Here is a 57,671-nt window from a genome sequence, read left to right as displayed (position 1 = left end):
CTCCAATTACGGGCGTTCATTCCGTTTCTGATCGCGTCACTGGTGATCGCCGCTTCGTACGGGACGAGTTTTCTCCTGCCCGAGTACCTGCAATCCCTGGGCATGAAGAGCGATGTCGCCGGCGCCGTGATTTCGAGCGGCATGGTCTCGACCATGATCTGCTGCTGCGTGGCTGGGCGCATAGCCCAGCGTATCGGTGTCATGCCGACCATTGCGCTGGCCTCGCTCGTCATGGCAGGCAGCATGCTCTGCTTCGCCGCTGCGCCAATGGACATTCGTGCCGTCTATGCAGGCGGTTTGCTGTTGGGCGCTGGGTGGTCCGTGTTCTTCATACTCGCGCCGCTGCAAATCATCCATCATCTGTGCCCCAACGCGCGTATCCAGTACCTGACCTTCGTTTCCGGCACGCAAATGGCCGGCCTAGGCATGGCGGCGCCTTTGAGCCGCCTGATCGCCCAATATACCGGCTCGATCGCGCTGGCCTACCTTCTGTCCGCTGCGGCATGCGCGGTGGCGGCAGTCTGCGTCAAGATCGCCAGTGAGGCGATGAGGGATAGGTCCTGTTTGCCGATGACGCGCGTGGCCATTACCGCGACCGACACGTTGGCCCTGCTCAGGGCACGAACAGCAGTGCCGATCGCAATGATCGCACTGGCAGCCTGTGTCTTCGCCGGGCTGGCGACTTACCAGACACCCTATGCCGTCTCGCGTAACCTCAGGCCAGACCTGTTCTTCCTGACGTTCACGATAACCAGCGTGGCACTGCGCTTGTCGCTCGCGAGAACCATGGGACGCATCAAGCCCGAGCGACTGGCGCTCGCATTGTTTTTGCTGACCGGCGCCTCGCTCGTACTGTTCCTGTTGAACCACGGCAGCACGACGCTTTATATCGTCGCTACCGCGCTGTTCGCCACGGGCTACGGACTGAGCTACTCGACCCTGAACGGCATGGCCGTGAACCTCGCCGGAGACCACAGCGTTTCGGTGCCGATGACTTCGCAAATCTTTACGCTTGCCTATTTCATCGGTCTGTTCGGATGCCCTTTCCTATGTGGCGCCCTGATTCACGTTTTCGGCGCCGATGCAATGCTCGTCGTCCTGCTAGGCGCCGTACTCGCCAATGTGGTGCTACTCGGCGTCATGCGCATGAAGGCGCATTTCACCGCCTGACTTCTCCTTGAAAACTCTTTTCTTTAACGAGGTGGTTCGCATGCTGAATGAAACGCAAAAATCCAAGTGGCACGAAGATGGATATCTAAAAGTAGAGGGCTTTTTCGATCCGGTCACCCGCGAAAAGATTTCTGCTCTGGTCAACGATGTCTCGCGCTGGGAAATCAGCGACAACAAATGGATGATGTGGTTCGAGAAGACCGAGGACGACCGCAGGATCGTTTCAAAGGTAGAGAACTTTTTGGACTTCAACAACGAGCTGCGCGACCTGTTGCTGGCCGACAAGCGTATCCAGACGGCTGTCGAATCGCTTCTCGATGAAGATACCCGCATGCTCAAAGAACTGCTCATCTTCAAGTACCCGGACAGCGGCGGCTATCGTCCGCATCAGGACATCTATCACATCCCGCACAACATTCCTGAACGCATGGTGCATGCCGTGGTCGCCATCGCCATCGACGATTCCGGTCCGGACAACGGCGGCCTGTTCTTCAGTCCGGGCAACCATCAGAAAGGTGTGTTTCCGATGGATGCCGGCGGCGTGATTCATCCGGAGGTGGCCGAGACGTTCAAGTGGGAACCCATGCCCTGGAAGGCCGGCGACATCTTCGTCTTCGACGACTACGCGCCGCACTATTCGCAGCCCAACAAAAGTAAACGTTCGCGCCGCGTGCTCTATCTGGTGTTCCAGCGCGCCTCAACTGGCGGCCCCACGCGTACGGAATACAACAAACTGAAGCGTGCCTACAACCCACCCGAAGGAAAGGAATCGGATATCCACGATCTGAAGCCGCCAAATGGCATTTTCTATCGCACCTAATGTAATTCACCGGAGGATGTGCGTGTACACAAAGCAGATTGACCCATCCATGATGCGGCCGGAATACGGCGTTCTTGTTTGCCGGCTGCTCGAACATCTGCCCGCTGGCCTGACAAAAGCGTTCGGCACGTCGATTGTTGAGGTCGTGCCGGCGGGCGCTGTCAATCTGCACTCCCATTCCGAGCATGAACTGTGGGTACTGATTTCAGGCAACGGAGTATTCGAGGTGAATGGTCAGGCGCAGCCAGTCGCAGATTCAACGCTGCTCTATATCGAGCCGAACCAGGAGCACGCGATTCGCAATGCCGATCCGGCAGCGAGCCTGAAATTTCTATCGATATGGTGGGACTAACGTGACCACACGCACTTTTTTCGTTTGCCCCGCACCGCCCTGCCCGAACGGCAAGCTGCATCTCGGCCATATTGGCGGGGTCTATCTGCTCACCGATCTTTTCGTTCGCTTTCAACGCATGAGAGGTCACCGCGCCTACCACGTCACAGGTGCGGACGAGCATGGCACCTATACGGTAGTGAAGGCGCGCAAGCTCGGTCGTCCGATTGACGAAGTCGCGCAGTTGCATATTGACGAGATAATGGATTGCTTGCGGGCAATGCACATCGAGCCCGATGTCTTCGTCAGAACAACGGACGCTACGCACAAGCAGAACAGTCTGAAGATCTTTCGCGAGCTGGAAGCTGCAGGCTACATTGATGTGCGTGATGGCCATCAACTCTACTGCGAAAACTGTGACCAGTTCGTGGCCGATTCGCTTGCCGTCGGCCGCTGCCCCGCGTGCGATGCGTCCACCGACAGCAACTTGTGCGAAAACTGCGGTTTGGCGCAACAGCACTCGAAGTTGCGAGCGCCAGTCCACACGTCGTGCGGCAAACCGCTATCGCTTCGCCCCATCGAACAGGCGGTTTTCGACATCCCTCGCATGGCAGCCATGCTTGACGATGCGATCAAGGGGAGTGAATGGGATCGAACGATCCAGCGTAAAGCGCGTGCATGGTTGCGTAACGAATTGCGGCCGCTGCCTATGTCGCGCATTTTCGACCGGGGTGTGACACTTGAAGCACCCGCGAAGATTGCGGGACAAACGTTGATGACGTGGTTCGAAGGGCTTTGGTGTTTCGAGACGGGGATCCGCCTGCAGTGCGCGCGCGACGGGGTCAACTACGACACCGTGATGCGCGACCCCGATACACGCCTCCTGTTTTTCATGGGCCAAGATAACCGCTTCTACTACACCATCGGCGTGACTGGCAGTCTGCTTGCGCGCGGCTATCCGCTTCCGGCAAATCATTCGATCCAGGACTTTTACAAATTGGAGGGCGAGAAATTCTCGACCAGCCGCGACCATGCACTCTGGGCAGACGAAGTATCCCGGCAGGTCGACCCGAGTGTATTGCGCTATGCGCTCGCTCGGATTGCCAAGCCGTTCGGCACCAACAATAACGATTTCCAGATCGGCGAACTGATCCGGTCAGCTTCGCACATCCTTGCGTGGGAAAGCGCCCTCCGCCGCGATTCACTGCACTCGGCGCATGTCGATGGAAGCGGTCTTACGCCGGCGCACGACGACATAGTCCAACGTTATATCACCGCGATGGACCAGGTACGCTTCTGGAACGCCCTCGATCTGATTGACGAATACTTCGTCGCGACGGGCTTCGGCACGAGCCCGGAAACGTGGCGGCCGGTGCACGTATCCGTCTTTCTGAGCATGCTCCATCCCGTGATGCCAGTGCTGGCCGAACGCTATGGAAACGTGTTCTTTGGCGAGAATTGGACACCGGCACTCGGCGCAAACGCCACGCTGTTGGCTACGCCTCCCAGAGCAACGGCCGAATTTCCGCCGTTCGGAATGCCGATTGCCGACTCGTTCATCCGCCAATATCAATCGCGCTTCCAGCGCGCCGTCGATGCCGCGTAACCAACGATGGAGCCAGTCATGTCGATGCGCAGTCGCACTTCGCTCAGTTATGGGGTATTCGACTACACCTCAGGCAAGGACACAGTCAACTTCGCCTATGGGCTTCCCGACCCTTTGACGTTCGCCCGCCTGCAATGGCCGGACCCGCTTACCGTCGAGACGGGCGTCAGCATCTCCGACCTACCACAGTACACCGACGCCTATGGCCTTCCCGAACTGCGCGGACAGCTTGGCCAAAGGTACCGGATGGCGCGTGGCAATGTGATTCTGACGAACGGCGCTTCACAAGCCCTGCAACTGCTCGCCGATGCTTTTATCGACCCAGGAGACGTCGTGCTGACCGAAGACCCGTCCTATCTCGGCGCGTTGCGCATTTTCTCTATAGCGGGCGCGACGGTGGTTCAAGTAGGTGCGGATTCCTCGGGTGTCGACCTCGATCTGCTCGAACAAGCATTGCTGCACGCAAAGGGGCGAGCCAAGTTGTACTACACCACTCCGGCGTTCCACAATCCGACTGGACGATACTTTGCACACCGGCATATGGTCGAGGTGGAGGCTCTGCTGTCCCGCAACGGCGTGCGGCTGGTGCAGGACCTGGTTTATAGCGAGTTGCCCTATGATGGCGCGTCACCCGAGGTTCTGCAGGCGGGTGGCAACATCATCAATGTGCATAGCTTCTCCAAAATCTCAGGCCCCGGGCTTCGCGTAGGCTGGGTGCTGGCCGAGCCGGAAATTGTCGACCGCCTGGCCCACCTGAAATGCGATGGAGGTGTGAGTCCCATTGTCAGCAATATGGCGCTCGCCTTATTGCAGTCGTCGTCTTTGGACGCTCACGTCGAACACCTAAGGACGCACTACCGGAGCAAGCGTGACGCAATGCATAGGCTGTTACAGGCCTGCCGATTCTGCAAACCGGATTACGAGATTCCGAGTGGTGGATTTTCGTTCTGGGTCTCGCTTGCCGAAGGCATCGATTCCGCCGAATTGGTCGGCGAGGTGCGCCGGAAGCACAATGTGAAACTCGTCGAAGGAAAGCACCATGGACCGTGCGGTGCAGCCCGTGTACGCTTAAGCTTCAGTTATCTCCAGCCGCGTTTGATCGAGCGCGGCTTGGCTCAGATAGACGATGCGCATGCGAGCCTTCTGACATCGACACGCTTTAAGCTGCGTGGCTAGAGAATGCCAAGTACTACGGATAGTCGGTGCGAGATGCACAAGCGTAGGCCGAGCGAAGACATCCACTGCGCCGCCCCTACCGCAAACAACTCGACGAACGCCTTTCGGCATGGCACTACGTCACTGATTTCGCCCAGGATCCGTCCGTTATATAGACAGACACCCCCTTCGCGCGTGTCTCGGAACCCTCAACGTGAGAACCTCAGTACATTCTGCGTTCGGTTCGACAATTGCTTTACCGCAATAGTCGATTGCTGTGCGTTCTGTACGATCAACGCGTCATCGCTCTGAAGCCGATATCAACATCAAGACCTACCTGATGTAAACGGTATGGAATTCCGACCAAAATCGAAGCAGGAGAGCAAGTGAAGAAACTTCTGATCGTATCGATCGCCGTCGTGCTGATAGGCTATCTATGCATCAGCGGTATCGCGTACATCCACGACAAGGACTATGCGGAAAGAGCGGCCGTGAGACTGGCCGCGTCCCCACAAGCGTACGGCATCCGTGAAGTGTTAGATCGAAACGCGTGCTATTACTGCCACTCGACGAAAACCGTCCTGCCCAACTATGCCGCGCTACCAGGCATTCGTCAGCTAGCCGAGCACGACATACAGACGGGCCTCGCCTACTTCCGCATCGACAGCCTGTACGCGGCGCTCGAGAGTGGCGTACCGGCCCCCGAAGCCGATCTTGCAAAGCTGGAAACCGCTGTGAACGAACGCACAATGCCACCAAATCTGTTTCGCTTCGTACACTGGACCACCGGCTTGAGCGCCTACGATCAACGTGCGCTTCTCGACTGGATCGCGTCCCAGCGACGCAGCGCATATGCGACGCCCGGCGTTGCACCAGAGTTCGCTAACGAGCCGGTACAACCTTTGCCTCATTCCTTGCCGACTGACGCGGGCAAGGTCGCGCTCGGGAAGCAGCTTTTCAACGATGTCAGACTATCGGCGGACAACACGATATCGTGTGCGAGCTGCCACACGCTAGCGATCGGTGGCGTAGATGGAAATAAGGTTTCGTCCGGCGTGGGCGGCCAGTTGGGTGCAATCAACGCACCGACAGTGTTCAACTCGGCACTCAACCGCAAGCAGTTCTGGGACGGTCGCGCCGCCACGCTGCAGGAGCAGGCCGGCAGCCCACCGCTGAATCCGGTCGAAATGGCGTCCACGTCATGGAGTGAGATCATCGATAAGCTGAAACAGGACTCATCGCTGACGCAACAGTTCTTGCGGGTGTACCCGGACGGTTGGTCAGGCGAGAACATCACAGACGCGATCGCCGAATATGAGACGACACTGCTAACGCCGAGTCGCTTCGATGCTTACCTGCGCGGCGACAGGGATGTGCTGAATAGCGAGGAACAGCGCGGCTACCAGTTATTCAAGGCAAACCATTGCGCGACCTGCCACGTTGGCAAAAATCTGGGCGGGCAGTCGTTCGAACGGATGGGCCTCGCGGCCGACTACTTCGCCGCGCGGGGCCACGCGCGCACCGACGCGGACAACGGCCGCGCCAACTTTACGAAAGATCCGCTCGATCGCCATGCGTTCAAGACGCCGACGCTGCGCAACGTTGAGCTGACCGCGCCCTATTTCCACGACGGCAGCCGCATCGATCTGCGCGAAGCTGTACGTGACATGGCGACATATCAGGTCGGCAAACAATTGGCGGAATCGGACATTGACGCAATCGTCGCGTTCTTGAGGACGCTAACGGGTACGCACCAACCCGCCGCGACCCATTGATCCGACCACCGCGGCTGACATCAGGGCCCCGACAAAGGCACCTTGCAACGGCCGCGCGCAACTTAGGTCGAATGCCAAGGGCTTCATGCGATGAGGGGTTCTGATGTCCTGACACTTGGCGTTGACAATTCCATTGGATCGCACTATGAAAAAAAACCGTGCGCCACCGAGGGCTTTGGCAAGGCGGATTCAACCGGTCAATGCAACACCCAACGTTTCTGCCAGTTTCTCAGCAGGGTTCATGAATTGCAGGGTCTGTCGAGGCCGACCATTCAGGCGCGCGGCAACCTTGTTCAACTCAGCCTGCGAATAGCCGTCCACTGGCACCCCTTTGGGGAAGTACTGACGTAGAAGGCCATTCGTGTTCTCGTTACTGCCTCTCTGCCATGGGCTTTGCGGATCGCAGAAATACACCTGCACGTCCGTGGCAACCGTAAATTTCCTGTGACTCGCCATCTCAGTGCCGCGGTCCCATGTAAGTGGAAAGCGTCAAGCAGGAAGTCCGGTTTACCGACAACCATCTTGGCCGGTCCGTGTTGCCTCACGAAGGAATGTTACCCGAGGGATTGTTGTCGTTTCGCTTTTCTCTTCTCTTCTTTCGTGGTTTGCCGGGCGCGGAGCGCCCGGTCCCCGGCGAGTTTCAACTTTTCCGCAACTCACAATTCGGCTGGCGCATCAGCGGACTTTCGTAGGCCGCCCAGAATCAGTTCTTTTACGCGCTCTGCTCGCCATGCCTTGACCCGGCGCTGCAGCGTTCGTAGTTGTGCCTGACTTGCGTACGCCTCTGGAAACATCTCGGCCAACCGATCCATCAAGACGTCGGCCGGCACAGAGGGCTCTGCAATCAGCCACCCTTCGATTACCGGCCACGCGTCGGCGAACGGATCCACCCGACTTCTCCACCAGTGCTTCGCCTTGGGTTGCTTTCGGTGCGTTGGACGTGCCTCACCTTCTTAAAATTCATTCGGCGCGGACCCCGCCGTGCGCCAGCCATCAGCATAGGCGCTACCACAACACGTCAAATACACGCACATTCTCGGCTTGATCGAGATCAACGACACGGTCAGTGGCGGGCCGTAAACTGACTCGTACCCTAGCGTAGGAGCGCGTACCATCAATGCCTGCCCCGCAGCTCGCATATACCGCGTTATTCGTATGTGCCGCCGCTGCGGCGCATGCCGCTCCCTAACCAGCCGCCTTAGTGACGAGCGTCACTGCACATTTTGTCGTACACGCGACGCGCAGTGCGCGCACACGCTGATCCTCCTCGCAAGATGCATTGGGGAGAGATGGCGATACCCCTACGGGCCGGTCGGGTGGCCCGACATAGACGTACGACTCGCATGCGCTGATGCAATGAGCACTCGGTCAGTGATTTCGCGGCAAGCGCCGCGATTTTCTCGGTATGTCTCAGCTTGGCGGAATATATGTTCGGAGAATCTTCATGCGTCTTACTGTCCAACTCGAAATGTTCAATCGGGCCCATCCGATGGCATTTGCAATCCTCTGGATCGACAAGGAAAAGCGGCAATGGTCGCGCGAAGGTCATTTTCGACTTGAACTGCCTAAATGGGGCTCGCTGCACGTGGATCGCGGCAATACGCTAGTGTGCAAGCCCAACGACAGGGCACCTGTATATGTTCTAGAAGGACTGAATCTAGACCGTTGCTACGGACTCTTCCAAGGTGAAGCTGGACGCGTGCAGTGGTACACGGAAGGCGACCTCGCTCTGATGTCCGGCCATTGGCGTGTGCAGTGTATCGACAACGAACGGGCGCAACCGGAACACGGACTGTTCGCTACCGCTGGCGACTCCTAACGCAATCTGGGTTACTGGTCGTGTCGCAGTAGGAGACGGCCGGTAGAATCCGGCTGATACAAAGTCGCTGATGGGTGAATCGATGAAGATGCCAAGCCCGGGGTTGGCCAAGGTACTGAAGCGCCTGCATTATCCGCTGGAGATGATTCTGGCGGGCTTTGTTCGGAAGGGTCCGACTTTCGATGCGACGGACGCAACTATAAATTTATGCAAGAAATGGGTCTGCCAAACGAATTCCAGAGATTAAGGGCTCTGACGTGATGGACGACTCCCGCCCTTCGGGGTTCGGCCTGTGCCAAAGTGGAGAAGTCGTGACTTCCACGGCAAAGGAGTGTTCATCATGAAGATTGCCACTGTCGGACTGGATCTTGCAGAGACTCTATTCCAGGTTCATGGAGTGGATTCTCAGGGGCATGTTGTCGTACGCAAGCAACTGCGCCGCGCTGATGTACTGGCGTTTTTCGCAAAGCTTGAACCGTGCGTGGTCGGCATGGAGGCATGTGGGTCGTCGCATTATTGGGGCTGGGAACTCACGAAGCTTGGACACACGGCGTGCCTCATTGCCCCGCAGTTCGTTCGACCTTACGTAAAGAGCAACAAGACCGATGCAGCCGATGCTGAGGCAATCTGCGAGGCGGTAGATCGACCGCACATTCGCTTTGTGCCGATCAAGACGCAGGCGCAACAGACGATGCTTTCACTGCATGGGGCACGCGCCGGGCTCGTTACAGTAAGTCCCGTACGGCATTGGCCAATCAGATTCGCGGTTTGCTGAGCGAGTTCGCTATTGTCCTGCCGCAAGGCATCCGGCTGCTCGGACAAAGGGTCATCGAAGCTCTTTCCAATCGCGAGCATGAGCTTTGTGAACAGTTCCGGACCCTGATCCAGTTTCTTGTGGAGCACTTACGCGAACTGGGCAACAAGGCAACTGAACTGGAGGGGCGCATCCGCGCGATGCATCGTACGGATGCGGCTGGGCAACTTCTTGAAACGATTCCCGGAGTCGGGCCGCTCACCGCTTCCGCGCTGGCAGCATCAATCGGTAACCCCCGAGCCTTTCGAGACGGCCGTAAACTCGCCGCGTGGCCGGGTCCGGTCCCGCGTCAGCACTCCTCGTGTGGCAAACCACGTTTGCTGGGCATCAGCAAGCGTGGCGATACAGCACTACGAACGCTTCTGATTCACGGCGCTCGTGCTGTTATTCGTATGGCAGCCAATTAGCCTGAAATGACTGATTCGTGGGTCATGAAACTATGTCGGCGCCGGCACAAAAACAACGTCGCTCACTGTTGTTCGTACCGTCTTGCCCCGCACCACGCCACGCCACGCAGGCCCATTCAACTTCATCAGCCGTTCGATCATGCCGCGCGCCACGATGATGCCTTCCCGCCTCAATTGCTTCCAGACCTTGTCTGCGCCGTAGACGTGGAAGTTTTCCTTCCATACGCACCGGATCTCATCCTTGAGCATCCTGTCGCGCCGGGCCCGCGGCGGCACCAAGCCAGGATCGGCGCGGCGGGCCACGTGCTTGTAGTACGTCGACGGCGTGATCGGTAGCACCCTACAGATCAGCTCGACCCCGTAGACGCGCCGGTGATCATCGATGAACGTGATCATCACTTCGGTCGGCGGTCGAGCTCCGCCTGTGCGAAATACGCAACAGACGCCTTGCGCAGGATTTCATTGGCCTGCCGAAGCTCACGCACCCCCGCTCCAGTTCCTTGATCCGATCCTGCTCTGCGTGCTCGTGCCCGGACGCAACCCCCGATCCCGCTCTTCCTTGTGCACCCAGCTGCGCAGCGTCTCGCCTGAGCAGCCAAACTTTGCTGCGATCGAGGCGATCACTTTCCATTGCGATTCACTGTCGCCTTGATGTTCCAGCACCATTCGCACAGCCCGCTCATGAACTTCCGGCGAGTACCTTGGGGACTTCTTTTTGGTGTTTTCCATAGCTCCGTTTTCTCAAGAATTGGAGTCTCCGGAAAACCCGGCGCGCTTCACTCTCCACTCTGGCATAACTCTCTCGCTGCGTAGCGGGAGTCGTCCGTCACGTCAGAACGTACGGCGAAACGGCCGACGGACAGCGCAAAGCGTTCGCGCTCGCGCTCGCGCTCGCAGAAAACTATCTCGCGGTTGACACGGGTCAACCAACTTCTGACTGCCTCGTGTACATTGGACGTACTGCTGCCGCGCACGCATTTGCCACAACCTCTCGTTGCATGCATGCGGACCGCTTCGTCACGTCAGGAGATTTATCATGGCAGGCAAATCCGTCACACCCTTCGATCTGTACCGCGCGAATCTCTCGTTTGCGCTGCAAATGGTGAGTTTCAGCCACGAAGCCCGGCAGCAGGTTTCCGAGTTCGAGATGCAGCGCATCCGGCGCGATCTTGCGGCGGCGCATGCCATTCGCAATGCGGTGTCGACCGCTCATGACTGGAGCGAACTCTCGGCGTCTTACCATTCTACGGTGCGCGATTACATGGCGACCACCACAAACCTCTGGCAGCAAGGGCTGGACTCTGCCGTGCGACTGCAAAGCCGATTCAGCGAAGGCCTGCGCGAAGCGTTGGCGACTTGGCAATCGGCCTGGAGCGAGCAATGGCCGACGCATGCCCCCATGAATCCGGTCATGCTGCCGTGGCGGGAATGGCTGCGACGTATGGCAAGCACGCCGGCGGGCATGGCCAACGGACAAGCGGGCCCAGGCGACGTCTCCAGTCAGGTTTCGCCAGTGACTTCGGCTAATTCGCCGGCCTCCAGCAACCGTCCGAAGCAGGAAGAGCATCATGCCGGCTAGCGTGTAGCTTTCATTATCGGTGGCATGAGTGGCTTGGGCGCCGCGGTCAGCCGGCGTCTTCACGATGCGGGCATGGTGGTCGCCATGTCGCACTCCGAGCGCAACGATCACGTTGCCTCCCCCATGAATGCGATGCCGGTCGCCATTTCATCGCCTATGAGGCCGACGTCTCCAGCTTCGATTCGTGCGCCCATTGCGCCGAGCGCGTGCTCGCCGAATTCGGTACGGTGGACATTCTGGTGAACAACGCGGGCATCACCCGCGACTCGACTTTTGTCAGGATGAACAAGGAAGATTGGGACAAGGTGTTGCGCACCGATCTCGATTCCATGTTCAACATGAACAAACCTCTGCTCGGCGGGATGCTCAAGCGGCAGTTCGGGCGGATCGTCAATGTCAGTTCGGTGAACGGCGCGCGCGGGGCTCTGTCGCATTAACGCGGGGGAGGTGAACTTCGAGGCTGATGCAAACGCTTTGTTCGCACGATGAAGAAGACACTGAGACCACGAACTACGCTTGCTCCGGCCATCGCCAAGGTTTTGAAGCGGCTGCACTATCCCCTTGAAGTGATGCTGCTGTGCGTGCGGTGGTACGTGGCCTACTCGCTGAGTCTTCGGAACCCTGAGGAAATGCTGGCTGAGCGTGACATTGACGTCGACCATTCGACGGTACATCGCTGGGTTATCAAGCTGGTGCCGCTGTTTGAAAAGACGTTTTCGCAAGTACAAGCGTCCGGTCGGCAAGAGCTGGCGGGTTGGTGACACCTATATCAGGGTCAAGGGCTCGCGGAAATATCTTTACCGCGCGGTGGATAAGGCGGGCAATACCATTGACTTTCTGTTCAGAGCTAGGCGGGACAAGGCTGCTGCGCGGCGCTTCTTCGAAAAGGCAATCGGTCAGAACAGTTCGCCCGAGACGGTGACCATCGACAAAAACGGCTCCAATCTGGCCGCGCTTAACGCGGTGAATGCCGAGCGCAACATGCCCGTCAAGGTTCGTTAGATCAAGTATTTTAACAACATCGCGGAGCAGAACCATCGGGCCATCAAACGCGGAACCCGACCGATGCTCGGATTCAAGGATTTCAACTGTGCGCGTGTTATTCTGAGTGGCATCGAATTAATGCGCATGATCAAGAAAGGACAGCTGCAATGTTCTGGCAACTGTCCGCTGTCTGCCGCCCAGCAATTTTACTCGATAGTTTCATAAGCTATCCTTCGCATATCGCCTTTGCTTGTCCCGCCTGCCTTAATGCGACGGAACCGGGCGCAGACGGTCCCGGTTCCGCTTTTTTCGTCGCCGTGTTTCTCGGCGCCGCCAGCACGGGTCAGCCGGCGGGGTACGGCCGGCTCACTGATCGCTACCGTGGCGATCTTTCTGCCTTCATTCCTGCTGGTCAGCGCGGCGCTACCCCCTATGGGGCGAGTTTCGCGCGTTCGCACCAATGCGCGGCGCCATGGCAGGCATCAACGCCGCTGTGGTCGACATTCTGATCGCCGCGCTGTACGACCCGTGTGGACCAGCGCAGTGCATACCGGGCGCGATTTCGCGCTGGTCGTCGCGGCCCTGGTCCTGCTCGGCCGGTGGCGAGTGGCCGTCGTGGGGGGGCGTGCTGATAACAGCCGCGCTCGCGTGGTGGGTCGTATAAAGGCAATACCTCCTTTTTTGCCGGGCATGCGTGTGGATCACTTGCACTGCATTGGCGAGCCCGGTCGAGCTCTGTTGATCCAACTCAATGAGCCTTCCCGCTGCGCGGGTATGGTCCAAGCAATACATCCAAGGCCATCACCCTACGGGGAGCACGATATGAATAATTCCGAATACTCTGGCATGCATCCTGTCGCGGGTCAGGGCCGCGATAAAGCGATCGCATCCGGCCATTTCTATCTCGTCGGCGGCGGTATCGCTTCGCTGGCGGCCGCGGCGTTTTTGATTCGCGACGCCGACGTACCCGGCTGCCGCATCATGATCCTCGAAGCGCTCGACAAACCGGGCGGCAGCCTCGACGGCGCCGGCACGCCACAGGGAGGCTACGTCGTGCGCGGCGGCCGCATGCTCGAGAGCAAGTATCTGTGCACCTACGATCTGTTCGATTCAATTCCCACGCTTGACGGCCGCATCAGCGTCACGAAGGAAATCTTTGACTGGAACGAGACGAGCCGCACTTCCTCGAAGGCTCGGCTCATACGCAACGGCCGGCGCGAAGACGCGCCCCCTTACTGGCTCGCCGAAACGCACCTGCTCTCACTCGGCCGTCTTTCGCTCGAACCGGAAGCCCAGCTCGGCGGTAGCCGGATTTCCGACCACTTCGAGCCGGACTTTTTCGAAACCAATTTCTGGTATATGTGGTGCACGACGTTCGCCTTCCAGCCTTGGCATAGCGCCGCCGAATTCCGGCGTTATCTGCTACGTTTCGCACATATGACGTCGGGCTTCAACCAGTTGCACGGCATCATGCGCACGGTCTACAATCAGTATGATTCGATGGTGCGGCCGCTGCGCAAATGGCTCGATAACCACGGGGTGAGATTTCGCACCAACACGCGGGTCATCGATCTGCGCTATGACGAAAGCGGCGCACTGAATCGGGTGGCAGGCGTCGTCTGCGAACATGAAAGCCGTCGCGTCGAGATTCCAGTCGGTGCGGCGGACAAGGTCATCGTCACGCTCGGGTCAATGACGGCAGGGTCGAGCCTCGGCGGCACAAACCGCCCTGCCGTGTTCAATCATAACGACAGCAGCGGCGCGTGGGCGCTCTGGAAAACCATCGCAGCAGGACGAGCCGAATTCGGCCATCCATCCGTTTTCGCCGACCATGTCGAAGAATCCAAATGGCTGTCTTTTACAGCGACGTTGCATGATCCGACGCTGTTCCGCCTGATCCGTGATCTGACGGGCAACGTGCCCGGCGAAGGTGGCCTGATTACCTTTCCCCAATCGAACTGGCTCGTCTCGATTGTGCTGCCGCATCAGCCGCATTTCCTGGGGCAGCCGAAAGGTGTCGAGGTGTTCTGGGGTTACGGGCTTTTCATCGACCGGCCGGGCAATTTCATCGCCAAGCCGATGGCCGGATGCACGGGCCGCGAAATCATGACGGAACTTCTCGGTCATCTGAACATTCAGGCGGAAGCCCCGAATATTCTCGACGACGCGATCTGCATTCCGTGCCTGATGCCCTTCATCACCAGCCAGTTCCTGCGGCGCAAGCGCGGCGACCGTCCGCAAGTGATGCCCGAAGGCTGGGCAAACCTCGCGTTCGTCGGACAGTTTTGCGAGCTGAACGACGTCGTGTTCACCGTCGAATATTCGGTTCGCTCGGCGCAGACAGCTGTGTACACGCTGCAGAACCGCTCCGGCAGTGTACAAAGGCCAGCACGATCCGCGCGTGGTTTATAGCGCGGCTTCGGCGTTGCACAGGCACTAACCGGTGATGCAGGTTTTGCGCCCTGTGCGGCCGCCCTCACACGCCGTGCGGTACGCGCATGTTTAGGAGAGCGCCGTGGAACTCGAGGCAACACAGCAAAAACGCCCGGGCGCGCTACTCGCACGACTCAAGGAACACCCGCTCGCGCGCATCGGCCCCGGCCTCATCACGGGCGTCGCCGACGACGATCCAGGCGGCATCGCCACATATTCGCAGGCCGGTGCGCAATTCGGTCTGAGCATGCTGTGGACGATACCGTTCGCGTTTCCGTTAATGGCGGCCGTCCAGGCGATGTGCGCCAGCCTGGGCCGCGTGACCGGCAAGGGCCTGGCCGCCAACATCAAGGAAGCGTTTCCGCCTGTGGTGGTTTACGGCGTGGTGCTGGTATTGCTGGTGGCCAATACAGCAGGACGACACGCCGGCGGAGGTTCGTCACCTGTTGCTCCTTGGAGCTCATTGACAAAAAGCCGTCCTATCGAGACGTTACATTCGATTTTTTGACATCACACGTGTAGTGTCAAAGGCTCTTCCGCGCATGCGACCATTACGATGACATGTGCCCCCACCGATCCACGTTCAGACCATGCCGGCGACCCTGATCGCGCCGCGCCCGCTCGATGCGCGCGACCTTGACGGTCGCCACGGCGTCAACCGTGCGAACGGTCGAAAGCAGATCAGCGCAGCGGACGACCTGAGTGCGATACTTTTTTTCGCCGGATCTGCACGGCGCAAAGTGCTACCAGTCCCTCGGGGGAGCGCTCGCCAGCGATGATCGCACGTACCACCGCGATGCCACTGACGCCGGCCAGTGAGGATATGACGTCATGCAGTTTGATATTCATGCGCTCGAGCGCCTTTTGCATCAGTTGCACACAGCTGGCTGCGACCGCGACATGATCGGCTCGCAGACGCAGGTAGTCCTGCAACCGGCGAGGGTCAGCCGGCGGTACGAAGCCGGCGTGCAGCAGGCCACACATGTGCAGCGTGGCGCCCCACTGGCTGTCGGCCATATCGGTTTTCCTGCCCGGCAGGTTGCGTGTCTGCTGGCCATTGACCACGCGCACTTCGAGACCGGCGTTTTCAAGTACGCCGTACAACGGCAACCAGTAAACGCCGGTCGCTTCCATCGCAACCGAACGCACGCCCTGCGCGATCCGCCAGTGTCGCGCAACGCGTGCAGCTGGGACGTCACGGTACCGAACACTTCCGGCTTGTTGCCGCCCACTGAAACATGCATGTGTTCGCTGCCAACGTCGACGAACGCGGCTAGCGGATTCCAGCGTCGGGAGTTCCTGTGACATGGTGACCTCCGCATGGGGATATCACAATGCGCGCGGTGGCCCCGGCCCGGTCACGCCATATGAAAAATTCTTTCCAGCGGGAAGCAACGGTCACCAAAATGTGCGGCTGATCATGACCGGAGCCATGCTTTAGTACAGGCAATCCGGCAGTTGCCGGATGCACCAGATGTCATTCAGCTACGCTGCCAGATACCACTACGCGTGATCTAACAATAGCTGGTACCCGGCTCATGGTCCGTGTGCGGTTTTGCTAAAAACTGGCAGCTTTAGTTGAAATTTGGAACCAACTTTACTTGTGTGAGCGACGACCAGTTTCACGAAAAAAAACGTGCGTGCGTGTCGCTATTAAGATAAGTTTTCTTGCATTAATAGCGAGGTTGACACAAATCAAATGATCAACCTTTTAAGCATTCCTAATATATAACACCGATGCTCAAGTGTTCAACGACGTTAGCGCTCCGCCTTGTGCGCATCTGAACGTGGTGAGCGGTGGCCTCGCGCTGCTAACGATCACTATTCACACCCAGGGATGTCGTAGCCTGAACTCATACATCCACAAGCCGGTGCAGCGGCGCGAGAGTTACTCCTCGACGACGATAGGCGAGCTTTCCGTTCCCGCGAGAAAATCCCTGAGCAGCCCTTCGGCGTGACGTACCGCATGCAGTGGTGCGCGGGCAAGTTGCGCGTCATACAACGCTATCAGTTCTTCAAAGTCACCGATGACGTCCGGCGTCAGACGCCATTCGCCCGTCTCATGTGCATGCGCCAGCGTCACCTCCACAGCGCACTCGGCGACCTTGAAGTGCTCGGCTGGATGCTTTCCGTAGCCCGCGCGTTGCAAAAAATAAGCAAGATAGACGGCGCGCATCAGTTCGTTGATCAGGTGACTATTGGCCTGGCACTCACGACATGCGACCAGCGCCAGATGCAGCCTCAGGGACTGTTCGCTAGCAGACGCACGATCCATCGGTAGTAACAGCGCCTTTGTCAGCGGCCGGCGTGGCTGGCTGGCCCGGGAGCGGCTTCGTTTGACGGACATCTATTGGGAATGGAGGTGTGAAAAGGTTGTCTGATTATAGCGAAGCTGTTTGGCGGTTCACTTCGGTGGTCACGCCACCGGCTTATGCGTCCAGGTATTGGAATCGGAGTGTATCCGCAAAAAGTTGTAAAAAAGCCGTGCTCCTGAATGTGCCAACCGGTCCGCAGCAGTTCAATTAATCCGGATTTCCCGCAAATCATCCCGCGCTTCAGTTTTACTTTGTAATTCCAATAATCGAAGTCATTCACCGATTTCCGGGCCGCCTCGACCGCGCGATTCTGACCTTTCACGCAATGAACTGCTTGGCTCGACCATCTGACCCGCCGCCTCGCGGAGCTGCGCTTTGAACTCATTGCGCCGGTCCTGCCGCTCCTCGGGTGTCATGCCGGCAAAACGTCGGGATGCTCCGCTTCCGGGCGTCGGTTGCGAGAGCCCGGCGGCCTCATCATTGATTCCTGAGCGCTGTGCCCGCGCAGCTCTCACCTCGTTGACGAGCGCTGCTGCCCGCGCGGCGCCGCTGAGCTCAACGAGAGCGCGCCACGCGCGATCATCCCGTTCCACCACGTGGCGAATCTCGCGACGCATCGCGGAATCGGCCCTGTCCAGTTCCGCGCCCGCCCGCTTCAGCGCCGCGCGATCTTTCGCCGGTACCGGCCTGCTCGCCCGGGTTGCGGCCGCCGCCGCAGAGAGGGCGTCGGCATACTGCCCGACCGTACGATTGAGGGTCTTGTCCGGGCGTTGTGGCCGCGGTGCGTTCGAGAACTCGACGCGTCGCTGATTCAGCGTGTGCCGGTAGCCCAGCTCCGGCTGGCGGTCACGCTCCGGTCGCAGCTCATGCTGTGCGCTGAACGATTTATCGTCGGCGCGCGCAAGACTACGCATCAGCGCGTCGCCATCCACGAACGCGTCCCGCCCGGCCGCCACAACCAGCTTTTCCCTGTGCCGCGTCATCGCGACGTAGGCCAGCTCGGCGTGCATGCCCTTCGTGGCCAGCACGTACGCGCGATCGACCGTCACCCCCTGGCTCTTGTGGACTGTGAGTGCGTAGCCGTAGTCGAAATGACCGTACTGCGCCGTATCGACCGCGAGTTGCCGGCCATCATCGAGCCGCACATGCAGGACGGCGCCGGCCGCTTTCGTGTCGGTTGCTGTGTCAGCTGTCGTGCCAGCCGCGGCGTCGATCCGTTCGACAGTCGCCAGTGTGCCGTTTTTCACCAGCATCACGTACTCGTTCTGCAGGAACATGATCCGTTCACCAGCGGCGATCGCAATATGCCGCTCACCGGTCCGCACGGTCCGTTCGTCACCGAGCTCGCCGGCGATCCGCCGCAATTCGCGCACGCGTGCATTTAACGCACAACGCTCGTCGTTGGTGTGTGTGACCAGTAGCTGGGACAGGCCGGGGGCTCTCCGGCGATCGTCCTGCCATTGCGCAATCAGCTGCTCGCGCGCGTCGGCGACGGTTGGATACAGCTGCACGCCACCGTGCTCCGCATACGCGGACACCGCCGATTGCACGTCATGCCGGGCCAGCGCGGAGGTTGCCACGCGCTGCCAGGCCTCCTTCTGTCGCATGATCCCGGTCAGACTTTCGAGCTGGCTGGCGGCCGCCGCTTCGCGCGACACCGCCCGAAAAGCGTCGCCTGCGTCAACCGCATGCAGCTGCCACGCATCGCCCACCAGGCGCACCCGTGTGCCGCCCGCCTGCGCGTGCCTGAGCAGTTTTTCCATCTGCCGTGAGCCGACCATGCCGGCTTCGTCGATCACCAGAACCGTCTTCGGGTCGAGCGTGACCGTGCCGCGTTCGATGCCCGACAGCAGGCTGTGCAGCGTCCGGCTCGTGATGCCGGCGTCGCGCTGCATGTCATCGGCCGTCTTGCCCTGCAGCGCCGCACCCAACACGCGCAGCCCGTCCACCTCAAACGCTTCGCGCGCTGCGGCAAGCACATAGCTCTTGCCGGTACCGGCCGCACCATTTACCACCACGAGCTGGGCACGCCCGGCGAGCGCCACAAAAGCCGCGTCCTGCCCCGCATTGAACTGCCGGGTTCCGCGTAGCATTTCACGCACGGTGGCATCACCCGCTATCCCGTCGCTGGTACGACTCATCGCGCGTGCGCGTTCGACCAGCCGCACCTCAATCGCGCGCAGCTCCGCCGACGTGAACCATTCGCCGTGACGACCGGAATCGCTGAGCGCGAGCAACTCCTTCGAATTCATCAGCCGGGCATACACCTGCCGGAACTGTTCCGCACCGTCAGTGTTGCGGAACACGAACTGCTCGACGTCGCGCCGTGAGAAGGTGGATTGATGGATCGTCAGCGCGGCGACGCCGATCGCCGGATTGATCAGCAGTCGCTGACCGTTGCGGTAGGCGCGCTGGCGGTTCTCTTCCAGCACGCTGGCCATCACGCCACGCTCACCCGCATAGCGCGCCACGCCCACCTTGACGGACGGTTCCAGCTCGATCCCCAGCGTCCGGTAACTGCGGTGGTCAATGCGGGCCTCGATGCCTGCCCGCGCCATGAAGTGATTGGCGGTGACGGCCCACTCTTCGCGCACGTCGCGAACAAACTGCCGGCTGCTCAGATAGCGGTCCTTGCCGGCACCGCCCTTTTCCGGGTCCGCCGCGTTCCAGCGCCTGAAATAGTGCTCCGGATCGCGCGCGATGCCGTCGTTCACCCGCTCCGTGAACATGATGTGCGCGTGCGGCTGTTCCAGCCCATCGCTGGCGGCCGGGTTGTGGATCGCCCAGGTGTATGCGTGCCGCTCGCCGAGCGTGTGTTCAACGAATTCACGCACCAGCGCGACGCGCTGTTCGTCGTCCAGTTCGCGCGGAATCGATACCTCGATTTCGGTGTACGGCCGGCCATTTACCCGTTCATGGGTGTCCGCGGCCTGCCAGAAGAGGCTCGCGTCATGCGCGGCCCATGCCGGCATGTTGCCGCTCTCGGTCATCTTCAGGTCGCCACGCTCCTCGAACTTCCCGCCGCGGGAAATGTAGGCGTAGTGATCCTCCCGCGCAATGTACTTCGCGTGCTCGCCAGCGGCGGCTTTCCTGCCTGCTTTGACGCTCAGATGGTACGTTGGCATGGGCGGTGTGCTTTCGTCTTACCATAAGCTGTTTCCATGCTAGCATGGAAACGCGGAAGCGCGCTTTGACCCGCCCTGCTCACCAGGTCCTGCGGCGTCCCCTTCCCTGCTGGCCGCTTTTGCATTTTTTCATGATCCGGAATGGTGCCACAGGCAGGGCCGATGCCCGGCCTGTGCTGCCGCTCGATGCAACGTCAATCTGCTTCAGGAGAAAGATGATGGCAAAGAACGAATGGCTCACGGAACACATTCAGTACATCCAGGGTTTGAAGTCCCCTACGGCCACGCAGACCCTGCTGGTCGAACTCGCGACGATCCCGGCTCCCACCGCGCAGGAGTCCCGCCAGCTGGACAAGCTGGTCCGGCTTGAAAAGATCAACCAGAAGGCAGACTCGATGAAGGCGGAAGCCGCCCGCATGTTGAGTGAGCGACGCGAAAACCAGCGCAGGGCCCACACGCGCGAACTGATCGAACTCGGCGGCATCGTCCCGATGGTCGATTTTCCGGTGGATCGCGGCACGCTGACCGGCGCGTTGCTGTGGACGCTCGATCAGTTCAGGACGGACGGTGACTTGCAGCGCACGCTGAAGAAGCGGGGCGACGCATTCATCGCCGAGCGGGAAAATGACAAGAAACCGGAGACACAAGCCAGCGCCGGGGTAGCGGCTGAAGCGGCTACGGCGGAGAAGGCGCCCGCGTAACGGGTTGTATCGAACCGGATCGCCCCTGTGCTTTGCTCCGGGTCGGCGTTGTCAACGATCTGCGGCGCGGCGAGGTACCTGCCGACTCGCGCTCCTCGTCGGAATGCGACGGCGCGCGCAACATGCGGGAGCGGATTGGACGCGTGAAAACGGGCTTGCCGGACGACGGAGCTTCAGATCCGCACTACGAAAAACGGGCCGCGCGACTGGCGGCCCGGCAGGTGTCGCCCGGACCACCTGGCCCGGGCTTTGTGTGACGTTAGCGTGTTTTTCCGCGCTTCGTTTCGCTCATTGCACGTTTCCTCAGCACTTCCGGCAACCAGCCGCTTTCTGCCATCCGGAGCCCGGCAGCCGCAGCGGCATCGCCCTTCTTCATGCCTTGCAGTTCTGCCGCTGATTCCGACGAAACGGCTTCCGTCACCACGTCGATGATCCGTGCTTGGAGACGTGATTCAGGTAGCTTTGCTGCGTTGGCTTCCACTAGAACGCCATATCAATCTGCATCACGTCGGCGAGCGCGCTGATCGGGTGGGCACTATCAGTCGCGCTGATACCGTCGAGCGTCGCGGCCACGCAAAATGCGAACAGGCTCGCCATGACGTCGGTTTCCTGATTGAGCAGCCAGGGCAACAGGTCGTCCACTTTTTTCGGCAGCAGTTTCACCCATTTCGCCCGGTCGGCTTCGATCTGTTCAAAGGCCACACTCGATTCCATGTCGTCGGCCTCGCGCACCAGCGCATCGCGCGATGCGTGCGCGTCGATCTTCACGGCGCTCCCGGCATAAGCGAAGTGATAACGCTCGTCGAACACGGTGGGAATTACCCGGTTCATCAGCGCGGCCAGTGCTACGACAGGGCGGCGGGAAAGTTCAGCCTGCACCGCAGCGGTCCGGTGTGCCGTCAGACGGCGGCACAGCTTTTCGCTGTGCACTGGCTTTTCTTTGGCCTGCGGTACGGTAACCGCCATGTCTTCCTCGCCATCGTTCGCGCCCTCCTTCGGATCCTGACGCGCGCCACATCCTCGCGCTTGACCAGTCCGCGCTCGATGTTAAGCTCCCCGTCCTGGTCTATCGTGATGAACACCCCGCCCAGTTTCATGTCGTCGTCCGCCCAGGTCTCAAGCCGCTCCCCGAACGCGTCGACCTGGTCGCTCAGCGCATACGCTTGCTGTTCCAGTTGCTCGCGTCGTGCGTCATCCTCGACCACTTCCCCTCGTCGGAGGCGTTCAGCGTTGCGTCGGCCTCGTCGCGTTTCACGATGAGCGCATCAAGCTCGGCCTGCTCGTCAGCCGTCAGCTCGCGCGAAAATGAGGGCAAGCGGCCATACGCCATGACTTCGCCATAGTCGCGCTTCGTTCGCATGTCGTGTGCGTTCTGAGCCAACCCCATCCTTCCGCTGCGATTTCCTGCGACGCAGCGACCAGCCGTTCGGCGGCCAGCCGGTGCAGCAGGTCCGGGTCGGCAATATACCCGGCGTTCTCCGCATCACTGAAAAGGTCCCGTCTTATGTAACCGCCTGCGGCCGCATAAGCGTCCAGCCCGACAAATCGGGCGAGGTGGCTGCGGCTCGCGTCAATCCCCGTGCCGGTGATCGCAGCACGCAATTCCCGCGGTTCGCGTTGCCATGCCTCGCTCGCCTCCAACCACACGCGCTCCTGCAAATCGTGATCGTCGGCCAGCGCCAGCGCTGTCACCTGCTCGATATTCATTTTGTCGTTGCGGAACAGGTCGAGCAGCTTCGGTGAGACGTTCGCTAGTTTCAGACGCCGACATACCATCAGCTGTGAACTCCTGAAAAGCGCGACGGTTTCGACGCTCCGGCCTTCCCCGGCCAGCATCCGGAACGCCTCGCACTGGTCCGCCGGATGCATCGTTTCATGCTGGTTTTCCAGCAGTGACGCGGCAACCGCTTCGGCCTCGCTGACTACCTTCACCGGCACGGGATGGTCTGGTGCAATCTTGCCCTGCGCGAATAGCAGGTCGAGCGCAGCCAGACGCCGCTGACCGGCGCATACGCCAGGTTCCGGCTTCTTCGCGCGCGAGCCCTTTATTGCGTGCACGACCAGGTTCTGCAGCAGGCCCCTGGCTTCAATTGTGATCGCCAGTTCTTCAATTCCGGCCGGGGCTTTCCTGCGCACGTTCGACGGTGACCTGCAAAGCAGCCCATTAGGCACATATTCGATTTTCGTTTCATTGCCGAAATCGGTTTCGAGTCCACTTTCGGCAATTCTGTTTTCAACAGATACAGTCGCGGCTTATCTCCGGTTTCGGACCACAACGGAGTGTCGGGCCACGTATATATATTAGGTCTAAAAGACCTGTATATCAAGAATAACTCAATCAATAATATCAATTACCCATAAATATCAGTTAACAATATCAATCTGAATATTCCTTGTATTACGGTCTATAAGACCTATTATTAAGACGTGGCCCGACATTCCGTTGCGGTCCAAAACCGGAGATAAACCGTGATTGATAACGAATTCAAGGTGTCGTCGAACGTCGTTCCGGAAGAACTGCGCCTTAATTTCCTCCCCCACTACCTGGGGGCGCACTACCTGCAGGGTGAGGCACTGGTGTACGACTGGGCACGCCGTCTCTGCCGCGCCTACAACGGCGGATCATGGCACTTCTTCCAGCTGTCCAATGGGGGCTTTTACATGGCCCCTGAACGGTGTGGGCAAATGCACGTCCGGTGGCACATGAACGGCTACAACGACATGATGGGAGCCGACGCGTTCGGCATCGTCGTCATGCTGTTTGCCCTGTGCCATCTGCTGGAGAAGTGCGGCGATGACCGGATCGCCGACCATTACCACGCGCTACGCGCCTACGCGGCCCAGCACGTGGAAGCCGCCAACATACTCCGCGCGATCGACTAACTGACCCGCCCCGGCCTGCGGGCTGGGGCTGATCCCGACATTGGGGAACAGCATGGACACCACTTACCTGGCAAACCGCTTCAGCCGCAACGCAGTTGGCACACGTTCGGATCGCCCGCTGACGAATGACGAGATTGCAGAGGTTGCCCCGTCGATCTTCGCGCTATCCGCGCACGAAAGCCGCTCCGAACGGTACACCTACATTCCAACCAGCGATGTACTGGACGGCCTGCGCAAGGAAGGTTTTCAGCCCTTCATGGCCTGCCAGACCCGAGTGCGCACTGACGACAAGCGCGCCCACACCAAACACATGGTCCGCCTGCGCCACGCCGACCAGATTACTGGCCGTGAAGCCAACGAAATCATCCTTCTGAACAGCCACGACGGCACCAGCAGCTACCAGATGATCGGCGGCATGTTCCGGTTTGTCTGCCAGAACGGCATGGTCTGCGGAGACACCGTTGGCGATATCCGCGTGCCCCACAAGGGCGATGTGATCGGCGAGGTGATCGAGGGGGCATTCAGGGTGCTCGACGGCTTCGAGTCGGCGACCCGGCAGCGCGAAGGGATGGCCGGTCTGGCGCTGACCGACGGCGAACAGACCGCTTTCGCGCGGGCCGCGCTTGCGCTGCGGTACGACGACGACAAGCCAGCGCCCATCACTGAACGACAACTCCTGACACCGCATCGCATGGAGGATCGCTCTCCGGACCTGTGGACGACGTTCAATCGCGTGCAGGAAAACATGATCAATGGCGGCTTGCGTGGTCGCAATGCGAATGGCCGGACCACCACGACCCGCGCCGTGACCGGCATTGACCAGAACATCCGACTCAATCGCGCCCTCTGGGTCCTTGCTGACGAACTGCGCCGCCTGCGCGGCTAACGGGTACGCCCCGACCCGCCGGTCGGGGCCTGCTCTCACGACATCAAATACGATAGGGACATCAAATGGATACCGTTCATATCCGGCCAACGTGGCTGACCGCCCTCTTCCCCCTGCTGGCTGTCTGGCAGTATGGCGACCGGTCGGTAGTGCGCGCCGAACTGCTGCGCATGGCGCTGTCGGCCGACGCGGCCGCAAGGTCAGCCGAAGCGCTCACCCGCATTGCGAACATGCTTGACCGCGATGGTCACGCGATCGAGATGCACCGCGACGAACTCCGTGCAATCGCCCGGACCGCCCTGTCCGAGTTCGACCGGGTGCCACCGCGCGCCCCGCTGCCGACCTCCGCCGACGCGGATCTTTACCACGCCTGTTCCGTCCAGCCCTGCTGACATCTTCCGGAGATCACACCATGCATGAAGCAACCGACACAATGGTTCACGGCGTAGACGGCGCGCTCGCGCTGCGCCGGGGTATCGCCGCGCTCGCCCGTCTCGACGTGTTCGATGAAGATGGCGACATCCTGCTGTTCAGCGCCCCTGCCGACCGGTTGCCCGGATAGATCAATGTCGCCGTCCAGGCCTACCAGCGCGGCGCCAGCCACGGTGAACTGCATGGCGAGCGCAAGGCGCGCTATGCGATCCGGCGGGCGCTCGGCATTCACCAGTAGCACAGCATGTTCCGCATGCCCCCATCCCCGCGTAGACATATAGGAGTACGCATCATGAACCAGCTTTTCTTTACCGGCCGTGTTGCTGCAACCCCGGTCCTCTCGAATCACGGTGATTCAAAGGTGGCAAAATTCACTCTGATTTCCAACGAGTATGCCGGTCGCGACGAAAGCAGCGGCGAAGCGAAAGAGCGTCAGCTGCGGATCCAGTTTACTGCGTTCGGTTCACGCGGCGAGGTCATTGCCAGAAACGTCCTGAAGGGCGATCAGTTGATCGTTGAAGCGAAGCTGTCGAACAACGACTACCTGGACGGCCAGGGTGTCGAGCGCTACGGCTACAACTTCACTGTTGATAACTTCGAATTCGGCGCACCTGGCGAACTCAGGCGGGCGCAACTCGCGCGGCGTCAGGAATAATCCACGTCGGCACCGGTTCATGCTGGGGCCGTTGACCAGAACAGGCGATGACGTGGCAACCGTGGGCGGCGGCGATATTTCGTACGGCCTCGCATCTGCCGGGAAATGGCATGAATTGCGTGCCCGTCCCAGCCGTCCGGAAAGGTAGCCCCTTCCTGCCAAGCCCTGTGCCCGGCTAACCGCAGGCGTCACGCGCGCGCCGGCGCGCCCGGATCGAGGCGCACGGGGACCCGCGCCGGCAGGCGTGGGGAGAGCGCCGGCGCGGCGCAGTAGCGCCGGGACGATCCGGTACGGCGCAAGCAGACCGTGGCCGGGGTCGTCAAGCAGCCGCAGGCTGCGTGTTTCCCCCGCGGCGAAGCCGTGGGGGCTGGACCCAGGACCGGTACGGCCGGAGTTGTCGTACGATCCGGTACAGGAACTGAATCACCAGGAGCAGATATTGAAAGGCCGAACGCTTGACGCCAGCGCCGAGGGACTGGAACGTCCTAAGGCACACAGGGTCGCGGCCTGGCGCGAACGAAAGCAACGCATTGGCGTTGGCTACAGCGGCGTATATTTCCGCGGTATGGTTTCAGGGCTTGCACTGGCCGAAGGCCTCTATGCGACGGTGCCGTTCGGCGTCGCCTCTTCTATCACCGACGAACACGGATGTAAGGTCGAAGCCCCCCACTCCGGACAAGCAAGGTAACACCATGAGCATCCCGCCCCGCCCGAAAACACACCGGATTACCAGCGACGTGCCCGAGCACCTCCTCGAGGCGTTCCAGCACACCATCACTGAGTTTTTTGCGAATGCGCACGGCGGCCAGACCCCGGCGCAGCGTGCCGCGGAGATTCGCGCCGGCGATCGTGACCGTGGCCTCGATTCGCTCCTGCAGCTCGTCGACGTGGCCGAAGGCGACACCGTACAGGCAGAGACCGTCGCAGAATTGCTCGCAGGCCTGTACAACGGGACCGACTACCGTTTCGATCTCACAGCGTTGCGGGCACTGGACGACGATCTTTTCGAGCACTGCCTGGCCGTACTGCGGCTCGATCATCGTCCGGACGTTGAGGTACATCAATATTTCCCCGACGGACAGCAGCGTTGGCAGCAGATAATCTCACGCTGGAATCTTGACAAACGTCCGGCGCTAGAACCGCCGCCGGTTCGCGGCGAACGCTATCAGGCGCGCTATGTGACGCATTCTGAAGCGCCCGGCTATCGCGACATCACGCTGGTTGTCACGATCGACGGTGACCCGGCCCGCGAGTTGCCGATCGAGCTACACTTTTCGGCCGCTGACTCCGGGAGCATAGCTCGCGATCTGCTCGATCTGCATCGCCATGCGTGGACACCTCGTGGGCACCGTGTTGCCCCGCTCGACGCGAAAGAAGGCGAGCGGCGGCCGCAGTGGATTTAAAGTTCGATCGCGCGCAAAGGAGCGAACATGACAATTGAGGTTCAGACAAAGATTCGCCCGGAATGCCTGCAACCGGCCGTCAGCTGGATGGAGCCCACCGGGGCGGAAATACAGGAAGTGATTCGCCTGGCGGGATTCTCTGGCAGACAGGCCGCCGATTTCCTTGGGCTCGCAGATAAGAGCGGCCGCCAGCTTAGACGCTGGATAAGCGGGGACGCAGGCATTCCCTATTCCGCATGGGCGCTGCTCTGCGCTGCGGCCGGGTTAGGCCAGATATGGGAGTGCTGAATTCGATCCTGGTCGCCGTTACGCCCAGCATCACGACGGAATGCCTGTGGGCAGATACTGCCGGGCCGTCCGGCGAAGACGGTATTCACGGAGAACCAGACGGCACGCACGTTGACCAGAACATCGTCTGCATCGAGGTCGGATAGCCACTAGCAGGAAGACGCTGGCAGGCAGTGGCATCGGAATCTACGACAGATTCCAGTCCATGATGGGAAATCCGTGAATGGCGCCCGTGACGCAACGTCGCGGGCGCGGAACGTCATTCAGCAATCACATCGCACCTGTTCAGGCGGGCTTGCGCAGCGGCATACCACGTCGCGTCCAGCTCGATGCCAATATATCGGCGATCCAGCTGCTGCGCGGCCACGCAGGTCGAGCCGGAACCCGCGAACGGGTCGAGTACGACCTCGCCGGGTTGGGTAAAAGCCTCGATGGGAGGCTTCAGGCAGCCCAGAGGCTTTTCGGTCGGGTGATGGCGATTGCCGGAGTACTTCCATGGAATGACGTCAGGCACGGGTAACGTCGGCACCGCGGGCGAACCTTTTGCAAGTAGGTAGGCGGATTCGTGCTGATATTTGACGAACCGCGCTCTGGATGCGTACGGCTTGGCGAACACGATGTGTCCCACGATCCGGAAGCCGGCGCGCTTCCATGCGTCAAAAAACAGATCGGTCCGGGTCCATCCATTGAAGCTCGCGCACAACGCATCGCTTTTGAGTACGCGATACGTTTCAGCAAACGGGGGTGCAAGCCATTTCGCATGAACATCGTTCGCGATCGAGCGCCCGCTACGATCGTGATAATTGACGAGATATGGCGGATCGGTGAGAACGAAGTCGACAATCGCGTCCGGAATTTCCGGCAAGACTTCGAGACAGTCACCGTGCATAAGATAGCTCATCCTCGCTCTCCAGAAGTTAAGGGCGTGAGTAGCAAGGCGACGCGTGCGGCCGCACAATTTCACCACACCGCGCCGGCGATTGTTGGCGACGGGTAGTGAAATTTCCCGTGAAACAAATAGTTTTTAAGGATAACTGACTTGATTAGGACGATACCGCCCGGGTACGCCGGCGGTGGTGCGTCGCTTTTTGACATGAGAAAGATGAATGTGACCGCGCAGCGGGCGCATCCATCTTTCGATCTGGAATACGTCGCCGCTACCAGCAACCCGAGGTCGCGAAGCCAGACTTGCTCTCGCGCATCGCCGGCCGGCATCGTCGCCGGGGCTTGTGCCGGAGGGAGGCGCATCAGAAAACGAAGTACGGAAGCGGCGCGCGATCATCGCCAAACGACCCCGAGCCGCCCTTCGAGCCAGCGCGTATCCAACGGCGCGTTCCGAGGTGCAACGGCCATTCGCCGAGGCACGTCCAAAGACGAGTCGTCGGCCAAAGCCGACATCGGGGCGGGCTAGGTGCGACGGCAGCAATATGGCTGGCTGCTGACGTTGGCGGCACTGAGCAACCGGACGGCAGCTTGCCTTCGTTGCACGTCACGCGGAATTGTTCGGTATGCATTGCCCTCCAGGAGATTTCGCATTTCGTCTTCATGCTGTTGAGCTGCTATGAAGGATCCGTTTCACCCGTTCGCGCCTTTATCCGCCCAAACGTCTCCAATTCAAGGAACTTTGACTCATAGTGATATTCAGGAATCTTTCGCTTGAGCAGTTCGAAGAAGCTCCTATCGTGCGTTGATAAGATGATCTGTCGGTCAAATTTTTTGGAGATAGTACGCAACAGGTCTATCGTAGCCAATACGTTGATTGAATCCATAGAATGAATTGGATCATCAATGAAGATGCATCCAACTGGCTCTCCATGCGCCTTCACATGCAGAGCGCGTGCCAGAAAAATGCTTAGGCTAAGGATGTTTACCTGAGCTGCACTGAAGTAAAGGTTAGGTGCGATGCAGTCGCCGGCCTCGTCCGAAACTAGGACGTGGAGACGCGGTTTTTCCCCCTCTGGGAACTCGCATGTGAAGCGAACCTCTTTGAAGTCCGGGTGTGGATCGATCTTCCTGTATATCGAATTGATTAAATCAGTAAAAAAGAAGCTACTGATTCTCGAATCCAACCTTTGGATGATGTGCGTGTATTCCGCATCAACTTTAGCGCTGAGAGCCTCATGCTCAGCCTTCTCAGTTAGAAGTTTGTCGAGTTGCTTCCGCGCTCCAATCGATTCGACATAGGGGAGCACGAGCTCCAATTGTTCGCCTAGCAGCGCATATTGCCTAGCCAACCCTGTTGTTGTCTCTTTCTGTTGCGCATACATCGCGTTTGCGGAATTAATCCCTTCCACGATTCTTTCAGGCAGCCACGACGAATCGTACTCTGGCAGATGCGAGCCGATCTTCGATACGAACGTAGAAATTTCCGCCTCCGCTTCAAGCCGTGAGCGTTGGTTCGATTGTTCCTCGCGCTCTAAGGAGGCCATGTCTTCCGTGCGCGGGTTAGGCACCGTGACCTCCTCCTTCTCTAACTGATCTCGCGCGTCCTTCAACTGCTGCAAAGCAGCTGCTGCTTTAGCCTGGCTCTCTTCCAGCATCTGAGCCACGTGCTGTCTTAGTTGTGCGGGATCGAGGGCACTTGACAAACAAACGGCCATCGATTCCTTATATACCTCGCTACCCTTAGCTTGGTCGGCCTTTGCCCTCGCCTCATCAATCGCTTGATTCAGCAGTTTTACCGCGTCTCTGCGGAGTTGGGCCTCATCCTCCGAACGAGAGAGGTCCGACTGCTCCTTCGCACGACGCTCGGAAACCTGACGAAGATCTTCTGCTAACTTTTGGCCAAGTTGCTCTGCGCTGAGATTCAGCACGAGCTGAGCCGAAGTCTGTACGCGAGGGGCCGCAGCTTGAATGTCGCGGTCGAGCGACTTTATTTCTAATGTGAGCGCGTGCAACTCCCGTTCGCTCTGTAAGACGCGAGCCCGAAAGTCAAGTGCTGCCTTATCTTTTCTCCGGTTCCATTCCTCGATTAAGACTGTGACTTGCTGACATGACTCGTCGAAGGCTGCCCGCGCGTCATTCTGCTTCTGGAGCGCGGCTGCTTCCAGTTGATTGAGTAAATGATTGCCCAGAATGTTCTGCAACAGGTCGTCGGGGCTCGCGTGTTCTTTCGTACACAGCGGACATTGATTCGAGGGCGTCTTCGCTAGGATCTCGCAGCCGAGTGACACCAAGGTCGCAAATTGGTCTTTTTGAGCATCGAAGGCTGCGAGGGCCTTTCCCGCCGCCACAAGAAGCTCAGCGCGTCGGGCTTTCTCAAGAACAGCTTGCCGGAGAGGAAGTACAGAAACGCCCTCTTCCGAAATCATGGTCAAGTCAACTGCGTTGATTGATTCTTCGGTGATCTCTAGGCCAATCAGGCTTTCGAGATTGCTCTTCTCCAAATCACGCTTCGCGGTTAGCACATCAAGACGTTGTTGGCGGTTGTCCCTTTGAGCCTGTCTTTCGTTGATAACAGCGCGCCCTTCGTTGAGTTCACGATATATTTCGGGGGCCCGCTCTCGCAGAGCCACTAGCGCATTCGCATTGACGTCCAAATCTTGCAACGATGTCTTGCATGTTGCGATGCGCACTTCCCAGCTTTCAAGCTCCGCTTTCTTGACTTGAAGCTGCGCCTCCGACTCTTGCTCTCGTGCGGTGATTTGAGCCATTTGACTAAGCAGCTCTTCGAACGAAGGCACTTTGCTCGACAAGGTCTGATGCCTTGTCGTGTCCGCGTGTGCTCGTTCAACGGACTCAGTCCAATGCGCGACTTTCTCTTTGAGCTTGGCGTAGCGATTCACAGCATGACGCCGTTTCTCGAGTTCGGACAATGCCTTAATTGCTGCCCCTCTCGTAGCCATGGAACCCGCTACAACAGGCAACTCGACGAGCGCTGCCTGCAAGTCGACCAGAAACCGCTCAAGGTCCGCGCTACTATTGTTCAGTTCGTGCAGCCGTTGCGTAATCAGGTTGCGAAGATCGCGCTCGCTGTCCGCGTCAAAGCTCTCTGATACCGATTCAATGCGTTCACCACGATCGACCAGACTTTGAATAGTCCGATTAACACTCTCGAAGATCCCGGTGTCGGTCTGTTTTGCGAGAACTTCTTCGTATCTTCGCTGCTCCTCGGACATACCCTTGAGCAGGATTGTCAATTCGCGCCTAAGGGCAACGAGATTGGCGCGATAGGTATCATCACTATCTCCGAAGTTTTGCATAAACCGGTCATAGCGCGCGTCAGGTTTCTCCTCTCGAAGGAATCCGTCGATGGCTTCTTGAGACAGAAAGATGCCAGCGACTTCCTCCATTCCGCGCACCGGTGCTTCGCGTCTGAAGAGATAGTCTCGGCTACCAGCGCGCGCCTTCGGCACATCTTTAATGACATCGCCGAATCCGATTCCTGTGACGGTCACTCGTGAAGGCGCAGACTCTGGGATTGCACGATTTCGCAAGATGTGTTGACGACGACTCTCCTGATTCTGAGCTCGAGAGATATTATCGTTTTCAACGCGAGTGTAATCGCGAACGAACCGTTCGATGTTGTTCGTAAGCGCCCACTCTACGGCATCGTAAAAAGATGTTTTACCGAAGCCGTTTGGGGCATAGATGGAAACAAATCGTGCAGGGTCGCCCAACGGAGTTGTGAAGTCAAAGGTTCCATCACTCTTCGTTTCATATGCGCGGAAACCTTCAATGATGACTTTTTTTATCTTCATGAGAGAGATCCTAGACGCTCGAGAAGTTCGTTGATGCGACGGCGCCGAACTTCGGACGAACGCTCTTTTCCATCGAGAGGAAGTTGCGAGGAGGTCGAGAGAAAGTCTCGAAATCGATTCGAGTTCTCAAGCTGGTCATACAGTCCGTCCCCCACATCCGAAAGCTTAAGGTCTTGTCCTAGTATCGAATTCTCCAGCGCCTCTCGCACGACAGCGTCAGACTCCGAGGCGAACGTCGGCCCTGCTAGTACCAGCTTTCTGAGCGCGAACCGATCGTTCTCAATGCGGTACTTCAGGTGCTTGTCCATCGCTGACGGTGTCACCAAGACGAGGTAGATGTTCCAAGACGAAAATTCGTCTTGCAACGATGATTGATATTCAACGGCGATTTCGTTGTTGATCAATCGCCAATGTTTTGCGCAGGTTTCATTGTCCGAAAAGCGAGCGATAAAGCAACTGATGAAATGCCTCGCGTCATCTGAATGGAAGAATGCAAAATCGACATCCGACGCGATATTTTTCAGAAAACCGAGATTTAGATCATTGAGCAATAGATGCACGATAGGCCTCCGCTAGCAACTGCAAGACGGTATGTTCATCAAGTCCGAGTTTATTGTCGTAAAGTTGTTCTTGCCGAACAATACAATCCATGTGAAGGCCATCAAGATGGAAAAGTTTCACCTTGCCGATGGGTTTACGCGGAATGCCGATGTCTAACGCCCCACTCAGGGGAAGACCGATGTCCGGCACCACTCTGGATAGGTCTCTGATTGACCTGGTTTTGGCAGGCGACCCTTCGATCCGATTGCTAACGAGCACCAGGCCGTCATCAGCGAGATCACCAAGGTCAGATTGGATGATCCGTTCGACGAACGCTGTCCACTCGCCGTCGGAGCCACTGTATAGAAATCGACGTCGTGAACGTAGCGTCTCGATATAGTCCGCATCGACAACTTGTGGCCTGTCGAGCAATACAGACAGGGTCAGGTACTCTAGCCACGAAATCCAAAGCTTCCTGTCAAGCAGGCTGCATTCGGGATCCTCTTGAACTAACAGCCTCTTCCCAAAGGTGCTCAGGATTCCATTGGGGGTCGGAGTGTCAGTAGCGAGGTTCGTTCGAATAACACTAAGAAGGACCGTTCGCAGACGTTGCAGCGTTGCCGGGCATTCGAAGCCTGGTAGCGAAAATGCTGCATCTGCAAGCTGAGAAAACGACAGCAAGAAGGGCGGCAAGATCGGGGGGAATCCATGCTCTCTGATCAAGTCGTCGAACGCAGGTATTCCAATGCAACGCAACCAGTGGTGTCCCTCTTGAAGCCGACCTTCCATCTCGCACTCGACCGCGACGAGAATCCAGCGTTTCGCGGCCTTGATATACACGCCACCGCCTGAGACCCCTCGAACTTCATCAACTGGCGCAAAGCTCTTTGTCGAGACATCGATCGACATCGCACCGAAGCTCTCTATCTGCCCTGTGAAGAGCCGGAGCGGGTCGTTCAAATTGCGTCGAATTTCTGGAAATCCGACCAACCACATCGATTGCTCCATCTCGACCGACGTCGATGTCGCCGTAGGGTCCAGCGTCTGACTGACCACCACGATCACTGCAATATCGAGCACTGGGGAAACGATAAGCTGCCTGACTTCAATCTCGGTGCCAACCCGCAATTTCACGACAGTCTCGTTCGGCTCCATGAGCGACGCGACATTAGTCCGCTCTCTAAGCAGATTATGGCGTGCTGTCAGAACGTACGAATGGTCGGCGCTGAGCGCTGTCACCAGCACGCCAGACCCATCGTTGACCATCACCGCCCGCTGATATATCTCTTCTGGTCCGAGCGCGCTCACAGTGTCAAGTCTCCTGTGAGCGCTTTTATGTTCCCGCAGGCAACACGCTCCTCCAAATTTGGAAAGACGTCGTCTCTGACTGCCTCGTAATTGAACAGTATCTCGCTATTCGGTTGCAATTCATTGATTCTGGCGAGGGTGGTTTTGCTCGGCAAGGCATGACGCATGCCATTGGTCGAAACAACGAATTTCTCGCATCGAATTAACGAAAGCAGTTCCTCGCTTGTGTTCGCTTTGCTGCCATGGTGCGATAGCTTGCACACAGAGACTTCTAGTGGGTTCTCTGACGATACGCCTAAATGGTCTCGAAGCGTCTCGCAGACTGTCGATGGGAGCGCGTCTCCGAGAAGTAAGACTCGATGTCCCTGCGTTTCGATGAGAACCGCTATCGAGCTTGCATTATGTACAGAAGTGTCTTCGATGAACTTGTCGTTGACCCGCAATTCGGAAAGCGATAGGTGGTAGTCTTTTGCCGCGCCAGAAGTGAGCGAATCAGCTTCCTCCGTCTCCCACTTGGAAAGCAACCTGGTTAGCTGCTGCTCCGTCGGGGAAAGGATAAATATCTTGCCGTGCTTGAACGAGATCTCGCGGCCATCTACAAACCTTACTTGCCGACGCGAGGTACAGTGTCCATCCAAGAGGGTGTCGAACTCTACGCCCTGAGCAATGCTCGTAAGTCGGTCTTCAGGATCGTCTATCCAGATGTCCGATCCCTCAGGTACCTGCGTGTTGAAGGCTCGGGCAATTAATTTTCCCGAGTTGAACCAGACGTCATTCGCCATGACTGAACGGTACTTATCGTGCCGGCACGCCTTCAATAGGCCGCCGATATGATCGTCATCGACATGGGTCACTATCGTGAGGTCGAATCGCTCGCCTCTCTGTCGCAGATCCTCCAACACCTCTTGCAACGGGCCCGCTGTTCTCTTCCCACCTTGGCGACGCTCGTAACACTCTGACGGGCCGCCGTCAATCAAGATTCGGAACGTCTCGGTGCCGACGCATGTCTCAATGACAATCGCATCGCCGTGTGCCGCTCTCAGGAAGCTTACTTTTAGAGTCATCAATAGCTCAGGTAACGTTATCTTCAGCGACCGTGTCAGAAGATCGCGTGTACCTTACGATTATATCTTGGTCTACCCGACCTATCTGGCGACAAAGTAATCTCTGACACCGGCGACAAGAGAGGCCATCGACGCATTGGGGTCCATGAAAGCGACCATAACGTACTTCAGCCGCCACGCTGGATCAGTGCGCTGAAGATTCACGCATCGTACAGAGGGCAATGGTCAAACATGCCGCCGTAGAGCCGCTACAGCTTATCAAGGGATCCGCACCGTCGGAAACCGGACGGCCGAGGTGGTCGTAACGGCGAATTTGCTGATTCAATCAGCAGGATCCGACACCATCAACGCTGACAAGGTTCGCTATACGCTAGGCTGCCGACCTTGGGCGCGAGCACCGTCAATGTCAGCAAAGGCCGATGAAGCAACATCCGTCCTCGCGAATTGAATGAGCGCTTGCTGGATGCATACGACGTCCGAACGTCTGAGCAACGGTGCGGGCGCATGACGCTTCATGGGCCCCGCTGAGACAGATGATGACGGACGGAGCTCGCCCCTCTTCTACCGTTCGTGACCGACTACGTGAAGGATTTTTTCTTCTCGATCAGAGAGGGGGCCTTCCCGGACGGACTTTTTCTAATGGACTACCTCGACCAGCGCTCCCCCGTCGTGCACGCGGAGCACATTTCCTTCGGGCGTCATTATTCGGGGAAGGTCTGTCGCGCGCGGCGTCGCAGTTTTGCCAGACCCATTCCCCACGCGTTTGTTCGGCAAGGACTTCGTTACCGGATCGGCGACCCGGCGCGGTGTAGCTTTCGATACGTGATGTGAGAGCACCGCAACCTTGCCCGGTCTCGGCTTGCCCTTCCCGGACGGCTGCATCCGCGCTTCAGGCGGGTTCCAGATTTCAACGTAGCGTTCTCCTGCGACTGCGGTCGAAGCAACAGCAAGCAGTATTGCCCCCACACTCAAAGATCGAAACATAACCTCTCCGTATGCTCTCGTGCCGTTCACGCCCGGCACGATTTTGCGGTGCCGACACATGAACCGTCGCAGCCAGCGCAGTAGTGACGGTCTCGCACCGCCCCGTCAACACGCCAGACGTTGTCTTGCGTTGGCGCAGGGGTGCCAATAGTGCGGCCATTTTCGCACGCGTAAAACGTCGGTTCTCCCGCCCTGCTTCGGCGGATGGCTTCATCGATTTCCGGCTCGCCGAACGCTGCTTTCATCCGGCAACAAACGCCGCAATTTCCGGCATGGGATGGCCGACAGTCTTGCGAGCGCGTATGTTCATCTGGGCTCCCTCGAAAAAAGTGCCTGTTCGCCGCTACGGATTTCCGTGTAGGATACTGTACATATATACAGGCATTTGCGCAATCCAATGACCGCCCCATCACCCATCCCGGAAGCAATTCACCCGTCCCTGTGGCGGGCATCGCAGCTTGCGCGCGGCCGGGGCAGGACGGTCGATACCGGCTACCCGGCCCTTTCAGCCGAGCTGCCCGGCGGCGGATGGCCGATTGGCGCGCTCATTGACCTGCTGGTCCAGCAGGCCGGCGTGGGAGAGATGCGGTTGCTTCGACCGGCGCTCAGCACACTGGGCAAACGGCCAGTTGCAATGGTTCAGCCGCCGCACGTTCCGAACGGACCCGGTCTCGAGTACATCGGTCTTTGGCCGGAACAGCTGCTGCAGATCCGCGCCGCAAAGACCGCCGACGCATTGTGGTCAGCCGAGCAGATTCTGCGTGCCGGAAGCTGCGGTGCGCTCCTGTTCTGGACGCAGTACGTCCAGAGGTCTTCGCTGCGGCGGCTACATCTGGTCGCCCAGTCTTCCGAGACGCTTTTTTTCATGGTTCGCCCACTGGCGGCCGCGCAGGATGCGTCCCCCGCCGTTTTACGACTGGCGCTAAGGCCAGAGCGCGACGGCCTGACCGTCGATATTGCGAAGCGACGAGGTCCAGCACGCGCAGACCCTCTGTCGATCCCCCTTCAACCCACCCCTGTTCTGTTTTCGCACCATGCGCGTATTTCTCGCCGTCCACTTGCCCCGGTTGCAGCTCGAGGTCTTCCGGCCACGGTGGCTGCCTGAGCCTGCGCACGGCTGCGTGGTCCTCGATCGCGACAAGGTGCTCGTTGCCGACGGGGTGGCGAGGTCAGCGGGCGTGCGGGTCGGCATGAAACGCGGCGGAGTGCTGACGCTTGCGCCGGAAGTTGCGCTGCACGAGCGCGATCCGAGCCGGGAATACGCCGCACAACGCGAGGTCGCTGTTGCGCTCATGCAATTTTCGCCAGATGTCGCCCTGCTCGACGAGGCTGTCGTGGTTGTCGACATCGGCGCGAGCCTGCGTCTGTTCGGCGGTCTGCTTGCGGTGTGCCGCCAAGCCAAAGCGATCCTCGATGCGATCGGGCTGACCGCACGCATCAGCGCGGCACCGACCGGGCAAGGTGCATGGTTGCTCGCGAAGCACCGCAACCGGCGCGTCCTCAAGATCAACTCGCTTGAGCGGCAACTATCCGCATTGTCATTGCTGTCAGTGCCGGAAACACGGCCGTTCGCGGACTGGTTCACGGGACTTGGCTGCGAAACGATTGCCGATGTGCGACGGCTTCCGCGTGCCGGACTGCAACGCCGTTGCGGCGAGCACCTCCTTGATTCGCTGGACCGCGCTTTCGGCACGGCACCTGAACTCTTTGACTGGCTGGAACTGCCGCCGACGTTCTCTGCCCGGATTGAAATGCCCGACCGCATCGAACATGCGGAAGCGGCGCTCTTTGGCGCGCATCGCCTCATCGTCCAGCTATGTGGCTGGCTGTGCGCAAAACAGCTGGCGCTGACAGGCGCAACCCTCCTGCTGGAGCACGAGCGCGGCAGACAGGCGATTGAGCCGACGCCAATCGAAATCGCGCTGGGCGAGCCGACCTGGCGCGAGGACCATCTTGTCCGGCTCATCAGCGAGCGCCTTGGACGGATCGAACTGACCGCGCCAGTCATAGCACTGCGGCTCGATGCGGCCAATGTGCAACCTGCGGCGCCCGCATCGGACACGCTGTTTCCGGAACCTGGCGGCTCAGCTGAGGATCATGCGCGTCTGGTCGAATTGCTGGTTGCACGGCTCGGTGAAGAAAACGTACTCCGCCCTGCCCCAACCGCGGATTACCGGCCTGAGATTGCCAATCGGTGGGTGCCTGTCGCCAGCGCATCGAAAGGCACAGTGCTGCCTGAAGGGCTTCCGCGACCCACATGGCTTCTGGCAAAACCGGTGCGTCTTTTCATGCGTAAACACCGGCCGTTTTATGGCTCGCCACTGCGCATGGTGTCGCCGGGCGAACGCATCGAGGCTGGGTGGTTTGATGGCGAACTGGTGACCCGGGACTACTTCGTCGCCCAGGGCGAAGACCAGAGCTGCGTCTGGATATACCGCGAGCGAGTCAGCAGTCGCGACGCGGAAGAAGACCAGCGGTGGTTCCTGCATGGCCTGTTCGGATGACACGCCATGGACTCCACCTTTTCCACCCTGCCGGCGTATGCCGAGCTGTTCTGCTTTTCCAACTTCACTTTTCTGCACGGCGCTTCCCATGCGGAAGAACTGGCTGAGCGCGCGGAGCAGCTGGGCTATTCAGCACTGGCCATCACGGACGAGTGCTCACTGGCCGGCGTCGTGCGCGCACACGTTGCAACGAAGGAGGCCAGGCTGCCATTTATCGTGGGGTCCTACTTCCATCTGGCGAACGCTGACGGATCGCCCGCGTTCGGGCTGATTCTCCTCGCGAGAAACCGCGAAGGATACGGCAACCTGTCTGAACTGATTACGCTCGCCCGTACCCGCGCACCGAAGGGCGAATACCGCCTGACGCCGCAGGACCTCTCGCGACCCGACAGGGAAAACCGACACCTGCGCGGCCTGCCCGACTGCCTGGCCATTCTTGTACCGGACTTTCCGGCGAAAGAAGACGTGCTGGCGGCGCAGGTCGAATGGCTCGATGAGACATTCACGGGCCGCGCCTGGGTGGGACTTGTGCTGCACCAGCGTGCGATGGATGACATCCACCGCGGCTCGGTCGAGTTTGTCTCGCGGAATCACGACGTCCCGGTTGTCGCGCTTGGCAACGTCGTCATGCATGTGCGCTCGCGCAAGCCGCTGCAGGACACCATGACCGCTATCCGCGTTCGCAGGCCCGTGCATGAGTGCGGCTATGACCTGACACAGAATGCCGAGCAGCACCTGCGTTCCAGACTGCGGCTCGCTAACCTGTACCCCGACGACGCACTTGCCGCAACCATAGATATTGCAGGCCGCTGTACTTTTTCACTGGATGAACTGCGCTACGAGTATCCCGACGAACTCGTTCCAACCGGATTCACCCCCGCCGCCTATCTGCGGCAGGAAACGTACATTGGCGCACAACGACGCTTTCCGTCCGGTATTCCGCATAAGGTGCAGGAACAGATTGAGCATGAACTGGAGTTGATAGCGGAGCTGCAATACGAGCCGTACTTTCTCACGGTGTACGACATCGTGCGCTTTGCACGTAGCCAGCACATCCTCTGCCAGGGGCGAGGCTCCGCGGCCAACTCTGCCGTCTGCTATTGCCTCGGCGTAACCGAGGTGGACCCGGCTCGCGGCAACATGCTTTTTGAGCGTTTCATCTCGAAGGAGCGCGGCGAGCCGCCGGACATCGATGTCGACTTTGAGCACCAGCGTCGCGAAGAGGTCATCCAGTACATCTATCGCAAGTATGGCCGCGACCGCGCAGCAATCGCGGCGGCAGTCTCGACATACCGACCGCGCGGTGCGCTGCGTGAAACCGGCAAGGCGCTCGGCGTTGATCCCCAGATCGTTGACGTCGTCGCAAAGTCGCACCACTGGTTTGATACGAGTCAGGATCTGCTTGCGCGATTCAGGGAATCCGGCCTCGACCCGGAAAAACCGCTTATTCAGGCATGGGCGAAGCTCGCATCGCAACTGCTTGGCTTCCCGCGACACCTCTCCCAGCACTCGGGTGGCTTTGTCATCAGTCGCGGCAAGCTGACGCGTCTCGTGCCTGTCGAGAATGCCGCCATGGAGGACAGGTCTGTCATCGAGTGGGACAAGGACGACCTCGAGGCGCTCGGCCTCCTGAAAATCGACGTCCTCGCACTCGGTATGCTCTCGGCTATCCGCCGAACGCTTGATATTGTGTCGGAGCAGCGTGGCGAGCGATTCGAAATGCAGGACATCCCGGCGGAGGACCCTGCGACCTACGACATGATTTCGGCTGCAGATACAGTCGGTGTGTTCCAGATCGAATCGCGTGCCCAGATGAGCATGCTGCCGCGGATGCAGCCCCGGACGTTCTACGATCTCGTGATCGAGGTGGCAATCGTCCGCCCGGGTCCGATTCAGGGTGGCGCCGTGCATCCCTACCTGCAGCGGCGCCAGGGATTCGAGCCCGTCTCCTATCCCAGTGACGCACTGAAAACCGCACTTGGACGAACCCTGGGCGTGCCGATCTTTCAGGAGCAGGTGATGCAGGTCGCGATTCTTGCGGCCGGCTTTACCGCCGGTGAAGCTGACCAGCTGCGTCGGGCGATGGCGGCCTGGAAACGTAAAGGCGGACTGGAAAAATACTACGACCGGATCGTTCATGGCATGCAGGAGCGCGGCTACGATCTCGCCTTCGCCGAATCCATCTTCGAACAGATCAAGGGCTTTGGCGAATACGGTTTTCCGGAAAGTCACGCGGCCAGTTTTGCGTTGCTTGTGTACGCGAGTAGCTGGTTGAAGTGCCACGAGCCGGGGGCGTTTCTGGCGGCGATGCTGAATTCACAGCCGATGGGTTTTTACTCGCCGTCGCAGCTCGTGCAGGACGCACAACGGCACGGCGTCAAAGTCCTGCCCGTCGACGTAACAGTCAGTAGCTGGGACTCCGCACTGGTCAACCTGCCAGGCGCCGGAAGGCCGGCCGTCCGGCTCGGCATGTCGCTACTGCGAGGCATGAAAGACGGCGCTGCGGAACGCATCGGGAACGCGCGCGCGGTGCGGCCATTTGAAAGCGTCAACGACCTTGCCCGCCGCGCGCAACTGGACCGCAAGGATCTTCATGTGCTGGCAGATGCCAACGCTTTCGCCTTCCTCGCCGGTAATCGCCGTGAAGCGCTGTGGCAGTCCGTTGCGGCGGTACCAGATAAGGACATGCTCGCGACAGCAGCCGTTCAGGACGAGACGCCAGCGCTCGGTGCACCAACTGAGGCCAACGACATCGTTGCTGATTACCGTTCAGTCGGCCTGACGCTGGGCCGACACCCCCTTGAACTGCTCCGCCCGCAACTGCTCGCCAACAGGCTGATGCCGGCGTCGACGCTGCGCACCTCTCGCGATGGGCAACTCACGCGTGGCTGCGGGCTCGTCACCGTGCGTCAGCGTCCGGGCACGGCCAAGGGCGTGATGTTCGTGACGCTCGAGGACGAGACCGGCAACGTGAATGTCATCGTGTGGCCCAGTCTGCTTGAGAAGCAGAGAAAGGAATCGCTCGGCGCATCGCTACTCGCCGTGTATGGAACGTGGCAATGCCAGGGTGAGGTTCGACATCTGGTTGCGCAGCGCCTTGTCGATATGTCTCACCTGCTTGGCGGCCTGATTACTGCCAGCAGAAACTTCTGCTAAGGGGATTGGGGAAGTGCGTATCATGACAGCATGAAACGGAGGCACCATGTGCTACTCGGCTCAGATCCAGGCGGACTATCGAAAATTTGTGCGCACCTTCGGCGCCCTGATGGACATCCACGAGTTCGCGCGTCTGTTTTTCGAGCGTGCCGAGGGCATCAGCAAGGCAAAAATACCGAAGGCCATGGAAGACGCTTTCGCCGAACCACAGAATGAAGCAGAGCGCGAAATCAACGCGCTCATCAGCCGCTTCAATTCGGCACAGGCGACGAAGCTTGAGCAGGACCTGTTCAAGCAGCGTAAGCGGCTCGCAGACGCGGAACGGTCACTCCAGACAAAGACAACGAAAGCAGCCACCGAAAGTCAGCGCATCGCGACCGATAAGATTACCTGGGCACGAGGCAAGCTTGACGACTTGCAGCGAACCGAGCCGAAGCCGCGGGATTCGCGGATTTTCCCCGGACATTACGCGCCCGTGATGGTCATCGAAGACGGGCAACGCATCGTGAAGCCAATGCGTTATCAATGTCGCATTGCTGGCAAACCGGCGGTCTACGATGTCAGATACCCCGGCACATACAACGCCCGACGCGACAATCTGGAAGGATTCTGGCGACCCTGTTTCGGATACACGCATGGGGTAATGCTGGTCGACGTCTTTTATGAAAATGTGAGCAAGGCGAAGTTTGAGGGCACTCTGTCCGAGACACACGACCAGGCCGAAAACATCGTCCTGGAATTTCGTCCGGACAACGGCCAGCTTATGCATGTCGCCTGTCTGTGGTCTCGGTGGAGCGCACCGGGTGAGCCAGATTTGCTATCTTTTGCGGCCATAACCGACGAGCCGCCGCCAGAGGTCGCGGCGGCGGGTCATGACCGCTGCATTGTTCCGATAAAGCCTGAGAGGATCGATGCATGGCTGAGTCCGAACGCATCGGACCTCGAGGCGATGTACGCGATACTTGACGACAGGGAACATCCGTATTACGAGCATCGACTTGCGGCATAGCCATGGGCCAGGCGAACGTCGGTGGTGGGGGACGATGCGTGCGTCCGTGGTCGCGGCATTGGCGGCAATGGCGTCGTAGTTGTCGCGTACTGAATTACTGACGCACCCCCACGCACCGAGGCGCCTGCTCTCTCTCAGGCACTTTGCATTTCAGCGCCAGGTCGCGGAACGCCTCACTTGCGCTAGACTGGCTTGAGGAACCGGAAGGAGGAATGGATGATACGCAGGACGCTCAATGCCTCGCAGCTTCAGCAGGAGGTCAACCGGCGAATCCATCGACTGCAGGAAATCGTCGAGGATGGCGTGAAGATTCATGTGCCGCGGCCGCAGTTGCAAGAGGCTGACAAGACAGGCTGCAACTGGAACATGACCCACTTCGGCAACGCGGTCGGCTTCGAGCGCGACATCGAGGGCGTGCTCAAGGGCGTGCGCGCGGAATACAACCTCAATACCGAAGTGAAAGATACCGGCAACCCGTTTGCAGACTAACCGCGAAAGACAAAGATTCCCTGCTCGTTCTTGATGGCGTGGGTACTAGTGGTGCGCATATCTCAAATGGTCTACCTGCGACGTCCCTATCGCAGATATTCTTCTCTTGAACCTATGCGGTCTACATTCATATGGAAAGGATGACCGGATTTGCGGCCCGCGACAACGGCGATCTGTGGTCGGGGGTAGACTCGGTAGCCGATGAGACCGGGGATAGCCCTGTCGCTTCAAAATGTACGACCCGGATCCGGTCGGCACGAACGGGCGTCGTGCACCGGCCGGTTGGCTACATCGTCGACCCACACCAGACGGTCAGCGGAGGCTGCCCGGATGACAGAAAAACCTCACTCAGAGCGACCTTGCCACTGTGAGCTTCACAGTCGAAGCAGACGGTGTATGTCGTGGAAGTGAATGTCGCTAAAACGACCAGCGCCATCCACCGCATAGTCCAAAAAAGCTTAATGTGCGCAAATTTCCGAATCTTGAGACGACCCCAAGTACGTAAGCGACGAGCGAACATCGCCAAACGGCCCTGCTGCCGCCGGGCGCGCTATTAGGGGTTCAACGGCAGGTCACGGAGTGGCCCGGTCATCCAAGCCGGCTTCTCGGGGACAGCACTTCGGCCTTGGACGACGTTCAGGTGAAAGTAATCCTGTGCCACCACGCCGGCATATCGTCGCGTTGAGCAAGAACGACCCCCTTTTTCACAACCGCAACGGGATGATGCGTGCGACCTCCACCGTCACGTTCGCCCGTGTTATCAAAAAACATCGCTAGCGGCGCGATTTGCAAGGCCTTACCGGCGTTCTCGAAGACGCGCGGAAATCGCGCTTGCTGGACATCGATCGGTACATCATGGCCGCCTGCTGAGACACGCGTGCGCACACGCTGTTCCGCAAGATTAATGTCATCAAGCCCAACGAATAGCATCACCACGAAATAGCCTGCATCGACCCCGCGCGAAAGCTCTGCCAGCTTGTACCCTTGCGTGTCAGAAAAGACGGTCTCGTATACGAAGTGCCATTGCATTCCAACTGACGCGGTCAGCATCAATGCGCGCCGCTTAGTTGCCTCTGCTTGAGCAAGACGAGCTGTCTCTGGGGTCTGAGGGGCAGCTGGATTTTCCTGTGCGGCTTCATTCAATTCGCGTTCGATCTCGTCAGCGTTGATGTATTCAGCCTGCCATGCACCCTCCAGCATTGGTTCGAGCACCTCACGCCAAAGCGTGGTCTTACCTGCCCCATTCGGACCGGCAATCATGACCATCAATGGCTTATCTTCTGCGCTGGTGTGGAGCTCGTCCAGGAAGAAGTTTAAAAGCTCGTCACCACTCAATCGAGATTCATCCCAAATTTGTTTGAGTTCTTTCGAAGGTTTTCGATCCCTTTCTTGAGAGCAGTACGTCGTTCTGCCTGATGTTGTTGCACGCGCGTGCTCGGTGCTGTTGCCTTCGCGAGGAGCTCATACGCTCGTGCAAATTCATATGGACTCAGATCCTCCTGGCAAAGCATCTGGAAGATTGTAGTGTCTTGGCCAGGAATTGGTTCAACGAGATATTTCCCACTCAATGGAGTGTACTCGCGCCACTGCTGTGCGAGTTTGTGAAGACTCCACAAGCGGTTCCGGTTGGATTGATTGAGCTTCTCTAGCAATTCTGTACGCATCCAGGCGTACACAGTAATACGTTCAATGTGCAGAACTTGCGCGAGTTGCGTGACATTCAAACCAAATGCTTCACGTAGCTCGTCCACCATCCTCGCGGGCGTCGTCAGTGACGGTTCTGACTGGTGACTGTCGGAGCCGAGCTTGAACGGCAGAGGTATTGCAGCATTGATAGCTGTACCTCGGTATTGCGCAGGTTTCTCAAAGCAGATCGTGACAGTGGTCAGTGCCGTTCCAACGTCGACTGCAATTGCAGTTACATGACATACCGAAGTAGCACCAGATTTGCGCCACATTGCTTCCGGACCAATCATCCTGGCCAACTTCGCATCGCGCTCCGTAGCGTAGATCATGAGGTTCTTCCTTCAACGTTTGTTGGATTCCATTCCTCTGCAGCTAAAGGAGTAATCATCGCGCGGAACGCGGCAGACACATCGGTGTGCATTTGAGTAAATAGCTTGTCGAGCGCCGCACGGTCCACAGAAAGTTCATTGCCATCAATCCATCGATCACTGTCAATTACTCCGCACTCTGCATGTACAACGCTAGGTGATTCCTGACGTGGGGTAAGCATACCCTGCAAATCCATCGGAAGCGACGGAACCCCAAATCCCCTCATGAACTGTAGGCGCAATCGGCCTTGTGGGTAGGCAACATCCATCATTGAAACATTCAGGTCCGGGCCGCGTAGCGCACCTGGTAATGCCGGTACCCCAGCAAGGTTCCATGGGGCCTTTACGTATTCTTCTGGTTTACGGCCTAGCTGCGGAATAATGAAATCAACGTACCGCAGGCCGAGTCGCATCACTGACGTGACGTCGACATCAGTAAGCGCATCTGTAATTTCGAGCCATTCACTCCTGAACTGACGTGAATCGACGTAAGACGTCACCGCGTAGGTGAGCGAGCCCTGCTGGATTCGCACCATTGCATCCACGTCATTGTTCACGAGGTCATAGATCACCAATGGGACCGCTCTCTGCGGACTCGGCGCTGGAGCATCCAACGTGATTTCAAAGTTCAGAGCGCTTGTCTGGTTGATAGTCGGAAATTTTGATCCGGCCCTTTTTATGATCGCGTCACGCAATTGCTCTGGGGTTGCCGATGCGTTCGGCAGAAAACGAATCTGGGCGAGTACAAAAACCAAGGGCGCGGACGCCCATTGCCCTATCCGGCGGGCGGTGTCGCTTTTCAAGCGGCCTCCTTCTTTGTCGTCCACGAAAATCATTTTACACGACACTTTACACCTTACACACAATCTGACACACTGCATATGTCTTACACGAAATCTAACACTTACACTCAGCCGGGAGTGTGTCATGTCTCACACAGACGACCACAAGCCGAAGTTCATCCTCAATCTCCACGAGGTTGAGCACCCCCACCACGAGCTCAGCTACGCCGAACTCGTCTTCCTCGCCTACCCGCAGGACCCGCCTGCTGATACGTCGGACATTATTTACACGATCACGATCGAGTACATGGAAGGCGAAATCATTTCGTTTGCGCGTGGCGATAAACCCGTGGCTATCAAACAAGGGATGGTGTGCAATGTCCGCAAAACCGGCCGTTCTTGAGTCCACGCTTGCCCCGTTCGTCGCGGCGGGGCTGCGTGTATCGGTGCAAGGTTCTTACCTGCTTCTGCATGACGTGCCTGTCGTTGACGATCAGCGACAGTTGCGGCTCGGAACTCTCATCGCGACGCTCGTCTACACCGATAGTCAGGTAACGCCGCCTGCCACACATCAGGTGTGGTTCGACGGCCCGTTTCCTTGCTTCGCAAGTGGCGCTCCGCTCGAGCAGTTGCGGCATTCGGAGGTCGCGGGGGGATTAGTCGCGCCCGAGGTTCCGGCCAAATACTTCTTCTCTAACAAGAATGAAGGTTGGACCGGATATGCGACACACTTTGACCAGCTGATGCATTACTGGCGGATCATCACGGATCAGGCGCGCGTGATTGATCCTCAATGCACCCAGCCGTTAGCGGCAGGGTCGGTGCAGGTGGAAGCTCGAAAGGATCCTTTCCGGTATCCGGACGCCTCTTCGAGGCCAAACTCCGCATTGCCATCGTCGGCATGGGCGGAACTGGATCTTATGTACTTGACCAGGTGGCGAAGACACCCGTTAACGAAATTCACCTGTTCGATGGCGACGTGTTCGAAGTACACAATGCGTTTCGCGCACCTTCAGCAGCATGTGAAGCTGATTTCGGGAAGATGAAGGTCGCGCATTTTCGCGACATGTACGATGCGATGCACACCGGCATCGTCGCTCATCCTGCATACATAACCGAGGCTAACGTTGGCTTGCTGGCTCAATTCGACTTCGTCTTTGTATGCATCGACAAAGGGCCGGCACGCAAATTAGTTTGCGCCCATCTCATTGACTGCGGCGTGACCTTTATCGACTGCGGGATGGATATGTCCCTCTCGAAGAAGGAACAGATCTACGGAACTTGCCGCGTTACCATGGCCAGCCCGACCATGCGTAAGCATTTTTTCGAACGCGCTCCGACGATGGAAGACGCCGGCGATGCGCTCTACGACCAGAACATTCAGATCGCCGATGCAAACGCACTTAACGCTATCTTGGCCGTCATGCGGTGGAAGCAACATTTCGGCTTCTACGCAATGAATTGGGATTGGCATCAGCTCGAGTTCGTTACGAACACAATGGCACTCGCACGAAGCGAAAAATCGGAAGACCAGAATGCGACTCCACCAGATCACGCCTGAGCTAGTTGAGCTGGCGCCCCGCGATCTCCAGCCCGGGCGACTTTATATCAGCAACAAATATCGTGCGGCAGTTCACTTATGTTGCTGCGGGTGTGGGGAAAAAGTTGTTACTCCGCTCTCGGCCGCCGAGTGGCAAGCTGAAGTCTCACACGGGTACGCGACGTTGCATCCGTCGATCGGAAACGGAGCGATGACCTGCATGTCGCACTACGTCATACGCAACAACCGTGTGGTCTGGTGCACGCCGTTATCGAAGATGCAGGCTAAAACTGTATTCGCGCGCGACCAGCGCGATCTTCACACGCTACATCGTTCTGCGGACAGCGTTGCTTACACCCGCGACGTAGCACCCTCTACAGAATTGCCGAAAATACTAAAGGTCAACCGGTGGGGACGCTTGCGGGCGATCTGGCGTTGGCTGACCTCCTGAATTTTTGAAGTATGCCGAGGTCATTAGGACAACGGTTGTATCCGCCATTTGCTTATCCCGCACTTCCAGAGCAGCGGTCGTGACTGAAGGCAGCTTATTCAGAGGAAGGGCAGCATCGCTTCCACCCGACGACGGACTGGTTCGCTGCCCCCTGATCTTTGTCAGTCAGTTTGCTTATCGCCAACCCAAGCGTGCGTTACGACAGCGACCCTCGTGGTAATTCAAAACTGAAAAGGTCAGCCGCCCGAGAGGCGTCGCCCACGACTACGACCGACTTGCTACCCTTAAGTCCGGGCCGTTTCACCGCTATCTCCTCCCGAAAGAAGTTTCGGAAGGTGATCACGTTGTCCTTCCCCTTGTAGCACGTCTCTTTGGAATTCTTCAGTGATTCAGGCACAACCAGGCAGATGTCCTGTCGTCCCATGTCATCAATTGCCTCGGAAGATACACGATCGTCGACTGTCGCGAGAAACAGCGCAGCGTTGAACTTCTCGAGCGTGACCTGTTTCCAGCGTTCCCGCAACGTGGTTTTCGCCGACAACACGGCTGCCTCGTCAAATTTGCGCTCAAGCGACTGGAGAGTTACGAGCGATGGCAGCACGAAGTCTGGCCGGCGCCCTCCGGTCACTGCCTGCTCGTCGAATGGAATACTCCCGTCACGGAGCACTCTCGCAATATGTTGCTCAAACGATCGGCCGGCGCGAGACTTGCGATGCTGGCTTGCACTCAGGAACGTGGCGTCCAGCAGGGGAAAACCGCGGACGACCGCAGTTACAATGTCCTGCCCTTCCGAGGTGACGATGCGAAGGACTTCAGCGGCGCGATGGCGCAACTCGGCCCGTTTGTACAGTGTGTACTCGATATCGCGACTGATCTTCATGATCGCATCGCCAGGATTCTCGATGGCATAAGGATCGAGACTCTGGAGGCCATGTTCGGCGATGAAGATCTGCTGAGCCCCCTCAGCCAGTACGGAAGGCGCGGGCAACCTGGACACCGACGCGATGAACTCGGGAAGGCGCCCTTCGTTGAAGAACCGCGATAGCTCTTCAATCAGTGCTTCGGTTTCGTCCTTCGGCGGCGTCAACGCCTGACGTGGATCGAACAGGCCGAAATGAAAGTCGGCACCCAGATCAAATGCGGATTCGAGAAGTTCCGCGTCTTCACCGCCCGAGTCGATTGTCATCAAACAGTAGCGGCACCCGCTCACTTCCTCCGTCAGCTTGCCGACCATGAGAAGCGATGCAGGTGTCAGCCCGGCAAACTCACTTTTCGGCACGCCGGTCAGATGCATCTCATGACCTTTGTTCGAATAGTGCTTCAGGTTGGATGACTTTATCTCGCCCGTGTCAGGCCACAACGTGCGGACGGCCGCCTCGAAGATATGCGGCTTGCCCGTGTTGACGTTTGCCAGATTGGGGAAAAAGCCGGCTTCGCGAATCTCTCCGGGAATGTAGGGCCCGTTCTGATGACCTTTCGTGCGGTCATCAGCCCAACCGCAGTCGTTTCGCGAGAGTTTCTTGATGAACAAAACCGAACTTCGGCTGATCCACTTCTGGATTTCCGGCCAATTGCCAGCGATCGCCATATCGCGCCCCGTCTCTCAGTTTTTCTCTGTATGGTGCATTCACAGGGAGCGCGAAGCTGCGCGCCCCCTTGACGCTCATGTTTTTCAGACTGTCCGGTCCCTGGAGTCTAGGCCGCGACCATGATTTCACGCGGCGCTGACGGGCGCGACGATAGACGTTTCGCTTCAAGGATCCTCGACCTCATCAGCTTGGCGACAGCAGCAAACACCGGCACGATCACGGAGTTACCAAACTGCTTGTAAGCCTGCGTATCTGACACAGGAATCCTGAAACTGCCCTCTCCCGGACCGTCGTATCCCATCAACCTTGCACATTCACGGGGCGTGAGACGTCGGGGACGGTTACGCAGGTTGTCCGGGTGGAAAAAGTCCTTTCGCGGAGAGAAACCTCTGTCGATCAGGATTTCCGATCCATCCTTGTAGTAACGCGCAGACAGGGTCCTCGTGACATCGGAGCCAGTTACGAGACCGTAGCCAAATCCGTTGCCCTTCGCCTTGTGCTTGATCGAATAGTTGAAGAGGTACTCCCATAGCTTGGGCGTCAGGACGTACTTGTCCTCCACAGCAGGTTCCAGGAGTTCGGCAAGCGACGGCCGTTTCTTCGGAAACTGCTTGCGGATATCGCTAAGTGTGAACCCGTCGTGTACATCGAGATCTTTCCGGAATCCAACCAGCACGATACGTTCACGATGCTGCGGCACAAAGTGCGCACCGTCGACAATCTTTGGATCAGTCGCGCCAGATGCATCGACATCCGCGATCCAGTATCCGAGTTCAAGTAGCGTATCAACGATGATCTCGAACGTCCGCCCCTTGTCGTGACTCTTCAGGTTCTTCACATTTTCGAGCACGAATGCGGCAGGTTGCTTCGCGGCGATGATCCGCGCGACATCAAAGAACAGGGTGCCCTGCGTTTTGCATTCGAAACCATGAACGCGGCCGAGCGCATTCTTTTTCGAAACGCCGGCGATGGAAAAAGGTTGGCACGGAAAGCCCGCAAGCAGCACGTCGTGATCAGGAATCTCCGCGTCAATGTTCTGGTACGCCTGACGCTCGGAGATATCTTCCCGGTCGCTCAGCGTGATCTTGCGAATGTCATCGTTGAACCTGTGATGGGCCGGGTCGCAGTAGTAGTTCGCCTTGTAGGTCCGGACCGCTGGCTCATTCCACTCGCTCGTGAAAACGCACCGGCCTCCCGAACGCTCGAACCCGCGCCGGATTCCTCCGATCCCGGCGAAGAGGTCAATAAAGTCGAAATCGGCTTTCTGGCTCTTCGGCGGTTTTGGAAGCAGATCCTGCAACGCGCAGTATTCAGCGTGACTGAGCCGCATCGACGCCTTGCCGTTCACCCATCGGTTGATCGTTTCCCGGCACCACGAACCCTCGCCTCCCATGTTGAGGTATTCGGCGAGGTATTTCTGGTCGTAAATTTCCAGGGCCTTTTTAACCAGAGCGAGTTCGTTGTTTGTTTTTTGCATATCCGTGGTGCGGGGTGAATTGCGTGACATCCTATCACTCGTTTGACCCAGCGAGCGAGCATATTTACTTCGCTGTTGCCGCCGTCCAAAGAGACAGTTGTCGACCGCCAGGCGGATCGTTGCGATCTGTCCACCGTCATCCGCCGCTTAGCGTCGTTCAGGACCGGGCGTTAAAGACACGAACGGACGAGATGGGTATGATCGATTTCCAAAACGGTCCGTGCCTTCCGCGCTGCTGTCGCACGTCCTCGCGCTCTTGCCTGACATTCATCGTTGCGACCTTGCGTCGCGTTGAGTCGCCAGCATGCGACGGTACTGGTCGTTCTCGAGCAGCAGATGATCGATGCGCTCGCGCAACTGCGTCACCTGACGTCGCAGCGCCTCCGCTTCGGACGAGGCCTGTAAGCGGACCGCGTCGTTCTGCGCTTTCAGGAAGCGCTCGGTACCCTGTAGCTGGTCCGCTACCTTTGCGAGCGCCGCACTACCCGAACCGGCATTTGTAATCGCCTGATGCAACTCATCCAGCAGTCCGGCGATCCGCGTTTCCGCGATCGACGCGCGCATCTCGGCCTGACCGAGATCGCGGCGCAAGCGCGCGTTGTCCTGCTCGAGGCGACCAACACGCGCGTGCGCATCGGCCAGTGACGCCTCTGCGAGCTGTAAGCGCAGGCCCGGTTCGGTTCGCGGGGACGCAGTGTCCTCCCGGACAGTATCCAGCCGTTCCATCTGGGTGGCCAGCCGTGCGCTCATCTGCGCCATCAGCGGCGCGATTGCATCCCGCATGACCGGTTCCAGCGACCGGCGCACCATGTGCGTGTCAGGCATCGCGGAGTTAGCGTCACCCGTCTGCCCGACATGGATCGGAGCGAGCGCCTGGGCACGTGCGATCGCCTTCTGGATAGTCGTCGTGCTCGGACGTCGCGTGACGCCCGTCACCGCCGACAGATCCCGCAGCAGGCGCGCGTATGTTGTCGCGCCATACAGGCGCCCGGTCACCGCACGCACGTCGTCAACCAGGCTATCCAGGAAGCGTGCGTTGTCCAGCGGAAAATCCCGGTCGCGGGCAACGATCGCGCCCAGGATCTCACGCAGTTGCGGGTCGGGCCAGTTCAGGCGGGGGCGCGACACGTTCTACTCCGCTAGACCGGGTGCGGTGAGCTCACCGGGCTCGGACAGCCGGCGGCCATTGATTACCAGCCCCGCGTCCACCGGCACTGCGGGAAAACGGGCGAGCTCAGGCCACTCGTCGAGCCTCACCCAGAGATCCCCGCCTGCGCGCTGGTTCGCGCCAACGATTTGAAGGCAACGCACCGCTTCAGCGGCGGGATTGAACACACGCGCGGTCAGCCGCGCATCATAGTCACCGGCCATCAATTGCAGGCGCGCACCAGCAGGCGCGCCGTCGGATGCCGTCCACCCCGCGTACGCACCGTGTCTGACATGAATCCTGTAGGTCAGATAGTCGAGCCGTGCGAACCCGTTCGCGTCGAGGAGACTTTCGTCCAGCTCGAGAGCGGTATCGAGCAGCGGCGCTTGGCCGCTGCGCTCGATCGCGGCGCGGGTCGCATAGTGCGGCTGCGCGCCGCGCCGGTTTGTTGCGGGCTGGCCCGGTACCCGGTATTGATAAACGGTTGTGATCGCCATACTGCCTTTCCTTGCAAAATTCATCAGTGCGCGTGCGCCTGCGGCCGCGGCTCGTTGATATCACCCTTCATGGAGCGCCGGTGATCGGCCCTGAGGTGCACCCCGAGTGTCTCAATCCTGGTCGCATAGGCGGCCTGGATTGCGGCGCGCAGCCGCTCGCTGATCCAGGTGCGGGCGAGCCACGCCAGTGCTCCGCGCAATGTCGCACTTACGCTGGCGGACGACCGCGCCGTCATCGTCAGATCGCTCATGTGCGGCCCCTTCCCCCATTCGCCATCTCGCCGGTCACTGTCGCGCGGTCGAACAGATGGAGCACCGCTCGCGCCACCTGCTGTGAGATCAGCGCGAGATTCTCGTCCGGCCGGCTGCGCTGTTCGACCTGCAGTTTGGGATGAATCAGGTTACGCGACGTGCGCAACGCGTCGGCGTGTCTGCGCAGGGACGGGTCGATGTAATCCAGTTCGCCGGCCACCTTGATGAGATCGACCAGCGACCATTCGGCCACCGGCTGTTTCTCGCCGCGCCTTCTCGGATCCCGCGGTGCGGCCTTGGCCGTCATCGCGGCGACTTGATTGCGCCCCAGCCATGCGTGCAGCACCGCCTCGATGATTGCGCCGTACAGCGCAGTCGCGGCCAGCCACGCCCGGGCGCCTTGGCACCGCGCCGCTTCGTCCCAGAAAAACCGCAAGGTGTCGGCTTCCGCAGGCGCGAGCCCCAGCTCCTCGAACGGCGGCCACTCGGGCTCCACGGGCGCCAGAATGGTCGCCGGCGGACGCAGGCCGAGCCGCGGTATCACATCGTGCGCATATTGGCGACGCCCGTCCGCGGTCAGCATGAGCCGGAACGGCCAACCAAGCAGGTCATGGTCATTACGGCGGACCAGGCCGCGAGCGATCAGCGCACCAAGCGTGGCATCGCAAACCGTTTCACCGAGGCGAAACAGGTAGATGCCAAGGGCGGCCTCGACGAGGCCGCCACTCGCCAGCGGGTCGCGCTCGTCCCCGCCGCTGCCGATCACCGCGATGATCAGGTCCTCGGCCGAGGCGGTTTGCGACACAAGCGCCGGATGACGCCGCCCGCGTTGCTGCCAGCGCATCTCGCGGGCGATCTGCCCGGCACGGGTCGATTCCCAGTACTCCTGGACATCGCCGCCGAAACCCTCCCGCCGCTGTGCGAAACCGTCGGCCGCCAGGCTCAGGAGCGCCGCGATGACCGCCGCCGGCTCGAACGGCCACGTCGCCTCGACCTCGCGGATGCCTTCGAGCACAACTCCGCTCCCTATGTTGCCGGCGGTGAACATTTCATGCTCGTGCGATGAAGCAAAAGTAGCAGCGTTTGGGAAGTAAAAGTCCCAACACCCAATTTGACAACCAAAGACGGCGGCGCCAGGCGGCGGCCTTGGGTGCACCGGCGTGAAGGCAGCGAAAGTTGTAGAAGTCAGCCGGTCGCGGATCGTCGGCCGGCGCCCTCGATGAGTTGCCACGGAGATTCCCGTCACCATGCGTCTCGTCCATCAGCTTTGGAGCCGTTCCTGGACCTGTCGGTCGGGCGGCGCTCGCTAGCCGGTCACCGCACCCAACATGGATCCCTTGCACCGCTTCGTCGCACAGTGGCACGCGTAGTCGGCGACCAGTTCGGGAGTGATCGCTTCATCGAGCGTGAGCCCATAGGCGATAAACAACTCGTCTCCGGGCAGCACGTCCCGGATCGTCTCGATAAAAACGCGCCCCCGCTCATCCTCGATCGCCTCACAGTTCGGCCTGCACGAATGGTTCAGCCAGCGGGCACTGTTGCCACCCATGCTGCCGTCAATTACGCGTCCGTCAGCAAGGCCGAAGAGAAACGTGTGCCCGGGCGTTCCAGAACGCTTGTGCCTGGCAGCGGCCCGCCGCCAGGAGGTGACTTCACCGCGATATTCAAGGATCCGCGCGCCAGCGGTGATAGCCTGCAGCGCGAACACGCCCCGCCCATGAACTGAAGATTTTCTGACCGCCACACGCCGCACTTCCGGACTCCTGGTTCGTTGATGGCAGCGAGCATAGCGGGCGCTGCGTGGCACCGCAACTGCCCTGTGTCATTCAGAACAGTGTGGTCTGACGGGGGTCCCGTGGTGGCGGGCGGGAAACGGCAGTACGGCCAGGTCGACGGTTGCGGCCACGACGATTCCGCACCCGCTGCAGGTGGGCCAGCATCAGGCAGCCCGCTATCCCATCATGAAACGCAACGCAAACAGACCGGTTTCGCCGTGCGCACACGGTCTGGTCGCGCAAAACGACAGTCGCAGACCCCGCGACTTCGCGCGCGCAATCATCTGCGTGCGGCTCATACCGTGCCAGCAGTCAGCGATGAACGCCTTCACCGTCTCGGGCAACGACTCATGCGCGATGCCGGCGGGGAGCGTCAGCCCGGTGAGCAGATAGATATCAGCCATGCAGCGACTTTCCGGAATGCAGTGATCTCTGTTTATACCGCTTTTTTTCGACGTATCCCCGGTTTGGCCTGTTTGGCCGTGCCCGCCGCGCGCGGCGGGCGGGTCGCACGCCGTGCGTTCCCGCCCCTGGAAGGAACAGCGGACCGGTGCGCGTCTCTCGCATCCGCTTGTGCATCCCGTGTCGCGATGAGCTCCGTCTGCAGGCGCGTGTTCTCCGCTTGAACCGCATCGAGCCGCCCCTGTAGTACGCCCGTCTGATGACGCGCGTCGCCCAGTTGCGATTGCAACGTGTCAACTGCCCGGCGGTGGTCCGCATCCTTGCGGTCCGCGCGGCGCGCGGCTTCGTCGACCTCTTTCTGCAGCTTCGCCGCATGCCCCCGCTCGCGGTCAATCTCCAGCAAGGCGCGTTTCTCGGACGCCCTGAGCCGATCCCCGGCCCGTTCGGCTGCTTCGCGCTGCTTTTCCAGATCCCGCGAAAAGCCTTCCCTCACTTCCACGAGTTCGCGATCGCGCCCAGCCAGCGCGTCCCTGAGTCGCGCGAGCTCCGCTTCGAATGACTGTCGCTGCGCGTGGCCTTCAGCGTGTGCCTTTTCCAGCTCCCGGACCTCGACCTGCGCGGCCAGCAGCGCCGCGGTGCGCTGTTCGAGCGCGGTCTCGGTGCGACCCAGCTCGTCGCGGGCGACGACGACCGACTGTTGCGCCTCGACGCGTTGTGCTTCGAGTTCTTCGCGCAACGCACCGAGCGCGGCCTCCGCTGACACGCTCGCGCGCTGCCAGAGCGTGGCGACCAGTTCGCCGGCGGCCGCCCCGAGATCGGCGGGCAGGTCGGGATGGTCGATGCGTACGCGGCTTTTTTCGCGCAGCTCGGCCCAGAATTCACCGAGGACCTGGGTCGGCGTGCTCATGCTGCCCCGCTTCACCAGCTGGTAGAGGCGGTTCGCGGTCGGCGTGATGCCGAAGCGGAAGAACAGCAGCGCGCAGACCTCGCGGTACAGCTCGCGGGTTTTCGGGAACGCCACCTTCAGGCGGTCGATCTCGGCGGCCAGCGCGGCGTCGGGGGACAGGAGGTCACTCATGAGGATTTTGACGGGGTGGTTTCTGTCTATATTACTACGTAAACCGATGCAGATCTAACGCCCTCTTCCTGTAATTTTGACATTATTACTATAATGTTGATAAGTGCGCGAGTTGCGCGACAACCGTCGCGTGACACCCTGAGCCAGATCCGCCGCGTGCCCGACCATGAAAACTGCTCTGACCGCCCTGCGTCCGATCGATGCACTGGAACTATCCGCCGAGCTCGATGGGGCGGCACGGCACCAACCGCGCGAATGGCCAGATGCAGGTCGCCGCTAATACGGATCTCGACGCAATCCGCGCATGGCCCGCTTCATCGATACGAAGACGACGTTCGACAACTACCGCAAGGAAGCCGAACGGCTGCTGCTGTGGTCCACCCTGCAGATGGCGAAACCGCTCTCCTCGCTCACGCACGAGGACCTCCTTGTCTACCAGCACTTTCTCGCCGATCCGCAACCTGCCGCGCGGTGGACCGCGGATGGCGGCCGTTCTATGGCCCCCTGTCGGAATCAAGCCAGCGGCAGGCGATGGTGATCCTCAACGTCATGTTTGCGTGGCTGGTGCAGGCGGCGTATCTGGCCGGCAATCCCTTGTCGCTGTCGCGCCAGCGCGCACGACGGGCCCGGCCACACATCGTCCGGTATCTGTCGCCCGAACTGTGGCTCGAAGTCAAAACGTTCATCCAGGGCATGCCCAGTGAGACCCGTCGCGAGCGCGAACATCACGCACGCGTGCGCTGGCTTTTTACGCTGCTTTATCTGGGTGGCCTGCGGATCACGGAGGTGGGCACGAATACGATGGGTCGCTTCTTTCGTCGTCCTGACAAGAACGGCAAGGATCGCTGGTGGCTCGAAGTGATGGGCAAAGGTGGCAAGGAACGGCTGGTGCCCGCCACCACGGAAATGATGACGGAGCTTGGCGCGTACCGGCGAACCCGCGGGTTGCCAGCACTCCCCTCGCCGGGCGAGGACACGCCGCTCGTGCTGCCGGTCGGCCAGTCACGCAAACCGCTCACGCGCGCCGCTTTGCACCGGATTGTGAAGGACGTCTTCAGCGGTGCAGCCGAAGCATTGCGTGCACGCGGCGAAGACCATGCGCAGCGCGCAGACCGCCTCGAGCAGGCATCGGCGCACTGGCTACGTCATAGTGCAGGGTCACATATGGCGGATCAGCAGGTCGATCTGCAACTCGTGCGCGATAATCTCGGGCATGGGTCACTGACGACAACCAGTCAGTATCTGCACATGGACGATGATCGCCGGCATCGCGAAACCGACGAGAAACACCG

Annotated in this window: 53 protein-coding genes, 8 pseudogenes and 1 other annotated feature (2 of these 62 cut by a window edge); of the genes and pseudogenes, 32 read left to right on the top strand and 29 right to left on the bottom strand. The window is 59.3% G+C overall.

All coding sequences use genetic code 11. The features are described 5' to 3' along the window. The 6 genes from B0G75_RS33635 to B0G75_RS33610 all read left to right on the top strand — a co-directional run. Window positions 1-1,170 carry the 3' portion of an MFS transporter gene (locus tag B0G75_RS33635; RefSeq protein ID WP_106285654.1) on the top strand. 72 nt of this gene lie to the left of the window's left edge, so the window shows 1,170 of its 1,242 coding nt (coding positions 73-1,242); its start codon lies beyond the left edge, outside the window; it ends in the stop codon at window positions 1,168-1,170. A 40-nt stretch (window positions 1,171-1,210) separates the two neighbouring features. Next, window positions 1,211-1,990, top strand: coding sequence for a phytanoyl-CoA dioxygenase family protein (locus B0G75_RS33630; RefSeq protein WP_106285653.1), 780 nt, complete (start codon window positions 1,211-1,213; stop codon window positions 1,988-1,990). After that, window positions 1,968-2,342, top strand: coding sequence for a cupin domain-containing protein (locus tag B0G75_RS33625; RefSeq protein ID WP_243856877.1), 375 nt, complete (start codon window positions 1,968-1,970; stop codon window positions 2,340-2,342). The genes B0G75_RS33630 and B0G75_RS33625 overlap by 23 nt, the downstream gene beginning before the upstream one ends. Window position 2,343: 1 nt before the next feature. Next, on the top strand, window positions 2,344-3,927 hold the full coding sequence (locus B0G75_RS33620) for a class I tRNA ligase family protein (protein ID WP_106285651.1): 1,584 nt from the start codon (window positions 2,344-2,346) through the stop codon (window positions 3,925-3,927). 18 nt (window positions 3,928-3,945) lie between these two features. Then, window positions 3,946-5,103: a PLP-dependent aminotransferase family protein gene (locus B0G75_RS33615; RefSeq protein WP_106285650.1), complete on the top strand. Its 1,158-nt coding sequence runs from the start codon at window positions 3,946-3,948 to the stop codon at window positions 5,101-5,103. A 365-nt stretch (window positions 5,104-5,468) separates the two neighbouring features. Beyond that, window positions 5,469-6,857: a cytochrome c peroxidase gene (locus B0G75_RS33610; protein ID WP_106285649.1), complete on the top strand. Its 1,389-nt coding sequence runs from the start codon at window positions 5,469-5,471 to the stop codon at window positions 6,855-6,857. A 189-nt stretch (window positions 6,858-7,046) separates the two neighbouring features. On the opposite strand, the pseudogene B0G75_RS33605 reads toward B0G75_RS33610, so the two are convergent. Together B0G75_RS33605 and B0G75_RS33600 are read right to left on the bottom strand one after the other, a co-directional pair. Continuing rightward, a pseudogene (locus B0G75_RS33605) lies at window positions 7,047-7,337 on the bottom strand (IS30 family transposase); the annotation flags it as partial. A 176-nt stretch (window positions 7,338-7,513) separates the two neighbouring features. Then, the gene (locus B0G75_RS33600; RefSeq protein ID WP_243856876.1) at window positions 7,514-7,747 is read right to left on the bottom strand and encodes a hypothetical protein; all 234 of its coding nucleotides are present in this window, start codon (window positions 7,745-7,747) and stop codon (window positions 7,514-7,516) included. Window positions 7,748-8,301: 554 nt separating this feature from the next. Between B0G75_RS33600 and B0G75_RS33595 the strand changes: the two genes are divergently transcribed. The 3 genes from B0G75_RS33595 to B0G75_RS42080 all read left to right on the top strand — a co-directional run bounded on the left by B0G75_RS33595 (window position 8,302) and on the right by B0G75_RS42080 (window position 9,897). Next, on the top strand, window positions 8,302-8,676 hold the full coding sequence (locus B0G75_RS33595; protein WP_106285648.1) for a DUF3564 family protein: 375 nt from the start codon (window positions 8,302-8,304) through the stop codon (window positions 8,674-8,676). A gap of 340 nt (window positions 8,677-9,016) precedes the next feature. Then, complete coding sequence (locus B0G75_RS42085) at window positions 9,017-9,451, top strand: transposase (RefSeq protein WP_243856875.1); 435 nt, start codon at window positions 9,017-9,019, stop codon at window positions 9,449-9,451. Further along, complete coding sequence (locus tag B0G75_RS42080) at window positions 9,424-9,897, top strand: transposase (protein ID WP_243856874.1); 474 nt, start codon at window positions 9,424-9,426, stop codon at window positions 9,895-9,897. Before B0G75_RS42085 ends, B0G75_RS42080 begins: the two co-directional genes overlap by 28 nt. Window positions 9,898-9,954: 57 nt before the next feature. Here B0G75_RS42080 and B0G75_RS41595 read toward each other — a convergent pair. Beyond that, a pseudogene (locus B0G75_RS41595) lies at window positions 9,955-10,626 on the bottom strand (IS3 family transposase); the annotation flags it as partial. Beyond that, window positions 10,219-10,335 (bottom strand) — a sequence feature (AL1L pseudoknot). Its footprint overlaps the pseudogene before it by 117 nt. A 307-nt stretch (window positions 10,627-10,933) precedes the next feature. On the opposite strand from B0G75_RS41595, the gene B0G75_RS33575 reads away from it, so the two are divergent. The 6 genes and pseudogenes from B0G75_RS33575 to B0G75_RS33550 form a co-directional block, all read left to right on the top strand. Next, window positions 10,934-11,476 carry a hypothetical protein gene (locus B0G75_RS33575; protein ID WP_106285645.1) on the top strand — a complete coding sequence of 181 codons (543 nt, stop codon included), beginning with the start codon at window positions 10,934-10,936 and terminating at the stop codon, window positions 11,474-11,476. 24 nt (window positions 11,477-11,500) lie between these two features. Further along, window positions 11,501-11,901 (top strand): annotated as a pseudogene (locus B0G75_RS33570) (SDR family NAD(P)-dependent oxidoreductase); the annotation flags it as partial. 60 nt (window positions 11,902-11,961) lie between these two features. Next, a pseudogene (locus tag B0G75_RS33565) lies at window positions 11,962-12,685 on the top strand (IS6 family transposase). A 247-nt stretch (window positions 12,686-12,932) separates the two neighbouring features. Continuing rightward, window positions 12,933-13,124, top strand: a complete 192-nt coding sequence (locus tag B0G75_RS41590; protein WP_243856873.1) for a hypothetical protein — start codon at window positions 12,933-12,935, stop codon at window positions 13,122-13,124. A gap of 158 nt (window positions 13,125-13,282) precedes the next feature. Continuing rightward, a pseudogene (locus tag B0G75_RS33555) lies at window positions 13,283-14,900 on the top strand (oleate hydratase). A 75-nt stretch (window positions 14,901-14,975) separates the two neighbouring features. Next, window positions 14,976-15,305 (top strand): annotated as a pseudogene (locus B0G75_RS33550) (divalent metal cation transporter); the annotation flags it as partial. A gap of 269 nt (window positions 15,306-15,574) precedes the next feature. Here the strand turns inward: B0G75_RS33550 and B0G75_RS33545 are convergent. From B0G75_RS33545 to B0G75_RS33535, 3 genes are all read right to left on the bottom strand, one after another. After that, window positions 15,575-16,042, bottom strand: coding sequence for a transposase (locus tag B0G75_RS33545; protein WP_166679195.1), 468 nt, complete (start codon window positions 16,040-16,042; stop codon window positions 15,575-15,577). A 739-nt stretch (window positions 16,043-16,781) separates the two neighbouring features. Beyond that, on the bottom strand, window positions 16,782-17,168 hold the full coding sequence (locus B0G75_RS33540; RefSeq protein WP_106285643.1) for a hypothetical protein: 387 nt from the start codon (window positions 17,166-17,168) through the stop codon (window positions 16,782-16,784). 312 nt (window positions 17,169-17,480) lie between these two features. Beyond that, window positions 17,481-20,333, bottom strand: coding sequence for an AAA family ATPase (locus tag B0G75_RS33535; protein WP_106314163.1), 2,853 nt, complete (start codon window positions 20,331-20,333; stop codon window positions 17,481-17,483). A 173-nt stretch (window positions 20,334-20,506) separates the two neighbouring features. Here B0G75_RS33535 and B0G75_RS33530 point away from each other — a divergent pair, with 173 nt between their 5' ends. Further along, window positions 20,507-21,034 carry a conjugal transfer protein TraD gene (locus tag B0G75_RS33530; RefSeq protein WP_181196717.1) on the top strand — a complete coding sequence of 176 codons (528 nt, stop codon included), beginning with the start codon at window positions 20,507-20,509 and terminating at the stop codon, window positions 21,032-21,034. A 259-nt stretch (window positions 21,035-21,293) separates the two neighbouring features. Here B0G75_RS33530 and B0G75_RS33520 read toward each other — a convergent pair whose 3' ends face one another. The 4 genes from B0G75_RS33520 to B0G75_RS33505 form a co-directional block, all read right to left on the bottom strand. After that, complete coding sequence (locus B0G75_RS33520; protein WP_106285639.1) at window positions 21,294-21,515, bottom strand: hypothetical protein; 222 nt, start codon at window positions 21,513-21,515, stop codon at window positions 21,294-21,296. Next, window positions 21,515-21,913, bottom strand: coding sequence for a hypothetical protein (locus B0G75_RS33515; RefSeq protein ID WP_146142566.1), 399 nt, complete (start codon window positions 21,911-21,913; stop codon window positions 21,515-21,517). Before B0G75_RS33515 ends, B0G75_RS33520 begins: the two co-directional genes overlap by 1 nt. A gap of 20 nt (window positions 21,914-21,933) precedes the next feature. Continuing rightward, window positions 21,934-22,239, bottom strand: coding sequence for a hypothetical protein (locus B0G75_RS33510; protein WP_106285637.1), 306 nt, complete (start codon window positions 22,237-22,239; stop codon window positions 21,934-21,936). 85 nt (window positions 22,240-22,324) lie between these two features. Beyond that, window positions 22,325-23,206, bottom strand: a complete 882-nt coding sequence (locus B0G75_RS33505) for a ParB/RepB/Spo0J family partition protein (protein WP_181309409.1) — start codon at window positions 23,204-23,206, stop codon at window positions 22,325-22,327. A 297-nt stretch (window positions 23,207-23,503) separates the two neighbouring features. Here B0G75_RS33505 and B0G75_RS33500 point away from each other — a divergent pair, with 297 nt between their 5' ends. From B0G75_RS33500 to B0G75_RS33490, 3 genes are all read left to right on the top strand, one after another. Next, the gene (locus B0G75_RS33500; RefSeq protein ID WP_106285636.1) at window positions 23,504-23,917 is read left to right on the top strand and encodes an antirestriction protein; all 414 of its coding nucleotides are present in this window, start codon (window positions 23,504-23,506) and stop codon (window positions 23,915-23,917) included. 52 nt (window positions 23,918-23,969) lie between these two features. After that, window positions 23,970-24,803, top strand: a complete 834-nt coding sequence (locus B0G75_RS33495; protein WP_106285635.1) for a DUF932 domain-containing protein — start codon at window positions 23,970-23,972, stop codon at window positions 24,801-24,803. A gap of 65 nt (window positions 24,804-24,868) precedes the next feature. Further along, a complete protein-coding gene (locus tag B0G75_RS33490; RefSeq protein WP_106285634.1) occupies window positions 24,869-25,195 on the top strand; it encodes a hypothetical protein in 327 nt (108 codons plus the stop codon). On the opposite strand, the gene B0G75_RS33485 is transcribed toward B0G75_RS33490, so the two are convergent. Beyond that, window positions 25,165-25,476, bottom strand: coding sequence for a hypothetical protein (locus tag B0G75_RS33485; RefSeq protein WP_106285633.1), 312 nt, complete (start codon window positions 25,474-25,476; stop codon window positions 25,165-25,167). The two genes, B0G75_RS33490 and B0G75_RS33485, sit on opposite strands and share 31 nt — an antisense overlap. A gap of 51 nt (window positions 25,477-25,527) precedes the next feature. On the opposite strand from B0G75_RS33485, the gene B0G75_RS33480 reads away from it, so the two are divergent. The 3 genes from B0G75_RS33480 to B0G75_RS33470 all read left to right on the top strand — a co-directional run bounded on the left by B0G75_RS33480 (window position 25,528) and on the right by B0G75_RS33470 (window position 27,581). Continuing rightward, complete coding sequence (locus tag B0G75_RS33480; RefSeq protein ID WP_106285632.1) at window positions 25,528-25,890, top strand: single-stranded DNA-binding protein; 363 nt, start codon at window positions 25,528-25,530, stop codon at window positions 25,888-25,890. Between the two features lie 692 nt (window positions 25,891-26,582). Then, window positions 26,583-27,293, top strand: a complete 711-nt coding sequence (locus tag B0G75_RS33475) for a hypothetical protein (protein WP_106285630.1) — start codon at window positions 26,583-26,585, stop codon at window positions 27,291-27,293. A gap of 27 nt (window positions 27,294-27,320) precedes the next feature. After that, window positions 27,321-27,581, top strand: a complete 261-nt coding sequence (locus B0G75_RS33470) for a transcriptional regulator (protein ID WP_106285629.1) — start codon at window positions 27,321-27,323, stop codon at window positions 27,579-27,581. Between the two features lie 259 nt (window positions 27,582-27,840). On the opposite strand, the gene B0G75_RS33465 is transcribed toward B0G75_RS33470, so the two are convergent. The 6 genes and pseudogenes from B0G75_RS33465 to B0G75_RS41585 form a co-directional block, all read right to left on the bottom strand. Next, a complete protein-coding gene (locus tag B0G75_RS33465; protein WP_106285628.1) occupies window positions 27,841-28,482 on the bottom strand; it encodes a DNA methyltransferase in 642 nt (213 codons plus the stop codon). A gap of 658 nt (window positions 28,483-29,140) precedes the next feature. Beyond that, a complete protein-coding gene (locus tag B0G75_RS33460) occupies window positions 29,141-32,281 on the bottom strand; it encodes an AAA family ATPase (protein ID WP_106285623.1) in 3,141 nt (1,046 codons plus the stop codon). Beyond that, a complete protein-coding gene (locus B0G75_RS33455; protein ID WP_146142564.1) occupies window positions 32,278-32,841 on the bottom strand; it encodes an ABC-three component system middle component 1 in 564 nt (187 codons plus the stop codon). The genes B0G75_RS33460 and B0G75_RS33455 overlap by 4 nt, the downstream gene beginning before the upstream one ends. Beyond that, window positions 32,822-34,129 (bottom strand): ABC-three component system protein, encoded by a 1,308-nt coding sequence (locus tag B0G75_RS33450; protein ID WP_106314161.1) that lies wholly within the window; start codon window positions 34,127-34,129, stop codon window positions 32,822-32,824. Before B0G75_RS33450 ends, B0G75_RS33455 begins: the two co-directional genes overlap by 20 nt. Continuing rightward, complete coding sequence (locus B0G75_RS33445) at window positions 34,126-35,193, bottom strand: ComEC/Rec2 family competence protein (RefSeq protein WP_106285626.1); 1,068 nt, start codon at window positions 35,191-35,193, stop codon at window positions 34,126-34,128. Before B0G75_RS33445 ends, B0G75_RS33450 begins: the two co-directional genes overlap by 4 nt. Window positions 35,194-36,203: 1,010 nt before the next feature. Then, window positions 36,204-36,487: pseudogene (locus B0G75_RS41585) on the bottom strand (hypothetical protein). An 87-nt stretch (window positions 36,488-36,574) separates the two neighbouring features. Between B0G75_RS41585 and imuA the strand changes: the two are divergent. From imuA to B0G75_RS33410, 5 genes are all read left to right on the top strand, one after another. Next, a complete protein-coding gene (gene imuA / locus B0G75_RS33430; protein ID WP_106285621.1) occupies window positions 36,575-37,282 on the top strand; it encodes a translesion DNA synthesis-associated protein ImuA in 708 nt (235 codons plus the stop codon). After that, window positions 37,212-38,681, top strand: coding sequence for a DNA polymerase Y family protein (locus B0G75_RS33425; protein ID WP_181196715.1), 1,470 nt, complete (start codon window positions 37,212-37,214; stop codon window positions 38,679-38,681). The genes imuA and B0G75_RS33425 overlap by 71 nt, the downstream gene beginning before the upstream one ends. Window positions 38,682-38,687: 6 nt before the next feature. After that, window positions 38,688-41,837: an error-prone DNA polymerase gene (locus tag B0G75_RS33420; RefSeq protein ID WP_106285619.1), complete on the top strand. Its 3,150-nt coding sequence runs from the start codon at window positions 38,688-38,690 to the stop codon at window positions 41,835-41,837. Window positions 41,838-41,883: 46 nt separating this feature from the next. Then, window positions 41,884-42,846 (top strand): SOS response-associated peptidase family protein, encoded by a 963-nt coding sequence (locus tag B0G75_RS33415; RefSeq protein WP_106285618.1) that lies wholly within the window; start codon window positions 41,884-41,886, stop codon window positions 42,844-42,846. A gap of 216 nt (window positions 42,847-43,062) precedes the next feature. Continuing rightward, window positions 43,063-43,335, top strand: coding sequence for a hypothetical protein (locus tag B0G75_RS33410; RefSeq protein WP_106285617.1), 273 nt, complete (start codon window positions 43,063-43,065; stop codon window positions 43,333-43,335). Between the two features lie 636 nt (window positions 43,336-43,971). Here B0G75_RS33410 and B0G75_RS33405 read toward each other — a convergent pair. Genes B0G75_RS33405 through B0G75_RS33395 form a run of 3 tightly spaced genes read right to left on the bottom strand, consistent with a single transcriptional unit; the run spans window position 43,972 to window position 46,192 of the window. Next, complete coding sequence (locus tag B0G75_RS33405; RefSeq protein WP_106285616.1) at window positions 43,972-44,670, bottom strand: zeta toxin family protein; 699 nt, start codon at window positions 44,668-44,670, stop codon at window positions 43,972-43,974. Continuing rightward, on the bottom strand, window positions 44,667-45,350 hold the full coding sequence (locus B0G75_RS40900; RefSeq protein ID WP_181196714.1) for a hypothetical protein: 684 nt from the start codon (window positions 45,348-45,350) through the stop codon (window positions 44,667-44,669). Before B0G75_RS40900 ends, B0G75_RS33405 begins: the two co-directional genes overlap by 4 nt. After that, a complete protein-coding gene (locus B0G75_RS33395) occupies window positions 45,347-46,192 on the bottom strand; it encodes a TIGR04255 family protein (protein WP_175164847.1) in 846 nt (281 codons plus the stop codon). The genes B0G75_RS40900 and B0G75_RS33395 overlap by 4 nt, the downstream gene beginning before the upstream one ends. A 124-nt stretch (window positions 46,193-46,316) precedes the next feature. Between B0G75_RS33395 and B0G75_RS33390 the strand changes: the two genes are divergently transcribed. From B0G75_RS33390 to B0G75_RS41055, 4 genes are read left to right on the top strand one after another with little or no spacing between them, the layout of a single operon-like run. Then, window positions 46,317-46,574, top strand: coding sequence for a hypothetical protein (locus tag B0G75_RS33390; protein ID WP_106285614.1), 258 nt, complete (start codon window positions 46,317-46,319; stop codon window positions 46,572-46,574). Then, window positions 46,549-47,217 carry a DUF6791 domain-containing protein gene (locus tag B0G75_RS41580; protein WP_258194822.1) on the top strand — a complete coding sequence of 223 codons (669 nt, stop codon included), beginning with the start codon at window positions 46,549-46,551 and terminating at the stop codon, window positions 47,215-47,217. Before B0G75_RS33390 ends, B0G75_RS41580 begins: the two co-directional genes overlap by 26 nt. Further along, a complete protein-coding gene (locus B0G75_RS41575; protein WP_258194821.1) occupies window positions 47,106-47,732 on the top strand; it encodes a ThiF family adenylyltransferase in 627 nt (208 codons plus the stop codon). The genes B0G75_RS41580 and B0G75_RS41575 overlap by 112 nt, the downstream gene beginning before the upstream one ends. Continuing rightward, window positions 47,707-48,162 (top strand): DUF6527 family protein, encoded by a 456-nt coding sequence (locus tag B0G75_RS41055; RefSeq protein WP_219907310.1) that lies wholly within the window; start codon window positions 47,707-47,709, stop codon window positions 48,160-48,162. Before B0G75_RS41575 ends, B0G75_RS41055 begins: the two co-directional genes overlap by 26 nt. 196 nt (window positions 48,163-48,358) lie before the next feature. Here B0G75_RS41055 and B0G75_RS33375 read toward each other — a convergent pair whose 3' ends face one another. From B0G75_RS33375 to B0G75_RS33335, 9 genes are all read right to left on the bottom strand, one after another. Continuing rightward, on the bottom strand, window positions 48,359-49,750 hold the full coding sequence (locus B0G75_RS33375; RefSeq protein ID WP_106285612.1) for a type II restriction endonuclease: 1,392 nt from the start codon (window positions 49,748-49,750) through the stop codon (window positions 48,359-48,361). 107 nt (window positions 49,751-49,857) lie between these two features. Continuing rightward, the gene (dcm, locus tag B0G75_RS33370) at window positions 49,858-51,258 is read right to left on the bottom strand and encodes a DNA (cytosine-5-)-methyltransferase (protein ID WP_258194819.1); all 1,401 of its coding nucleotides are present in this window, start codon (window positions 51,256-51,258) and stop codon (window positions 49,858-49,860) included. A 237-nt stretch (window positions 51,259-51,495) separates the two neighbouring features. After that, window positions 51,496-52,356, bottom strand: coding sequence for a hypothetical protein (locus tag B0G75_RS33365; protein ID WP_106285611.1), 861 nt, complete (start codon window positions 52,354-52,356; stop codon window positions 51,496-51,498). 3 nt (window positions 52,357-52,359) lie between these two features. After that, on the bottom strand, window positions 52,360-52,872 hold the full coding sequence (locus B0G75_RS33360) for a hypothetical protein (RefSeq protein ID WP_106285610.1): 513 nt from the start codon (window positions 52,870-52,872) through the stop codon (window positions 52,360-52,362). Between the two features lie 23 nt (window positions 52,873-52,895). Then, complete coding sequence (locus tag B0G75_RS33355; RefSeq protein ID WP_106285609.1) at window positions 52,896-53,123, bottom strand: CRISPR-associated protein Cas5; 228 nt, start codon at window positions 53,121-53,123, stop codon at window positions 52,896-52,898. Further along, window positions 53,120-54,139: a hypothetical protein gene (locus B0G75_RS33350; RefSeq protein ID WP_146142563.1), complete on the bottom strand. Its 1,020-nt coding sequence runs from the start codon at window positions 54,137-54,139 to the stop codon at window positions 53,120-53,122. Before B0G75_RS33350 ends, B0G75_RS33355 begins: the two co-directional genes overlap by 4 nt. Window positions 54,140-54,430: 291 nt before the next feature. Continuing rightward, window positions 54,431-54,877: an SET domain-containing protein gene (locus B0G75_RS33345; RefSeq protein WP_106285607.1), complete on the bottom strand. Its 447-nt coding sequence runs from the start codon at window positions 54,875-54,877 to the stop codon at window positions 54,431-54,433. 198 nt (window positions 54,878-55,075) lie between these two features. Continuing rightward, complete coding sequence (locus tag B0G75_RS41570; RefSeq protein ID WP_258194107.1) at window positions 55,076-55,303, bottom strand: hypothetical protein; 228 nt, start codon at window positions 55,301-55,303, stop codon at window positions 55,076-55,078. Window positions 55,304-55,335: 32 nt separating this feature from the next. After that, entirely contained in the window at window positions 55,336-56,379 is a 1,044-nt protein-coding gene (locus B0G75_RS33335) for a DNA-binding protein (protein ID WP_106314159.1), read from the bottom strand. A 166-nt stretch (window positions 56,380-56,545) separates the two neighbouring features. On the opposite strand from B0G75_RS33335, the pseudogene B0G75_RS33330 reads away from it, so the two are divergent. Beyond that, window positions 56,546-57,671, top strand: a pseudogene (locus B0G75_RS33330) (tyrosine-type recombinase/integrase); it runs 13 nt beyond the window's last position.

It is taken from the genome of Paraburkholderia sp. BL18I3N2 (genome assembly GCF_003001875.1).
GTDB classification, from domain to species: domain Bacteria; phylum Pseudomonadota; class Gammaproteobacteria; order Burkholderiales; family Burkholderiaceae; genus Paraburkholderia; species Paraburkholderia phytofirmans.
Note: the sequence above shows the minus strand (reverse complement) of the source record. Positions and strands in the feature narration are given on the sequence as shown.

Coding starts and splice junctions, on each gene's coding strand:
- B0G75_RS33630 (WP_106285653.1), top strand. CDS start 1,211: ATGCTGAATGAAACGCAAAAATCCAAGTGGCACGAAGATGGATATCTA.
- B0G75_RS33625 (WP_243856877.1), top strand. CDS start 1,968: ATGGCATTTTCTATCGCACCTAATGTAATTCACCGGAGGATGTGCGTG.
- B0G75_RS33615 (WP_106285650.1), top strand. CDS start 3,946: ATGTCGATGCGCAGTCGCACTTCGCTCAGTTATGGGGTATTCGACTAC.
- B0G75_RS33595 (WP_106285648.1), top strand. CDS start 8,302: ATGCGTCTTACTGTCCAACTCGAAATGTTCAATCGGGCCCATCCGATG.
- B0G75_RS42085 (WP_243856875.1), top strand. CDS start 9,017: ATGAAGATTGCCACTGTCGGACTGGATCTTGCAGAGACTCTATTCCAG.
- B0G75_RS33575 (WP_106285645.1), top strand. CDS start 10,934: ATGGCAGGCAAATCCGTCACACCCTTCGATCTGTACCGCGCGAATCTC.
- B0G75_RS41590 (WP_243856873.1), top strand. CDS start 12,933: ATGGCAGGCATCAACGCCGCTGTGGTCGACATTCTGATCGCCGCGCTG.
- B0G75_RS33540 (WP_106285643.1), bottom strand. CDS start 17,168: ATGGATCGTGCGTCTGCTAGCGAACAGTCCCTGAGGCTGCATCTGGCG.
- B0G75_RS33535 (WP_106314163.1), bottom strand. CDS start 20,333: ATGCCAACGTACCATCTGAGCGTCAAAGCAGGCAGGAAAGCCGCCGCT.
- B0G75_RS33495 (WP_106285635.1), top strand. CDS start 23,970: ATGGACACCACTTACCTGGCAAACCGCTTCAGCCGCAACGCAGTTGGC.
- B0G75_RS33490 (WP_106285634.1), top strand. CDS start 24,869: ATGGATACCGTTCATATCCGGCCAACGTGGCTGACCGCCCTCTTCCCC.
- B0G75_RS33480 (WP_106285632.1), top strand. CDS start 25,528: ATGAACCAGCTTTTCTTTACCGGCCGTGTTGCTGCAACCCCGGTCCTC.
- B0G75_RS33475 (WP_106285630.1), top strand. CDS start 26,583: ATGAGCATCCCGCCCCGCCCGAAAACACACCGGATTACCAGCGACGTG.
- B0G75_RS33470 (WP_106285629.1), top strand. CDS start 27,321: ATGACAATTGAGGTTCAGACAAAGATTCGCCCGGAATGCCTGCAACCG.
- B0G75_RS33465 (WP_106285628.1), bottom strand. CDS start 28,482: ATGAGCTATCTTATGCACGGTGACTGTCTCGAAGTCTTGCCGGAAATT.
- B0G75_RS33460 (WP_106285623.1), bottom strand. CDS start 32,281: ATGAAGATAAAAAAAGTCATCATTGAAGGTTTCCGCGCATATGAAACG.
- B0G75_RS33445 (WP_106285626.1), bottom strand. CDS start 35,193: ATGACTCTAAAAGTAAGCTTCCTGAGAGCGGCACACGGCGATGCGATT.
- imuA (WP_106285621.1), top strand. CDS start 36,575: ATGACCGCCCCATCACCCATCCCGGAAGCAATTCACCCGTCCCTGTGG.
- B0G75_RS33425 (WP_181196715.1), top strand. CDS start 37,212: ATGCGCGTATTTCTCGCCGTCCACTTGCCCCGGTTGCAGCTCGAGGTC.
- B0G75_RS33420 (WP_106285619.1), top strand. CDS start 38,688: ATGGACTCCACCTTTTCCACCCTGCCGGCGTATGCCGAGCTGTTCTGC.
- B0G75_RS33415 (WP_106285618.1), top strand. CDS start 41,884: ATGTGCTACTCGGCTCAGATCCAGGCGGACTATCGAAAATTTGTGCGC.
- B0G75_RS33410 (WP_106285617.1), top strand. CDS start 43,063: ATGATACGCAGGACGCTCAATGCCTCGCAGCTTCAGCAGGAGGTCAAC.
- B0G75_RS40900 (WP_181196714.1), bottom strand. CDS start 45,350: ATGATCTACGCTACGGAGCGCGATGCGAAGTTGGCCAGGATGATTGGT.
- B0G75_RS33390 (WP_106285614.1), top strand. CDS start 46,317: ATGTCTCACACAGACGACCACAAGCCGAAGTTCATCCTCAATCTCCAC.
- B0G75_RS41580 (WP_258194822.1), top strand. CDS start 46,549: ATGTCCGCAAAACCGGCCGTTCTTGAGTCCACGCTTGCCCCGTTCGTC.
- B0G75_RS41055 (WP_219907310.1), top strand. CDS start 47,707: ATGCGACTCCACCAGATCACGCCTGAGCTAGTTGAGCTGGCGCCCCGC.
- B0G75_RS33375 (WP_106285612.1), bottom strand. CDS start 49,750: ATGGCGATCGCTGGCAATTGGCCGGAAATCCAGAAGTGGATCAGCCGA.
- dcm (WP_258194819.1), bottom strand. CDS start 51,258: ATGTCACGCAATTCACCCCGCACCACGGATATGCAAAAAACAAACAAC.
- B0G75_RS33360 (WP_106285610.1), bottom strand. CDS start 52,872: ATGGCGATCACAACCGTTTATCAATACCGGGTACCGGGCCAGCCCGCA.
- B0G75_RS33355 (WP_106285609.1), bottom strand. CDS start 53,123: ATGAGCGATCTGACGATGACGGCGCGGTCGTCCGCCAGCGTAAGTGCG.
- B0G75_RS41570 (WP_258194107.1), bottom strand. CDS start 55,303: ATGGCTGATATCTATCTGCTCACCGGGCTGACGCTCCCCGCCGGCATC.
- B0G75_RS33335 (WP_106314159.1), bottom strand. CDS start 56,379: ATGAGTGACCTCCTGTCCCCCGACGCCGCGCTGGCCGCCGAGATCGAC.